The sequence below is a fragment of the Heliobacterium mobile genome, assembly GCF_009720735.1.
GTDB lineage: Bacteria > Bacillota > Desulfitobacteriia > Heliobacteriales > Heliobacteriaceae > Heliobacterium > Heliobacterium mobile.
Map to the genome: position 1 here is coordinate 1 of NZ_WNKU01000022.1, position 57,671 is coordinate 57,671.

Below are 57,671 nucleotides of genomic sequence, written 5' to 3' on the forward strand. Positions count from 1 at the left end.
ACCAACTAGCTAATCGGACGCGGACCCATCCAAGAGCGGATTGCTCCTTTGGTTGTCCAGGGATGTCCCCAGACAACGTTATGCGGTATTAGCAGCCCTTTCGGGCTGTTATCCCCCACTCTCAGGCAGGTTATCCACGCGTTACTCACCCGTCCGCCACTAAGAATGAATCCAGTAAACCTTCTTCATTCTCCGTTCGACTTGCATGTGTTAGGCATGCCGCCAGCGTTCGTCCTGAGCCAGGATCAAACTCTCCACAAAAAATGTAGATAAGCTTGAGTCAAGCTCTAATAAATGAAATCATTGTCCGTCCCGCTTGCGCGGGCCGAATTGACTTTGGTTTCGCACGCTTTTGCTTTAACAACTGTTTGATTTTCAAGGACCAGAGAATTCCTCCCGAACTACCGGGCGGAACTTTATAATACCACGCTTTATTTCTCGTTTCAACTGGTATTATTAGGCAATAACTTGTTTTGCTTTTACACTACAAACAGAATTATGCATCCTTTAGGGTACTGCCTTGTTATATAAGGCATTCTGTCCCCGACAGGAACTGTAGTTTATCACTTATTCGCGGCGACTTCAATAAGAAACATTTTCCATATAACTTGAACTCGGCACGCAGTCGTCTGTACCGCAATTCGAAGACGGGACTTTTCTACCAGTCAGAAGCCCCAACCTCATTGTTAGACACCTTTCTTCCTGATATGATGGATATATCTAAATTTGTTCGTTCGAAGTCGCTCATCCTTACCTTGGGTATCTACGGTAACTATTTAACAAATTTGATTCATTTTTAATTTATTTGAGGTGACTGATAAATGAACCAAACACCGCCTACGCAAAGACAATTAAACTGGATCCAAATACTGTCGAAACAAGCTGGAGTGTTACTCATCGAACTGGATACCGAAGTATTGAAGGAAAAAAAGAGTCCAGAAACTACGGAACAAGCGAAAGATATCATCAACGCCTTGGATCGGTTGTGCGCATTCCTTCAAGTGACTATTTTGGAACGGGATAACGACTTACCGGATATCCATTCCGAAAATACAACACTTAAAGACGTTGAGATATTAAGCACCTTTTACGATGTGCCGCCGTACGTCTCCGAACTTGCATTAAGTAAGTTAAAGACACCACAGTTAGTTTAAACGGAAACCAACCTTGCGCCATTTTACAAAATAAACAATCATCGATAACATGGAAATCTTCACACAAAGACACTGAAAGTCTATCGCGTATACATGCGATAGACTTTCTACATTATACCGCTTAGGCAGTTGATCCTGTTATGTAGCTCAGGTTTCAGTACATATAAGAGCTTATATCACTGTGTAAATGTATCGTCGCTAAAGATAAGCGACCCATGGACCGTTTCATTTCCCTTTACGCAGCTTCTACGGAAGCTTTGATCTCATCGAGCCCCGCAACACCTCTTCGCTGGTTTGCTCAATCTTTCTAAATTTAAACTGGGCTGCTTGGCTTTGACCTCATCCTGACCCAGCCGGTGGCTATGGCGCTGACAGCCCTACTCGATTCGGTTTTGTTTACGCCGGTTGCTTATCGAGCTTTTCAACAGCATGGGGCGAATTAAACCCACCAGCCTATGACGGCTTTGCTCGGTTCAGCATTGCCCATAACAACAGTCTTTTCGGTCCTTACACTCGAAAGCCCTCTGCGGTCTCTTTGCATCGCAGAGGACTTATCAACGTAATTCATCGTGAAGATCAACTTCAGGACTCCCTTGTCGTCCCCGCCGCTTTACTTCCCCCAGTATCCATATGACCATCGGTAAGGCTACCTGAAAAGGAAAGGCAAAATATAGGTAGACTTCAGAAGCCCATTGGGCCATCTGCTTTGTACTGTTGAATAAGTTAGAGGCAAAAAGGAATTCTAGTAAGCCCAAGGGAACCGTAAGAAAACGGTATTCCTTACATCCCAAAGCATTGGATAAGCCCTTACAAGCGGCGAAGAAACAAAGAGATATTTTAATGAATCCTGCAAAAATGGCAATTAAAAAGACGACCACCTCCACCCGCTGCAGAAAGTCGCCTACGTTGATGGTTTGTACCGCTAAATAGGCTGGAAAATAGGACGCTTGATATCGTTCTGGGCCAATTACCGCCATAACAGAAGTTACTGAGAGTAAGATGATTCCGCCCCCGATGAGCAATCCCGCTAGATACACTTTTGCCATTGCTTTCGTTTTATTTGTGCAATATATGATTATCGTAAAGATGACTGTTTCTGCAAAAGGAAAACTAAACAGATGTAATGCTGCAGAGACGATGCCCCCACTGTTCTGGTACAACGAGGGTTGTAATCGATTGATATTTAAGTTAGGCGTTAAAAAGAGGAAGGTAAAGGTCGCAACAAAGACGATAATCGGTAAGTAGACCTCCCCACTTCGGGCTATGACCTCTAGGCCTTCCTTCGTTGCCCAAAGGGCCAATAGGCATAATATCAACATGGGAATGGCCAATGGTGTCTCCGGTATAGCAGTAACGTTGATAAACTGCCCGAAGTTGTCCAGTACCAGAGCGCATAAGGTAAAAGCATAGAAAGCGAACAAAAAATTGATGAACCTGCCTACGACTTTCCCCAATATCTGTTCGTTGATCTCCAGCAAGTTCCGCTCCGGATATAGAGATAAAATCCGAGCATAAACGAGAACTACTGGAAGTGTCATTACAATAGCGAGTAGAACCGCCGCCCAAATATCTTGCTTCGCTTCGGTGCCCACGGGCAATATTATGGTACTGCCGATGATAAACAAGATGAGCAAGTAGACCGTCTGCTTAAACGAAAGCGGTTCTCGCTTCATTTTACCCTCCTCACTGGGACATCCAACCAAACCAAGACCCCAACTCTTCAGCTATGCTCGGAAGGCCTACCTGTGTGGCCGTGTAGACCGTAATGACCAGACCTGGTAGTAATAGGAACAGATAGATCGTCAGTTCCTTCCGTTGCTTTTGATGATAAAGCTGAATGGCTTCTACAATACCAAAGATGGAAAAGAGTAAAAATATAAAATAATGATATTCCAACTCATTCACCAATTCTTGTCGGTTCTGAAAGCTTGGCACTGCCTCTCATCATTATGTTAACATTTACATTCGTATCCACTGTCGGGAACACTTTAGCCCAACCACCTTTAGGAATTGTTTCCCAAAGGTCTGGTCGTTCGCGGTAAATCAAGTTGCCAAAACCAAATACATCGGTCCCATACTCATTTTGCACTTTTTTAATTGTATCGGTAATTTTATTACGTAGCTCTTTGTTCGTTCTTTCCGTCAGCTTTTGGCTTCCTCTTTCGGAAATCACATCATTTTCTTCCGATATTTCGGCTATGCCACTTAAGCAGTCAACCCAAATATCCACTACAGGACGGTCGTCCACTAGACGAACTGTTTTTGTTGTGTGGCTTCGGAAAATTTCTAGACTGACATTAGCTTTTGGCTGTTGTGCGGTGACAGCAATGAGGGTTCCTTTTTTCATCTGGTTCCGGAGGAATAACAAATACATAGTCTCCTCTCCATCTAAGAAGCCTACCAGCTTTTCCCCCTTAAACAGGGCAGAACCTTTCACCTGGGGAATCTGCTCTCTCCCATCTTTAACGCTTTCTATAATCGGCGCCACAGCCCCCACTCCTGGCTTTTGCATTTCCTCTAGGAAATCACCAACCGTTACACCTAACAACTTCCCCGAGTTACCTTGATTCCGTAATAGTGTATCGATCTGCATCGATACGGTATCAAAGAGTTTGGATTGAGTCCGGAGTATGTCACCAGCTGCCTGTCCCTTGCTCACCAGTATCCAAGTTTGGGGACGGACCTCTGCGTCCCGGTTAATCCAATCGATAATTTGAATGATTCCCTCTTTGGCGACATCTTCACTAACGATGAAAACTCTAGCATGACTCCAATAGAGCTTTCTTCCCGCTTTAGAGATCATATTGCGAACAGCCTCGAATACCGTCTTCCCAGAACCCTCAAAGAGTTGCGGCGTGATGCCGAGCGAACCCGTAGCGCCTTGCTCCTGCTCTCCCCCTTTGGGGCTTAGCACCTCAACCGTTAAATAAATCTGATCATCTTTTTTGTCAAAAGAAGCCCCGATGACAATGGCTAAATCTCGAATCTCCCGAAAATTCCAGCATCCAGTCATTGACCATAGGACAAACAGATGCCAAAAAACGAAAAGTACACAGATGCTTTTTTTCATGGTTCGGGTCTCCCTGGATCAGCTAATCTCCGCTTATCTCGAGACAGTAACCGTGGTCGATAGGTCATCCACCACCAGGGGGCACGAACGACCGTATCCTTCAATTCTTTCCCATGGATAGATGTCAGATTCGAAAGATAAGGCAAGCCAAAACTACGAAGGCTTGTCATGTGGATGGTGACAGCGATGACCGCGAAAATATATCCAAAAAAGCCGATAAAAGAGGACGAGAACAAAAAGAACAAACTCAAGAAAAAAGAAACCCCCGGCATTTCTGGTACTAAAAATCCGGATATTCCCGTCAAGGCAACCACAATCACCATCGGAGCGCTGATAATTTTCGCTGTGACGGCGGCTTCTCCCAAAATTAAAGCCCCCACAATACTGACAGCTTGACCAACGGGGGATGGAAGCCGCACACCGGCTTCCCGCAGTAATTGAAAGGCCATGAGCATGATGAAAGCTTCAATCGCCGCCGGAAAAGGCACTCCTTCTTTTGCCGACGCGATGCTAATCAATAATCTTGTCGGAATCATCTCCTGGTGAAAGTTGACCAAGGCTACATAGATGGCTGGAGTGCTTGTAGTCAAAAAGAAGCTTATATAGCGAAGCAGCCGATTGGCGGAACTATAGAGAAAACTATCGTAGTAATCTTTATTCGCCTGAAAATACTCTAAAAAGAGATAGGGAAGGGTGATCGCAAAAGGCGATCCGTCGACCATGATGACGATGCGGCCTTCTAACAGCTTGCCTACCGCCGTATCGGGTCGTTCCGTCGTTCCGATCGTCTCATAGGGGGACAGGGGCGCATCCCGGATGAATTCAATAATGTACTCCGGTTCAAGGATGCCGTCGAGCTGCACTTTATCGAGTCGGCGGTATACCTCTTGAATGATCTCTGGGCGGGCGATACCTTCTATATAGATGATGCAAATCTTCGTTCTTGTCCGAGTTCCGATATCCCGAAAGACCATCTTTAAGGCGGGATTGATCATCTTCCGGCGGATCATGGTTAGATTGGTGATGAGGTTCTCGATAAATCCTTCCCGAGGCCCCCGCACTACCCGCTCTGTTTCCGGTTCGGAAATAGAACGGATCTCCCATCCTTTGGCGTCGATAACAAAGGCAAAGGGAATCCCGTCGACGAGAACGAGCACATTTCCATATAAAAGGCTCTGTATGGCCGAATCGATGACCTTCTCTGTCTGGACATTCCCCGTCGACAGAACTCGGTTCATCAATACATCAGAAAAAGACATCTTCGGCGCCTGCCGTCGATCTCCAAAATTGAAGATTAATAGGTGCCGAAGGATATTTTCATTGAGTAAATCGCTATTGACCATGCCGTCTACATAAATGACGTAACATGCCCGAAAGGGATTGGTGTCCAAACGGATCTTTCGGTAGATGACCAATCCGTCATTTTGAAGGATTTTCTGGATGACTTTTATATTGCTTCCCAGTGCGCAATTGAAGTTACGCCCTACTTGGGGAGATTTCTTATCTGCTGCGGCGGTCAGGCGGTTAGTGCAAATATTACGCCTTAATCCGGTTGGTGTCACCTTGGTCACAGAGGTTACCCCCTCGGGGTCAGTTTCCCCCTGCCCCCTTCCAGTTATGCGATGGGGTTCCTTTCAATGGGAATCTGCATTATGAGGGGTTTTTTTCGGAATGACACGATAATGTGTTGACAAAAATATCCAAAATCAATATATTGGATTTAGGTTTTCAATCCTACTGTAAAGGGGGTGAGTAATACGAAAAAGCTTGCCGCATTGGCCGTTACCGTCCTTATTATCCTATTAACGGGTTGCACCAGTGGTAATCCTCCCCAAAAAGCCACCCCGGAGAGTTCTAGTGAAAAAGACATGAGACTTACAAAAAGATCTCTTTATTTATATACCTGTGAAGATGCAGTGAAATATTCCAGTGAAACGGTCTCACCAATGCTAAGAAAGGAGACCAAAAGCCTAACTACAAACGAACTGGAAGAAATCAGAACAAACCTAAAAGCGATACATAGTGAAATAAATCAGCGAAAAGTTCCGGAGTACGAAGCCCTAGCTTCTCACCTTGATATCCTGCTTACGACAGATGAGTTTTTAATCGATAAATTAAGCGGCAAAAACCCTTATCTAGATGAAAGCCAACTAAACAAACACAATGAGGAGTTAAAAACTATTGAATCCCTATTGACATCAGCAAAATTAAGCGCAATAAAGGATATGACCCAAACGAATTAGCATCCTCGTTAGGATTATAAGGATCTCCCGTTCAGCCAACTCTGGCGACGGGGGATCCTTTTTTAGATATCGTCAAGTAACCTTATCTCTGGCGCCATACGCTTAGCTTGCCTCCTCACTTGACGATACTCCCGCCGGAATAAGGGCTGGTCAAGCGGTGGATGCGCTTCCGCTCGATAGGCCGGGTAGTACTGAGCCATCACATTGACCCAACTCTGTGGGGACACTTCATCGACGACAAACCGAACCACATCGAATGTATTCTCCGGTAACCCTGGCATCACCAGATGGCGGATGATCAATCCCTGTCGTGCCGTCCCCTTCGCATCCAATTGAGGAAGCCCCACCTGGCGATGCATTTCCTTCAGCGCTGCTTTCGCCACCGAAGCATAGTCTTTAACTCCGCAGAACTTGTGGCCCAAATCGTCGCTGGCGAACTTAAAATCAGGCAAATAGATGTCAATAATACCATCAAGCAGTTGTAAGATTTCGAGGCTGTCATAGCCGCCGCTATTGTACACGATAGGGATATGTAATCCCTTTTCTGCGGCCTGGGCCAACCCATCCAGGATGACCGGTACATAGTGGGTTGGGCTGACGAGATTGATGTTTTCGCATCCCTGCTTTTGCAAACTGAGCATGACGGCCCCTAAACCAGCTCCGTCCACCTCTTCCCCCTCAGCCTCATGGGAAATATCGTAGTTTTGACAGAAGACGCAGGAAAGGTTGCAATAGGAAAAGAAGATCGTACCGGAACCACCGGTCCCCACGAGCGGGCGCTCCTCCCCCCAGTGGGGACCGTAGGAAGCCACCACCGCTTGGTTACCCGCCCGGCATAGCCCCGCCCTCTCCCGGCGGTTGATTTGACATCGACGTCCGCAGAGAATACAAGCTTCCCAAAGTTGATGTGCCTGTCTCGCCCGCTCCCGCAGCTCTTCTATCTGAATACGCATAAATGTAGGGCCCCCTAAGAATGAACTCGTTTTTCTGCTTAGTGTGGGTAAGATGATTGGATTCTATCGGTAGGTCTATCGGTAGGGCGCACAATCGTTACCGATTGGGGTAAATTCCTTTCAGCTTTTCCGCTCAGTTGGCCATGTGTCCCTATTGATGAGGGTCTGTTCTGCGAGGACGATCAAGCTATGATATTCGAGCCACCTGTGCTAAAATCGCACTTTAATACTTAGGCATTTATTACGTCGATGTGTGTCTAAATGCGAGACTTCATGTTAGTCTGTACGGAGGGTAAAAATCGGATGAGCATATGGAAGACAAAGAATCACTGTATGACCGTCGGTATCATTTCAGATACGCACGGCTTAATCCGAAAAGAAGCCCTAGAGGCGCTAAAAGATGCTGATTTGATCCTTCACGCCGGCGATATCGGTAAGCCGAAAGTGCTCGATGAACTCCAAAAAATCGCTCCCCTTGTCGCGGTTCGGGGAAACTGTGATAAAGACGAATGGAGCCGACAACTGCCCGAAACAGAAGTCGTCAATATCGGTGAACTTCGCTTTTATCTCATCCACAATATTGGGAAGCTGAACATCGTTCCGAAGGCCGACGGTATCGACGCCGTCGTATATGGGCACTCGCATAAATTTTCAGAAGAGAAAAAAGAGGGTGTTCTATACCTCAATCCCGGAAGTGCCGGTCCGAAACGGTTTAATTTACCGATTACTGTTGCTTTGCTGCACGTGAATGGAAAGAAAATCGAAGTTGAACGCCACCTAATCGGAGGTTCAAATCAACCGAAGTAAAAACGAGCCTATGATAGGCTCAAACAGGCTAAGGGACATAGACGATTCCATATTCACCTAAAAACTAGTTTTTCCTGAAAGGAATAGTTCATCTAAAATCAGTTGGATAGCTGTTTTTCTCTGTCAGAATACAGGATAATATTCCGGGGATAGAAAGAAGCTGGAGTGAAAACGTGAAAAAGACACTCGTCATCGCGGAAAAACCGTCCGTCGGCCGTGAAATCGCAAAAATATTACATTGTCATCAAAAAGGAAACGGATGCTTGATCGGTCCCAAATACATTACCACGTGGGCACTGGGACACTTAGTCACACTGGCCGATCCGGAAGCGTATGATGATCGGTATAAAACCTGGAATCTCGAAGCTCTCCCCATGCTCCCTCCGAAAATGGAATTAGTCGTCATGAAAGAGACGGCCAAACAATACAGCATCATCAAAAACCTACTCAGGCAGCCCGATATCGATGAAGTCGTGATTGCCACCGATGCCGGACGGGAAGGCGAACTGGTCGCCCGATGGATCCTGAAAAAAGCAGGATGGCGCAAAACGATCAAACGTCTCTGGATCTCTTCTCAAACCGACCGGGCCATTCAAGAGGGATTTCGCAACCTAAAACCAGGAAAAGAATACGAAAATCTCTACGCTTCCGCCGAGTGCCGCGCCGAAGCCGATTGGCTCGTGGGATTAAACGTCACCCGAGCCTTAACCTGTAAGTATAACGCCCAACTCTCTGCGGGCCGTGTGCAAACACCGACCCTGGCCCTAGTGGTCGAAAGAGAAAAGGAAATTAAACAATTCGTCCCTAAAGACTACTGGACGATCCACGCCACCACCAAGGGCTTTTCTCTCATCTGGCGAGACAAGCAGAATGGCCAAAACCGTATCTTTAACAAAACCGAGGCGGACGCGATCATCGCAAAGGTCGCTGGGCAACCGGCGGAAATCATCGATATCAAAAAAGAAGCTAAAAGAGAACTTCCACCTCTGGCTTATGACCTGACGGAATTGCAACGAGACGCCAACCGCAAATACGATTTTTCGGCCAAAAAAACAGCCTCGATCATGCAGCAACTGTATGAAAACCATAAACTAGTCACTTACCCGAGGACCGACTCCCGTTACATCACCGAAGACATGGTCCCTACCCTACCGGAACGCCTACAAAGTATCGCCGTCGGTCCCTATGCGGATCTCGCCCGAGGGATACTGAGAAACAAAATCACCCCGACCAAACGGTTCGTCGATAACGCTAAGGTCACCGATCACCATGCCATCATCCCGACGGAAGAATACGTGAACCTGGCCAAGCTCAGCCCCGATGAACGCAAAATCTACGACTTGATCGTCAAGCGTTTTCTCGCCGTACTCTCCCCGCCCTTTGAGTATGAGCAAACGACCATCAAAGCTTCTATCCAAGGAGAGCTTTTCTCAGCCAAAGGCAAAATCGTCAAACATAAAGGATGGCACCAAGTCTACGAGGGTCTCGGTAATATGGAAGAGAAAGACCCCTGGACCGATTATGAAGAAGAACCGGAACAGACCCTCCCTGAAATCCAAAAGGGAGCCAAACTGAGCATCGATGCGGTGAAAACACAAGCTAATAAAACGAAGCCACCAGCCCGTTACACCGAGGCTACGCTGCTATCGGCGATGGAACACCCCGGCAAATTTATCGAAGACCAGAAACTGCGAGAAGAAATGGGCAGCCAAATCGGTCTGGGAACACCAGCGACCCGAGCCGACATCATCGAAAAACTCTTTTCATCTTTTTATATGGAACGTAAAGGAAAAGAAATCGTCCCCACTTCCAAAGGAATGCAGCTCATCCACTTAGTCCCTTCCGAGTTAAAATCGCCGGAACTCACGGCAAAATGGGAGCAGCGATTAACAGAGATCAGCAAAGGCCGGGCAAATCGAGATCATTTCATCAACGAAATACGCGGCTATACGACCCAATTGGTATCCAACGTCGTCGGTGACAACCAAACCTTCCGCCATGATAATCTCAGCCGAGAAAAGTGTCCCGAATGCGGGAAATTCCTGTTGCAAGTCCAGGGAAAACGAGGCGAAATGTTAGTCTGCCAGGACCGTGAGTGCGGTTATCGAAAAAGCCTCTCCTTGAATACCAACGCCCGCTGCCCCCAGTGCAAAAAGAAAATGAAAATGATCGGCGAAGGGGAAGGCAAAACCTTCACCTGCGCTTGCGGCTATCGAGAAAAGCTCAGCGCCTTCACCAAACGGAACGAAGATAAGAAAAATTCCATGAACAAAAGAGAAGTCAGCAAGTTTCTGCAAAAGAACAAGGACGAAGGAATTACGAATACAGCTCTTGCCGATGCACTGGCTAAGCTGAAGCTATGATATGAAAAAGAAGTCTGTCGTGTTATCTACGATAGACTTCTTTTTCCGCTTTTATATTCAATTATTGCAGTAATCGAACTGTCGACGGTTCACTTTCCATGGTCACATACGCCATAGCACATCAAATGAGAATGATTCAAGCATGCTGCTCGTAAATTACCTTTCCGACACGGTGAATATGGTCTTTTAATGCCTCGTGATCTAAGTGAGTGAAGTCTATGATATCCACGAAATAAGGCAACGGACCTTCTTCTTCAAGCTTAGCATGTAATGAAGTCACCGTATCAAATGTAACCTTATCGCCATAAATAGCAATATCAATATCGGATCCTCGCCGAAAAGTCCCTTTGGCTCTTGAACCGAAGATAACCGCCTTGTCAATTTCTCCGTAGCTTTTAATCGTGTTTACGATGTAGCGAAGATCGGACTCCGTCAAGCCAAAGTTCATAGTAATGCCTCGAATTTTTTGCAAAGTTTGAGAATGGCAAAGTAGTATATCGTGCGAATAAGTCTTTCCGATTCTTTTGCCCTATCTTCGTTATAGGTATGTGCCATTAAGTTTCTTTTCTCCAATGCGTCCATCCAAGCATGACCATCTTCAATCAATTCAACTTGATACGCCGTCTGGATCGTTTTCCTAGGGGTCTTCGGGTCAAACCCTTCTATTTCTAGATAATCCTTCATGGTTTTCCAAGCCAGTTCAAAGGTATACTCGAAACACTGTATTAGACCTTGAGTTTCGAACTTATTTAGTTCATCTTTCTCGATAAATTCCGTCAACTGACTGGTTGCCATCTTAAAGTTAGAAAATCTCTGTTGCCAACGGATATCCGAATTCATATATTTTAGACCTCCGCAATTAAACTTATAATAAGTATCATTTTTTTACCCCATAAGAACATTGCTTAAACTCATTTTACTAAATTTTCCACGAACTTAAAAGCCGTCTTTAATAATAATGCACATGTTCTTATGGGTGCACTGGTTATCAACAGTTAACTCACCATTAATACACCCATAATCCACAGAGTTACCCACAGATTGTGGATATCTGCGCAACCTCAATTCTATTCCGTATCGGTCTGCTTACGCAATTTCCCAAGTATTTTTTCTCTTGTCCCTCATTGATTTCCACAAGCAAAACATATAGAGTAATCCTACAAACCTTAAGGCAGAGGGTGGTGAATATGGACTTCCCGTTACTGATCGGTATCTTGGTGTTCTTTTCTGTCATTTGTGTTTTAGCATCTGTGGTCTTAATTAATAAGCGCAGAGAAGAATATGCGCTCGAACTTGAAAGAATCGAAGGAGACCACTCATACAATCGGTTGCGTAACCCGGGGGAGTGATGTAATGTGCCAGCTTGGTGCCTTTATCACTGGCTCGTAAAGATAAATGGCTGATTCATTCCTAGAAGAAAACCCCTTTTCATATTTTTATAGAGGCAATGATAAGATTAGGGGGAATTCTTACGCCTCTCGTAGCCGCCTACATCCGCGTCTCCACGGACGAACAAGCCGAACATGGCATCTCCATCCCCGCTCAAAAATCCCGTCTCCTCTCTTACTGCCAAGCCATGGACTGGGAGATCTTCGACTTCTACGTCGATGACGGATATTCTGGAAAGAACCTCAATCGCCCAGACATGCAGCGACTCATCCGAGATGCCCAGACAAAAAAGTTCGATACGGTCCTGTTCGTCAAGTTAGACCGTCTTTCCAGGAAGCAACGGGACACGTTGTACCTTCTGGAAGACATATTTGAACCCCACGGAATCGGTATCAAATCGGTTACCGAATCTTTTGATACAACGACACCCTTTGGCAAGGCGGCCCTCGGAATGATGGCCGTCTTTGCGCAGTTGGAACGGGAAACGATCGTTGAACGGGTCCGGCTGGCGAAGAAAGAAAGTGCCAAGCAAGGACGATTTATGGGTGGTCCCGCTCCCCTCGGCTACGACCACGACCCGGCAAAAAAGCGCCTTGTTATCAACGAAGAACAGGCCGACCTGGTACGCTGGATATATGATGAGTACCTCAATGGCGAACGAGGCTACAAGGGTATCGTAGATCTTCTAGATCAAAAAGGTATCCCTTCCCCCACCGGCCGTAAGTGGAACACGGTAACACTCAAGTTTATATTAACCAACCCCATTTACCTTGGTGTAATCGAACATAAAGGCGAGTTGCATAAAGGCAATCATCCAGCCATCCTAGACCGGTCAAAATGGGACGAAGCGCAACGGTTGCTGGCCCAGCGTGGAGTTGTCCGTTCGGCCGCTACGGTCCATGGTGGACTCGTGTCGGGTATCGTTTACTGTGGGGAGTGCGGCGCCCGAATGCGCTATAAGCGTGTATGGCAGAACTATCCCTGCAAAGAACCGAAGAGGGTTATCGATTACTATGTCTGCTACAGCCAGGATAAGAGCACGCCCTATATGACCCGCTCGAAGGAATGCCGGGTGGGGTACAAACGGGCCACTGAAGTTGAGGATGCTGTCGTAGATGCTTTACGAAAATACAGCGTGGATACCGATGCTGTATCCAAAATCGCCGGAGAGCTTTTGGAGGGCAACGAAGACAAAGAGCCACTTCGAACACTCAACCGTCTTCGCAAGGAGCTCACCGGTATCGATAAAAAACTGGAACGATGGTATGAGGCCTTTGAAAAAGGGGCTATCTCCCCAGACGACTTGGTGGAGAGAATCAAGGGACTCCGGGAGAAAAAGAAATCCCTGGAGACCGAAATCGTCGATGTAGAAGCCCGGACTCAAAAGGCTGAAGAAAGGGCCATCACCATGGCCGACATCATGGAGGTATTAAAGAACTTCCCGGAACTTTGGACTCAGGCCTCTGCTGATGAACGCCGAGGCATTGTGTCGAATCTTTTGAACCGAGTGAACGTATTCAAAGACGGCCATGTCGAGGTCGAACTAGGCGAATAGCCATATCAACTTATAAAGAACACTAAAGGTCTTCTCACCGATATCGGCACGGAAGAATTAGCCCACTTGGAAGTCATTGCAACGTTAATTTATAAGCTCACCAAAGGCGTTCCGGCGGAGAAACTGCGAGAAGTCGGTCTGGGCGGCTTTTATACCCAGCATGATAACGCCCTCTATTATGCAGATGCCAACGGGGTACCCTGGACGGCCGCCTATATTCAGGCTACCGGCGATCCCATCGCTGATCTGCACGAAGACCTTGCGGCTGAACAAAAAGCTAGGGCTACCTATGAACACTTGATCAATTTGACCGATGATCCCGGTGTCAAGGATGCGCTGCGCTTCCTTCGGGAACGGGAAGTAGTTCACTTCCAGCGCTTTGGGGAAGCTCTGAATGATGTGCAGGATTTTATGGGCCGCAAGAAGTGTTATTAAATCCCGTGAAAAGAGCCAGAAGAGACTATAGCCGTCTTTTCTGGCTCTTTTCCTCCTTTAGGCTTACAAAAACTTTTACACTAAGCTCTGAGCAAAAAAGGTAATTCATAGAATTTATCGAAGTACGAACTACCTTATTTTATCATTCATGTAAAAGGAGGCCATTTATGAGGGAAATAGGCCCGTTTCGAAGCATGGCTATCCCTATGAAAGAAACTTTGTCTCGAATCACCTTGGCCCTATTATTAACCCCATCCATGCTGTCAGTCCCCGTCGACGGTGATACTCCCATCGCTGAAGCGGCTTCGGTATCAACTTCCACAGCGGATGCGGGTCCTTCGATCCTCCTCTTCGAAAACCAACCTTACCCGGAGGTCGTTACAAAAAGCGATGCTACCTTAAAAACTTTAATGTCTCTGGATCATGACTTAAGCCGGATGAAGGTCACTGGCAAACAGTTGGAACTGTTAGATGGAACATTCGGCTACTGGGACCCTGACGGACACAAGACATTGTGGCACATTAACCTCAGTGGACCACAAGCGGAGAACCATGGCTTCGCAACAGCTACTTTTGATGGTCAGAAGGGGAATCTAATCCGCTTCAATTGGCACGATGACACTTGGACCAGTGAGGATTATCCATCAAAAGACTTTGCCATCGCCCAAGCGACGACGTTTTTACGATTGGTTGCCGGTGAAGAATACAAGCAGTTCAGTCTGGGCGACAGCGATTTCATCTCCTACTCCCTATCTGGTGACGGCCGGGGAAACGACAAGAAGTATCATTTCCGAACGGTGCAGTTTCAGCGGCTCGTCAAAGGAATCCCGGTGCTGAACAGCGGTTGGACCATCGATGTGGATGCCAACGGACATATTATCAACGCCAACAACATTGGACCTCTCATAGTCGATGAGTCCATCTTCCCCGCAGCAGTCGATCTAAAAACGGCAGAAGAGATCAAGAATTCCGCCGACAAATGGTTAAAACTCCGGCTTATCTACAACCCTGACGGTACCGAATCAATCTTCTCTCCCTCTGCGAAGGCTCGGCTCGTCTATGCCGTCGATTCTTACCTCATTGATGCAAAAACGGGTGAAGGGATATCCTCATCCGTCCCTTCACGAGAAATAATCACTATCCATGGGAACGGCGAGTCTCTCATTCGCAACAAAGAAGATGCTGCTCGATTTATGGAAAAGGTGGTTCAACTCGATGTAGACCGGATGGAATTGCATATCGATTCTGCCCCCGGAGACACATCCACTGGCCCGCAAACCACGTATAATTGGATGATGAATACAACCGACGCAACCAGTCTAACCCGGACTTCATCAGGCCCATCGAATATACGCTCTCTGACACTCGCAGTGAACAGTGAAACAGGAAAAGTAAACAATTTCTATTGTGCCGTCGACAGAAATGAAGGCAAAAAAGAACCAAAGATTACGGTAGCCCAAGCGCAAGAGACATTAATTACATTCCTCGCATCTACGTTAGAAAAAGGCGAATATGAAATGGAAATACATCGGTACGTCCCTGAGAAGATCCCTGATTGGGTCGATAGAAGCAAACTTCCGCAAGATGTACTAAACTCAAACACCGATTACACCTTTTCTGTGAACCGACTGTACCAAGGTGTTCCCGATTGGAGACCTTACTCCCTCACGATTGACGGAGAAACCGGTAAATTATCCTCCTTTTATGGTCAAGTGGCGCAGTTGAAAGACCACCCCGATCCGTCCAAAGCGATTATCCCCGTTCAAGCAAAAACAGCCTTTCTGAAACAGAGCGACCTTCAGTTGATCTATGAGTGGCCTGAATTCTATGGTCAACGTTCACCACGAGCCTACCTCCGCTACATAATCGCAAAGCCGTTGGCGATTCGGCAAATCGACGCAATCACCGGCGAAGTGGTTACATTAAAATAAATTCTCTGTGAAGCTAAAATTGGCGAAGCTCTCTCTTTCAATCCAATCCCCTGCCCCCTACCTAGAAGGTAGTACTGTGGAAACCGGTGTTTCTTAGCGACTCACTTGTTTAAGATAGTCCTAATGAAAACGGTCAACATGATTGCATGGAGGGGTATCGATGCGGGACTATCATTTTTGGAGAAAATGGCTCTTCTTCTTTGGTCTGGCTTTTACGGTCTTCGGATTAGTGCTGGCTTTTTTTAGCCAGACGGCGTTTTTTGATCTGTTATTTAACGACCAAATCAACCCAACCTTTTGGCCAGACCCCTTCTCCCAGGAACCGCCCCGTACCTTTCAGGCTTGGATTTACGGCGTATTGGGCGCCACCTGTGCCGGCTGGGGCGTTTTTATCGCTTTTCTCGCCCACTATCCTCTTGCTAAAAAAGAACCTTGGGCCTGGCAATGTATCTTTGTCGGAATCACCCTTTGGTTTTTCGTCGATACGGCCATATCCTTGTATTTCGGAGTCATCTTCAATGCCGTCTTTAACGTCTTGCTACTCCTGGTTTCCCTTGTCCCCCTTTGGATGATGAAAGGGCAGATGGCCGAGTAAAGGCCCAGCCATGGGAACTTTCGCCCTTCCTGCAGTTGTCTCCTCAGCTTTTTCGCTTTATCATAGATATAATAAATGGAAAGGGGCGATCATTATTTCCGTCGCATCGCAGATCAGAGCTCAGATTACCCAATCCTCCTGGATTCGGAAGATGTTTGAAGAAGGCGATCGTCTACGGGCGATTTACGGACCTGATAAGGTTTACGATTTCACCATCGGCAACCCAAACAACGAGCCCCCCGCTGCCTTCCGTGAGGCTTTAAAAGAATTGGCCAATCACCCCATTCCCGGCATGCACCGCTATATGAGCAACGCCGGTTACGAAGAAACCCGCTCCGCTGTGGCCCAAGCTCTCAGTGCAGCCAGCGGCAAAGCCTTGACAGCCAACCATGTCGTCATGACCGTCGGCGCTGGCGGCGGCCTGAATATTGCTTTTAAGGCCATCCTTGATCCTGGCGACGAAGTGATCATCGTAGCGCCCTTTTTCGTGGAGTACAAATTCTACATCAACAACCACGGCGGTCAGCCCGTCGTCGTCCAGAGCCGTGAGGACTTCCAGCTCGATCTGGACAACATCGCCGCCGCGATCACAGCGAAAACGAAAGCCATCATCATCAACACGCCCAACAACCCAACCGGGGTCATCTATCCCGCCGAAAGTCTCGACGCACTGAATCGCCTCGTCGAAGAAAAAAGCGCCGAACACGGCCGGACCATCTTCGTCATCTCCGACGAACCTTATGCGAAAATCGCTTACGACGGCGTGAAGGTACCGCCTGTCTTCTCCCACATTCGCAACAGCATGTTGGTGACGTCGCACAGCAAAGACTTGGCCCTGCCCGGCGAACGCATCGGCTATGTTGCAGTCAACCCGGAATGTGACGAAGTGGAACTTCTCTTCGACGGTCTTGTCTTCTGCAACCGCATCCTCGGTTTCGTCAATGCGCCCGCCTTGATGCAGCGTTTGGTCGCAAACCTGCAAAAGGAATCTGTCGACATCGACGAGTATAAGGAAAAGCGGGATCTTCTCTATAACCACCTGACCTCACTGGGCTTTGAGATGGTCAAGCCACAAGGGGCCTTCTACCTCTTCCCCAAATCTCCGCTGGCCGATGATATCGAGTTTATCCGGAGGGCTCAACGCCATAACATCCTCTTAGTTCCCGGAACCGGCTTTGGTAAACCGGGATACTTCCGCATCGCCTACTGTATGGAAAAGAAAATCATCGAAAACTCGTTGCCCGCCTTTACGGCCCTGGCCCAAGAGTTTGGGATGTAATCTGACGTGTGCACCTATAAAAAAGGAGCGACTTGCCAAAAGTCGCTTTCTTTTTTCGTTTTTGTTTTTTTACAACGTACGCATATTCCTTCACCATTCGCTAAATGTAACCTCGTATAGGAGGCTATCGATGGAATACAAAGGTAAAGTTGCCCTAATTACAGGAGCGGGACGAGGTATCGGCCGTGGCATCGCTCAAATGTATGCCTCTCAAGGGGCCACCGTCATCATCGCTGAGCAAAACACGGAGGATGGTCGAAAGGCAGAAACAGAGCTGCGCCTTTCGGGAGGCCGAGCTTATTTCTATCCCCTCGACGTTCGGCAGCCCCAAGCTATTTCCTCCTTCATGGTCGATGTAGAAAAGCAATATGGTCGTATCGATATCCTTGTCAACAATGCCGGTGTATCCCGGTGGAAATCACCCTATGAGTTGACCGTCGAGGAATGGGACGATATCGTTCACACCAATTTGCGCAGTGTGTTTCTTTGCTCCCGGGAAGCCGCGAAAGTCATGCGCTGTCATGGAGGCGGAGCTATTGTCAATATTGCTTCCACACGGGCCATCATGTCGGAGCCTGATTCCGAAGCTTATGCTGCTTCGAAAGGCGGGATCGTCGCTCTCACCCATGCCCTTGCCCTTTCCTTTTCCGCCGATAAGATTCGAGTCAATGCCATCAGCCCGGGATGGATAGAAACGGGAGACTACGATGAACTTCGCCCTATCGACCATGCTCAGCATCCAGCCGGGCGTGTCGGTACACCGGAAGATGTCGCTCGGGCTTGTCTGTTTTTCACCGCCGAAGGGAATGATTTTATCACCGGCACCAATTTAATCCTCGATGGCGGTATGACCCGCAAGATGATCTACGAACCCTGAACCAAACGGAATGACCGTCGCTAAAAAGCAATTATGGCCAAGCAAGCCGCAATCTATCGGTAAAAACGTTTTCTTGTAAAAAAGAAGGCAGCCATCTTCGATATTCGATGGCTGCCTTCTTTTTTATAGGTTCCCTTGCTCTTCTTTCATCTTTCTCAGCCGTTTAAGGTTTTTCATTCCCCGGCTGATTTCCATCGCGTGAGCTTCTTCCGCATCGAGTTCCTGAGCCAGGCTGTCTAAAGCCACCCAGGGATCGACCCGCTCCCCACAGGTGAAGATATCTACCGCCGCATAGGACAGTTCAGGCCAAGTATGAATCGTCAAATGCGATTCGGAGATGACCACGACACCGCTGACCCCTTGCGGTTCAAAGCGGTGAAAAACCACCTCTCGAATCTCCGCACCGGCCTTCTCGGCGGCTCGGACCATGATCTCTTCTATCATCTTCATGTCATTCAGTTTTTCAGCGTTACAGTCCCAAACTTCGGCCAAAAGTTGAACGCCGAGGGGTCTTCCCAATACACTCATCGGCACAGGTCTCCTTTCCAAAAGGAATTATTCCTCAAGGAGCCCCTAATTATTTTCGAGCCCAGGACCCGTCCTGCTATTCCGTTGAGATTCGTTTTTATAAAGGATTTTTCACAGCTTCGTCGAAAGCAATGAAACAGGTTCTGTTTATTATCGGACGATCAGGGGGTCTTTCTATATGTTCGCCCTCATCACAGCCTGTTTACTGCAGCTCAGCGTTTTGGCTGGCCTGTCCCTGCTGCTTTACTCCATCTGTTCCCACAGCCAGGAAGAAGATATGATCAGTAAAGTGGCACAAATATGTGTCGCAATTGTGATACTGCTGGCCAATGGGATCGTTATGCACCACTTTTTGAGAAACATTATTTAGAACGATATTGAATAGGGATACTCGGAAATAATATCGAGAAACAGCTATGTAAGATACTGAAACAGGAAAGCTGCTCCAAATGTCGAGGTTCGATAAAATTAATTTATTCCGGAAAAGGCAGAAAGCCGTCTCATGCAAAATGCAAGAGGCGGCTTTTTCATTATATTCAGGTACGGGGTCATTCAGGGGCATTCGAAGTCATTCGGTTGCCTTCAGACACACTTGATATTCCGCGAGGGCATGCTGATAGACTTCTTTAAGGGAGCAATCATACTGTTTGGCGGCGGCGAGACACTCTTCATACTCTGGCTGAACATTGACAATCTGTTCCCCAATTTTCCCACGTTTGATGCGAATATCGCCGTATTGGGTGGGCACCGTTACCCAGTCTCTGGACAAGCAAAACCGCTGTTCACGCCGGCAACGGACGCCTAATGTGGTCGAATGCGTGAATAAGGTTTCCATCAATGCTGTACGTCGTTCTGGAGTGCAGAGGACGGTCAGATGTTGACCCAGACGTCCTTTTTTCATCATGACCGAAGATACCTGTACATCCAGCGCGCCTGCTTCGAAGAGCTTGTCCATCAAGGGAGCGATCCACTGGGGATTCATATCGTCGATAGTCGTCTCCAGCACGTCTACTCTATCCTGATCCAGCAGTTCTGTTCCCGTTCCCACAACCTCGTTTCTCTCTGCCAGCAAAAGGCGGAGGACGTTGGGCCGTTCCTGAGCCGGTCGGGAACCGGCGCCGTGGCCGATTTTTTGAATTCGAAAAGCCTCCAAGGACTGCTTGGAATCGATGGGCTTGCCCAAGGTGGTACATAAGGCGGCTCCCGTAGGCGTCACTAGTTCCCCATGCCCTCCACCGAGATACACCGGAAAATCTCGAACCAAGTCGGCTGTGGCCGGCGCTGGAACAGGCATCTCCCCATGGGCGCAGTGCACTGTCCCCGTGCCTAGCGGCAGGGGAAGCACATGGATTTCCTCTATTCCGAGATACTGCAGACCCCAACAAGTTCCGACGATGTCGATGATCGCGTCGACGGCGCCCACTTCATGGAAGTGGACTTTCTCGATGGCACATCCGTGTATCTTAGCTTCTGACTCGGCCAGCCGTGTAAATACCTTGATGGCCTTGGACTTCACCGCTTCGTCCAGATTAGAACTTTCGATGATCTTGACCACATGGTGAAGGTGCCGATGGGGCTGTGGCCGGTCATCGAGGATAACCTTTACGTGGGTAGCCTGAATCCCCTTGCTGATGATGGGCTCCTTCTGCAACGTGTAGCCGTCCACATTCAAGCTGCTGATCGTCTGCTGCAATTCTTCCCAGGGAACACCCAAATCGACGAGCGCCCCTAACCACATGTCACCGGCAGCGCCTGAAACGGGATCAACGATTAATTGGTAATGTTCTCTGCTGTTCAATAGACTACCTCCCGCGAATTCCGACGATAATCTTATATAAGGACTTTATCGAATCTCTTTATTGAGTCTTTTTATTGAGTCTCTTGTTAAATCCCTTTATTGAATTTTTTTATCAAACATTCTTTTGCAACTTTTTACTCTATCACTTTATTAAGATCTCTTTATAAAAAGCGTTACTTAAATGCTAACCTCTCCGTAATGTCATCGTCCCGCTTATCGTCGATACCCTCGAACGATCGTAGCAGCTAACGCGGCTGCACCAAAGCCGTTATCGATATTGACGACACCGACACCAAGAGCGCAGGAGTTCAACATGCCCAGCAATGCCGAGAGCCCACCGAAGTTAGCGCCATAGCCGATGCTCGTCGGAACAGCAATGACAGGGACATCGACCATGCCTGCTACGACCGATGCTAAGGCTCCCTCCATTCCAGCGATGACAATGATCACCTGCACGTCCATTAATTCATCTCGCTTCGACAGCAGACGATGCAGTCCAGCTACACCAACATCAAAAATTCGCCGCACTTGGCATCCCATCGCCTGGGCGCTGACGGCAGCCTCTTCAGCTACGGGTAGGTCAGCCGTGCCGGCGGTGACGACAGCGACAGTGCCCAGAGCCTCGACCCCGGATATGTTATGCTCGCACTCTCGTTGCTCCGTCTTCTTTGAGCTGGTGCTTTTCGATTCGGCAGCTCCCACATCATCAACCAGGTTATCCTGTTGACTTCCTACGTTCACCCGCACCGTAACTGTTCGCCCGAGGGGGTTGTACTCCGCATCAGGAACCTTAGCCCTTACAGCTTCATAGGCATCCCGTGTACAGCGGGTCGCTAACACAGGCAACCCCTTCGCCGCCAGCCGCTCAAAAATGGCGGCAATCTGCTCAGGCGTTTTCCCTAAGCCGAAGATAACCTCTGGGAATCCTTGATTCAAGGCCCGGTAGTGGTCCACCTTCGCAAAGCCAATGTCCTCGTAGGGCCAGCCTTTTAAACGCTCAACGGCCTCGTGAACGGGCACGTCCCGGTTCTGTACAGCCTGCAGCAGTGTCGTCAACTTATCTATATCCATGAAACGCCAATTCCTCCCGCTGATTACATAACAATAATATTATCACAGATTCTCGTGATAAAACACGCGCCCTCCCCGTCGTCACGAGGAGGGCGCTTCTATGGCTCTTTCTCTGGCTCACTCAACCTATAAGCGGCTCCAAACCGCAAGGGAGGATTCATCACCTGTTGAGTCAGACAGATGTCCCTTTACATCGTTACCGCTTTTAACCGACGATCACACCGACGCCATCGGGGATAACCGTGATTTCAGCTTCTTCGCCTTTGACTGCTTTGGCCTTCGCCAGTGCTTTTTCCAATGTCTCGGCGTAATCGAGGTGCATGTCACGGACCGCCTGAGCCCACTTCGGATCAGTCACCATGATGATTTTATGCTTGATCAACAAGCGGCAGAGGATTTGCGATTCCCACTGGTCCGCCGGTGTGTCTTCTTTCGACGTGGCCAAGAAGGTATCCATGGCGGCTTGCGGAGACGGATAGTCGGCAAGCTGGTGATAAAAAGCTTCTCCACCGATACCGTCGGAGCAGCCGGCCACCATGATGATGACTGCACCTGCTTTTGCCGATGCTTCAGCCGCGGTCATGCCTTTGACCGCTTGATAAAGGTTCTGGTCCAGGGGATAGCCGCCATTTGTAGAGATGACGATATCGCCGGGAATGGGAGTGGCTGCCACGAGGTCACGAACAAACTGGCATCCCTTGAGGTGGGCCTCCACCCGATCACCAGCTACCGCGTAAATGATCTCTTTTTTCGCGTTGATGACGACGTTCAGGATAAAGGCCAATTTCGCCTTCTCTGCCGCGAAGAGCATGTCCCGGTGGATCGGGTTGTTCTCAAGGTTGCCTGTGCGGGCATAGGGGCTAGAGATAAAGGTGGAGTTGTGGTTGTACATGACCGTCTTACGGGAAGCGACGCCCGGCAATACGCTCTTGCGCCCGCCCGAAAATCCGGCAAAGAAATGGGGCTCAATAAAGCCGTCTGCCAAGAGCAAATCGGCTTCGACTGCCACTTTATTCACCCAGAGTTCCCCGCCGGACGGAAGGGTGCCTAAGAAGATCATATCTTCATCGACTTCGGAAAGATGATTCACGATGGGCACTTCGTCGACCACTTTTTGGCCGAACTTGTCCACCAACTCCTCCGGTGTGGTGGGACGGTGCATCCCTGTCGCCACGAGGATGGTCACTTTGGCTTCTGGATTCCCCTTTTTGATCTCTTCGAGCATGAGAGGAATGTTGATATGGCTAGGTACGGGACGAGTATGGTCACTGGAAATGATGACGATATTTTGCTTACCTTTCACCAATTCCGACAAAGGCGGTGATGCAATGGGGTTGGCTAACGCACGGCGGACAATCTCTTCCTGCGCGCCTTCTGGCGTGTAATCATGGTTCGATGGAGTCAGTATACGAACTTTGGGGCCGGGTTCGATAGGCAAGGTCAGTTGCGTCTTATGGTAGGGCAACGTAGTCAAAATATCGACCTCTTTTCGTGATAGTGGTGACAATCCTATTATATCGAATGGTCACTCTTCATAAAAGCAGGGATGAAAGGAATTGTTACCGAATCCGGGGAAAATATAACCCATAAGCGTCTGACCCCAATATTGACAAAAAGCTGGATTTTTGGTAAATAAAATAGTATTAGCACTCTCACCGCGAGAGTGCTAACGGCAAGAAGAAGTTATAAGCGGCGATTTTAGAAGGAGGGTCTATCCTTGACAGTAAAACAATTTCAAGCAGAATCCAAACGATTGCTTGATTTGATGGTGAACTCCATCTATACCCATAAGGAGATTTTTTTACGGGAGCTCATTTCCAACGCCAGCGACGCGATTGACAAAATTTATTATAAAGCTTTATCCGATGATTCCTTGAACTTCAACAAAGAGAATTATTATATCAAAGTCGTTCCGGACAAGCCGAATAGAATCTTGAAAATATCGGATACAGGTATCGGGATGACGAAGGATGAATTGGAAGAAAACCTTGGTGTCATCGCCAAGAGCGGTTCCTTCGCCTTTAAAAAAGAGAATGAAATTAAAGACGGCTTCGATATCATCGGACAGTTCGGGGTTGGCTTTTATTCTGCCTTTATGGTGTCCGACACCGTTACGGTGATCAGCAGAGCCTTAGGTCATGATGGTGCTTATAAGTGGGAATCCAAAGGCGCCGAAGGATATACCATTGAACCCTGTGAAAAAGATTCGGTCGGTACCGATATCATTCTTAAAATTAAAGAGAACACCGACGACGAGAACTATGATGAGTACTTAGAGGAATACCGCTTAAAGTCGATCATCAAGAAGTACTCCGATTTTATTCGCTACCCCATTAAGATGGAAGTTCATGAAACAAAGGACGCAGAAAGCAGCGAAGAAACGCGCGAACAAATCATCAACAGCATGATCCCCATTTGGAAGAAGAACAAGAGCGAACTCACGCAAGAAGATTACGATAATTTCTATTCTGAAAAGCACTTTGGATTCGATAAACCGCTCAAACATATTCATATCAGTGCCGAAGGCACCGTGAGTTATAAGGCCATTTTATTTATCCCAGAAAAAATGCCTTTTGACTTCTATACAAAAGAATATGAAAAAGGCTTGGAGCTCTATTCCAAGGGCGTCCTGATCATGAACAAGTGTGCCGAATTGCTGCCCGATTATTTCAGCTTTGTCAAAGGCATGGTCGATACGGAGGACTTGTCTCTCAACATCTCCAGAGAGATCTTGCAGCAAGACAAGCAGTTAAAACTGATCGCGAAAAACATCAAGACGAAAATCAAGAATGAGCTTGAAGACTTGCTGAAAAACAGCAGAGAAAAATACGAAGAGTTCTTCAAGTCTTTTGGCAGACAGTTGAAATACGGCATCTACAGCGACTTCGGAGCCAACAAGGACGTGTTACAAGACCTTCTGCTCTTCTATTCCTCCAAAGAGAAAAAGATGGTTACGTTGAGCGAATACGTTTCTCGAATGCCGGAAGAGCAAAAGTATATTTACTACGCCGCCGGAGATTCGATCGAGCGCATTGAGAAACTGCCCCAAGCAGAACTCGTCGCCGATAAAGGATATGAGATCCTCTACTTTACCGATGATGTCGATGAGTTCGCCATCCGGATGTTGATGACCTATAAAGAAAAAGAATTCAAGTCCGTATCCAGCGGTGACCTGGGGATTGAGTCGGAAGAAACTAAAGATTCCTCCAGTGGCGATGATGCCGAAAATCAGGAACTCTTTACGGAGATGACGAGCATCTTAGCGGGCAAAGTCAAGGCCGTAAGAGCGTCAAAACGCTTAAAGAACCACCCCGTATGCTTATCCAACGAGGGTGATTTGACCATTGAGATGGAGAAAGTACTCAACGCCTTACCGAACAATCAAAAGATTAAAGCCGATAAAGTCTTAGAGATCAATATTCATCACTCCATGTTTCAAGCATTGAAGGCAGCCGGTCAAACAGATAAAGACAAGCTGAACCGGTATACCCAGTTACTATATAATCAAGCTTTGCTGATCGAAGGCTTACCGATCGATGACCCGGTGGAGTTTTCGAACAATATCTGCCTGATGATGGTGTGAGGTTAGCTACAAACAATAGAGATAGCAATATGCTGTAGAAGCGATTAAAGCCCAGATGAGATATGTTCTCATCTGGGCTTTTTAAAGAAATTTAGTACGCCCCTTATACAACCTTAGTTCAACCGTATAGTTCCGCGATTCTGGACATCGCTTACCCCTAGTAAACAGAGAAAGCGGATGAATCAGAATTTTTCAGGTTTATTGAGTTTAAACGCTTAAAAGCTAGCCTTCTTAACAATAAAAGTACTTTGCTTTATTCGCCCTTCTCCTTCTGCCGGACGGCCCGAGCGATTTCCCGCTGGGCATCCCGTTTAGCGATGTCCTCCCGTTTGTCGTAGAGCTTTTTCCCTCGTGCGATGGCCAGTTCCAATTTAGCTAAGCCCCGCTTGAGATAGACTCGCAAGGGGACGAGGGTCAGCCCTTTTTGCTGAACGGCAGCACCGAGCTTGCGGATCTCGCTTTTGTTTAACAACAGTTTTCGGGTACGCCGCGGTTCATGGTTGTATCGATTTCCCTGTTCGAAGGGGCTGATGTGCATGTTATATAATAGAACTTCTCCATTCTCTACCCGGGCGAAAGCATCTTTGATGTTGCCTTTGCCCTGGCGCAGGGATTTGATTTCCGTTCCTGTCAAGGCCATCCCCGCTTCGTAAGCCTCCTCGATATGATAATCATGGCGGGCACGCCGGTTATCGCAGAGGACCTTCTGTCCTTCGCTCATCCCGCCCCTCCTTTCACAGTGTCATTGGATTCGACGATCATAAAGCGGCCTGTCGCTTCGACGGCTACGGTGCCGTCAGGCAACTGGGCCGTCGCCGACATGTCGACCACTTTGCCTCTTTCTTTTTCTATCCGCCCGGCGAAGCGAACTTTTTCCCCGATAGGAACGGCTTGCCGAAGCCGTAGTTCCATTCGAGCGGTCACTGCCGGAACATCGCGGACCATGAGCAAGCGGCCCATGACTTCATCGAGCACTGTGGCCACGAGACCCCCATGAGTGATGCCAGCGTAGCTCTGGTGCTCTGGTCGGGGTGTAAAATAGGTAACATACTCTTCTCCTTCCCACTGGAAGGACAAGTGTAACCCGATCGGATTGTTGATGCCGCAGCAAAAACACATCCCATCGTCAGTAAGATTCGGTGCCATCTAGCTTCCCCCTAATGAATTTCCGTACAAAACGATTGTTGCTAAGTCAGTCTTTTATGAATGGCTATTTGACGAATAGCTTACGACGAACCGCTCTTTGTTGATTCCGCCTTGGACGGATTCGCCTCTGTCGACTCCACCTTCGGTTTATCATCGCTCGGGTTATTTTCGTTTGCGCCACCGCTGTTAGACAATGTTTCTTCCGCAGGCTCTTGGGTTACTGCTTCTTTCACCTTGTCCATGACATAACCGGAGGGATTCGTAACGGCTTGTCTGGCTTCTTTTATCGGGGCTGTGACCTCATCCACCGAAGTTTTGATGTCCTTCACAGGCTGCATGGCGTCGTTCATTTGCGACTTTAGACCTTCTGTGGTTCGTCGGAACTCGTTGAGCGCCTTTCCCAACCCACGACTCAATTCCGGAAGCTTGCCGGGCCCGAAGATGATTAAAGCCAAAGCGAGAATCAAGAGTAATTCGGGAAAGCCAATATTGAACATAGATAAGAGCTCCTTTCGCCAGTTAGGCCAGGCGGCTTTAGAGAAGAATGTGCTTATTCTTGGATAGGTCTATTATAGCATAACTTTTCCATGAAAGAGAAAACACCGGGAGCCTTATCGCCCCCGGTGTTTCTGCTGTTTTCTGTTGGGAATTCTGTATTGTTGGGAGTGTGATCAGTTGGGAATTCAGATGGGAAAAAAGTGTCGGTTCATCATTTATTGCAGTAATGGAGTAGATGTGTGTTGTTTCGATGAGTAGCGCAAAGTTCAGATAAGGAGAAGATGTGAGCGATTAGAGATTGAGGAAAGGAGCAATAATCAGAGAGATAGTTCCCGTTACCTTGATCAACGCATTCAGGGACGGACCGGCCGTATCCTTGAAAGGATCGCCCACGGTATCGCCGATGACGGCAGCCGAATGGGCTTCGGTCCGTTTTCCGCCGTGTTTACCGCTCTCAATGTACTTTTTCGCGTTGTCCCAGGCACCACCGGCGTTAGCCATGAAGATCGCCAGGAGCACACCGGCTACAGTGACCCCGGCAAGCATACCACCCAAGGCTTGAGCGCCAAAGCCAAATCCGACGATCAGCGGTGTGATGACGGCCAGCAGTCCCGGCGCAATCATTTGCCTGATCGCAGCACGGGTGGAGATGTCGACGCAACGGGCATAGTCCGGTTTCGCTTTCCCTTCCATCAAGCCAGGGATTTCGCGGAACTGGCGCCGGACTTCACCGATCATCTCAAAGGCCGCTTTACCGACCGCTTCCATGGCAAAGGCACAGAAGAGGAATGGCACGGTACCGCCGATGAAGAGACCGATGATGATCTTCGGTTCAAGCAGGTTCAGCACTAAATGGCCGCCATGAAGAGCGCTGCTGACACCAGGCGACTTGATCACTTCTTCCGCAAAGGCGGTAAACAGCGCCAAGGCCGTCAAGGCAGCCGAACCGATGGCAAAACCTTTCGCCACCGCAGCCGTCGTGTTACCGACAGCATCCAGTTTGTCCGTCTTTTTCCGTACTTCCGGGCCCAACTCAGCCATCTCCGCAATCCCGCCGGCATTGTCAGCGACTGGACCGAAGGAGTCAATCGCAACGACCATACCGGCTGTGCAAAGCATACCCATCGCCGCCATAGCAATCCCGTAGATACCTGCATAGTTGTAAGAAACGGCGATGGCGATGACGATGACGATGATCGGCAGCGCCGTCGACTTCAGCCCTACGCCAATACCGGCGATAATGTTCGTAGCCGGACCGGTCAAAGATGACGAGGCGATATGTTGAGCCGGCTTATAGTTATACGATGTATAGTACTCTGTAATCCAGCCGATAGCCACGTTGACGAGCAGTCCGGCGATGACAGAAATCGTTAACCCTAGGGGAACACCGGACGGAAACGCACTGGACGCAGGAATGTCCGCAAAGAGCGACTGGGCGATAAAATAGGTCGCCACCGCTGTCAGCACGTTTGTGCCCCAAAGACCTTTGTTCAAGGCCATCTGCGGATTGCCGTCTTCCGTGGTCCGTACAAAGAAAGACGCAATGATCGCCGCAATGAGCCCGGCTGCACCGATCAGCAGGGGATAAAAAATCCCTTCCAACCGTCCCGGAAAAACGGTCACACCGATCAGCATGGCCGCGATCGTCGTAGCCGCATAGGACTCGTATAGGTCAGCACCCATACCAGCGGTATCCCCTACGTTGTCACCGACGTTATCGGCGATAACGGCCGGGTTCCGCGGGTCATCTTCAGGAATGCCGGCTTCCACCTTACCGACGAGGTCGGCACCTACATCGGCGGCCTTGGTGTAAATCCCGCCACCAACGCGGGCAAAAAGCGCGATGACCGATGCACCAAAGGCAAAGGAGTTGATGATGACGGCATCTTGATAGACGATGTACAGGACCGATACACCTAAGAGGCCCAAACCGGCCACAGACATGCCCATCACTGCGCCGCCTCGGAAGGCTACCGAAAGGGCTTCATTGAGACCGCGCATAGCTGCCGCCGTCGTACGGGCGTTGGATTTGGTGGCAATCGTCATCCCTACATAGCCAGCGACGGCAGAGAAGGAAGCACCGACCAGAAACGAGATGGCCTGTCCCCAGGCAAGTTTCTGGTTGCCCCAGTTCCCATAGAGCAGGGCGCCAAAGATGATGACAGCGAAAGGAATCAGCGTTCTGTACTGGCGGTTGAGGAAGGCCATGGCGCCTTCAAAAATCGCTTGAGAGAGTTCCTTCATTCGTTGGGTTCCTTGATCCTCTTTCAGGACGCTCATTGCCAAATATCCGGCAAAGAGCAGACCGATGACCCCGGCAATTGCCGCGTACAGCGGATAAGACACGGAGTGTCACGCTCCTTTGTTTCCCGAATCACAGATTACCCCAGAATCTCCCCAGTATACTCCCTGTTATCCCCGGAATTACCCCAACATAGATAAGGCCAATGCACTAAGTAAAAACAATGCGGCAAAAACCATGGTGAATTTGTTGAGCAATTCGTCCAAACCTTTCTTCTTGCCGAACATCGCTTCGGCCCCTCCGGCTACAGAACCGGAAAGACCGGCACTCTTACCCGACTGCATGACAATCGAAGCAATTAGACCTAAACTGGCTACGACTTGAAATACGACAGCAGCGGTTTGCAATACACACACACCTCCTTACCAAAATTCTGGCAATTTAACAAAAGAATTTTAGCACATCCCCCCTGGAAACACAAGCTAGACGATTTGTTCGTGGGATTTATCCCAAATCTTCGACAAGTGGCGAAGATTTCGTCTGTTACTTTGAGATAAAAAAGGAAAAGGACCCGGGTCGGAAAACCCGGATCCCGCCACCATCATTATACCCAATCCCGTAAAAGGCCATACCAAATATTGGTCTTTATCCTTTTCGCTGGGTCTTCTATCCTACCGTCGTTCTAAGTTAAAGAACGTTTTCTTACCACGATAGGTGGCTTGTTCGTCTAATTCTTCTTCGATGCGAAGCAGTTGGTTATACTTGGCTACGCGGTCAGTCCGGGAAGGCGCACCCGTTTTTATCTGGCCGGCATTGACAGCCACCGCCAAATCAGCGATCGTAGCATCTTCCGTTTCACCGGAACGGTGAGAGATGACCGCCGTATATCCGGCCCGGCGAGCCATCTCAATCGCGGCCAAGGTCTCCGTGATGGTGCCGATCTGGTTCACTTTGATCAAGATGGAGTTGCCTACACCGGTCTCGATGCCTTTGGACAGCTTTTCCGTATTGGTCACGAAGAGGTCGTCACCAACGAGTTGCGCCCGTTTGCCGAGACGGTCCGTCAGCAGTTTCCAGCCGTCCCAGTCATCCTCGTTCAGACCGTCTTCGATGGAGATGATCGGATAGCGGTTGACGAGATCTTCCCAGAAGTCGACCATCTCGGCGGAGGTCATCACTTTTCCTTCCCCTTCGAGATGGTATTTGCCGTCTTTGTACATTTCGGAGGCGGCAGCGTCAACAGCCAGCAGGATATCTTCTCCTGCTTTGTATCCGGCCGCTTGGACCGCTTCTAAAATGACTTTCAGCGCTTCTTCGTTCGATTTCAAGTTCGGTGCAAAACCGCCCTCATCACCGACGGCCGTGTTAAGGCCTTTGCTCTGTAAGACTTTTTTCAAGGAGTGGAAAACTTCTACACCCATGCGCAAGCCTTCGGAGAAGCTCTGGGCGCCTACAGGCATGACCATGAATTCCTGGATGTCCACGTTATTGTCGGCATGTTTTCCGCCGTTGAGAATGTTCATCATCGGTACGGGCAGTTCCCGGGCGAAAACGCCGCCAAGGTATTGGAACAGGGGCAGTCCTTGATATTGAGCGGCCGCTTTAGCACAGGCCATGGAGACACCCAGAATCGCATTGGCACCGAGACGGCCTTTGTTCGGCGTACCGTCCAACTCGATCAAGGCTGAGTCGATCTCCATTTGGCGAGTGACATCCCACCCGATGATTTCCGGTGCGATTTCCGTGTTTACGTTGTCGACGGCATTGAGCACTCCTTTGCCTAGGTAGCGCTCTTTGTCACCATCCCGCAGTTCCACAGCTTCATAAGCTCCAGTGGAAGCCCCCGACGGAACGGCGGCCCGGCCGACAGTTCCGTCTTCCAGAACGACCTCTACTTCTACGGTCGGGTTTCCTCGGGAATCCAAAATTTCTCGGGCGTACACTTCAGCAATTACAGACACGCAAAAACCCTCCATTTAAGTTCATTTAATTTTATATTAAAAATTTAGAGTAAGATTAGCGAATTTAACAGCAAAATTAGGTGGTGTAATGACGGAGCGAGCGATTTTGGCGAAGCGGCGTCGTGAGCGAAAGTTGCGGAGCGACAAAGTGCGCCACGGTTCACATGCAGAATAGCCCAAAGGTTCGGCGCACCAGCGGAGCAACCGAGCGAACAGCCGCGGAGCCCTTAGCGAGCGGAGTCATTACACCCCGATTTACCACAAATATACCACCAAATATAAGAATTTTGCTTAGGACATAATGAGCGACTTCCCTGTCATTTCTAGAGGTTTTTCCAATCGGAGCAACTCGATCATCGTCGGAGCGATATCCTCCAAGGCACCGCCGGAGCGCAGTTGTTTATCTTTATGGCGGTCACTGACTAAGATCACCGGCACTGGGTTGGTCGTATGAGCCGTTTGCGGCCCGCCGTCATCAGGATCGATCATCTGCTCCACGTTGCCGTGGTCGGCCGTGATGATTACTACGCCGTCCTGATCGAGCACAGCCGGCACGATTCGCCCCAGACAGCCGTCTACCGTTTCCACCGCCTGAATGGCCGCCGGTAAGATACCGGTATGACCGACCATGTCCGGGTTGGCCAAGTTCAGCACTATGACCGGATACTCTTTGCTGTTAATCTTTTCGACCACCCGGTCGGTGACCTCATTGGCGCTCATCTCCGGCTGGAGGTTGTAGGTGGCGACCTTCGGAGAGGGTACCAGAACCCGGTCCTCTCCTTCGTTCGGCTCTTCTACGCCGCCATTGAAGAAGAAAGTGACATGGGCATATTTTTCTGTTTCGGCAATGCGCAATTGGCGCATCCCAGCCCGGGAGACGACCTCGCCGAAAGTGTTTTCCAGATTCTGCGGCAGGAAAGCGACCGGTGCATCGAGCGTGATGTCATACTGGGTCATGCAGACAAAATGAACTTGCGGCAGTTTCGGGCCTCGGTCAAAGCCGTCAAAATTCTGATCCGTGAAGACATGGGAAAGCTGGCGGGCCCGGTCGGCACGAAAGTTGAAGAAGATGACCGAGTCTCCGTCGGCGACGGTTCCTCGAGGTTCTCCTTTTTCGTCGATGATGACCGTAGGGAGAACAAACTCGTCAGTCAAGCGGGCATGATAGGCCGTTTCAACGGCAGCTGAACCGAGGGGAGCTTTTTCACCTTCACCATAAACGATGGCGTCCCAAGCTCGTTTCACTCGTTCCCAACGTTTATCGCGATCCATCGCGTAATAACGACCACTGATGGTGGCCAGTTGTCCGACCCCGATTTGAGCTAACTTTTTATCGAGCGCTTCTACATATTCTTTAGCGTTCGCCGGAGGCACGTCTCGACCGTCTAAGAAGGCATGGACGAAGATCTTATCCACGCCATGTGCGACGGCCATATCAAGCAAGGCGAAAAGGTGGTCGATATGGCTGTGAACGCCGCCATCGGAGAGCAGTCCCATGAGATGAAGGGCTTTGCCCGTCCCCGAGAGTCGATCCATCGCTGCCGCCAGGACCGGATTCTTTTCCAGTTCTCCCGTTTCAACGGCTTTGGAGATGCGGGTCAGTTCTTGGTAGACGACACGACCGGCACCAATATTGAGATGGCCCACTTCCGAGTTGCCGATCTGTCCTTTCGGCAGGCCCACATATTCCCCGGATGCTTGAATCGACGTGTGGGGGTATGTCTCCCACAGGCGATGAAAGTTGGGCAGGTTGGCGAGCTTTAGGGCGTTTCCTTCCATGTCGTCACGGAGTCCCCAACCATCGAGGACGATCAACATGACCGGTGTCTGTGGACTCGACAAAAGGGTCACTTCCTTATTGTTCTTCAAAACGGACGATGCGGGCAAAAGAGTCTGCCTTTAGGCTGGCTCCGCCGACAAGCGCCCCATCGATATCAGGTTGTTCCATCAGTTCTCGAATGTTGTCGGGCTTTACGCTGCCGCCGTAAAGGATGCGCACCTTTTCTGCTGTATCGCCATGCCAGGAGGACAGCACAGAACGAATAAATCGGCAAACCTTCTGTGCATCAGCCGAAGAAGCTGTCTTACCGGTCCCGATCGCCCAAACCGGTTCATAGGCGATAATGATGCCGGCCAGTTCTTCTGGCGAAAGACCGGCCAAACCGAGACGGACTTGGATGTCCACCACCGGTTCCGTGATGACTTGTTCCCGCTGGGCCAAGGTCTCACCGACACAGACGATGGGAATCAAGTTGGCGGCCAGCGCCGCTTTCACCTTTTCAGCCACCGTGGCATCCGTTTCCCCAAAGTACTGCCGCCGCTCCGAGTGTCCCAGGATCACATATTTACAGTCGAGGGCTTTGAGCATTCCCGGGGCCACTTCGCCCGTATAGGCGCCTTCCTTGGCGGGATGCATGTTCTGTGCTCCCAAAGCGATGTTCGTGCCTTTTAGCGCTTTCGCTAAGGAATCTAAAGATATATAAGGCGGGCAAAGGACGATTTCCCTTTCCCGGCAGTCAGCTACGAGCGGAATGAGCGCCTGAACCATCTGGCGGCCTTCCTCAGGGGTCATATACATCTTCCAGTTGCCGGCTAGGACTGGTGTACGCATACAGAGATGCACCACCTTATCGCTGAATTTATTTGAACGTATATAACTTACAACATATATAACTCTTACGCATGCTACCCAAATAGGATAGCCTCACTACAAAGTAAAATCTGGGGTGGAATGACAGAGTGAGCGATTTGGGCGAAGCGGCGTCATTCCACCCCGATTTACCACAGCGTATCAGTAGCGGCTAGAAACTTACCAGTTAAGCGTCCAAAAGAGCCGCTACCCCGGGCAGTTCACGTCCTTCTAAAAACTCAAGCGAAGCGCCACCGCCGGTGGAAACGTGGGTCATCTTTTCGGCCAGCCCGGCTTTTTCCACGGCAGCGACCGAGTCCCCGCCGCCGATGATGGTCGTGCCTTGCACATTGACCATCGCTTGAGCCACGCCCATGGTGCCACGGTCGAAGGGCTCCACTTCAAAAGCGCCCATGGGCCCGTTCCATAGGACCATTTTCGAAGCGGAGAGGGCTTGGGCAAACTGTTTGACGCTCTCCGGCCCGATGTCCAAGGCTGACTTATCGGCAGGGATAGCATTGACTGGAACGACTTCTGTTGGTACGTTTGCCGCCAACGTGTCGGCAATGACCACGTCAACAGGCAGCATCATCTTTACGCCGGCTTTTTCTGCTTTCTGCAGCAATTCCCGGGCTGTATCGGCTTTGTCTTTTTCACAGAGCGATTTCCCGACTTCGAGATTCATGGCATAGAAGAAGGTGTTGGCCATGCCGCCGCCGATGATCAGCGTATCCACCTTGTTCAAGAGGTTTTCGATGACGGCGATTTTATCGGCCACTTTGGCACCGCCCATGACGGCTACAAAGGGACGTTCGGGCTGGGCGAGAGCTTTGCCCATGATCGAAATCTCTTTGTCCATCAAGAATCCAGCCACTGCGGGAAGGTAAGCCGCTACGCCTGCTGTCGAAGCGTGTGCCCGGTGAGCCGTGCCAAAAGCATCATTCACATAGACATCAGCCAGCGAGGCCAGCTTACGAGAGAATTCGGGATCGTTTTTCTCCTCTTCCGGATAGAAGCGGACGTTTTCTAAAAGGATGACATCGCCTGGTTGAGCCTCTTTGACGGCAGCTTCCACGTCGGGGCCGATGCAGTCATCCAGTTTTTTCACGGAACGGTTGAGCAGTTCAGAGAGATGGCCAGCGATCGGCGTCAGGCGGTACTTGTCGTTTACTTTTCCCTTCGGACGACCAAAATGGGAGGCCAAGATCACCTTGGCCCCCGCTTGGATCAGATATTGGATGGTCGGAAGGGCAGCACGAATACGGGTATCGTCAGTGATCACGCCCGCATCGTTCACGGGAACGTTAAAGTCAACGCGCACGAGGACGCGTTTCGCTTTGACATCGATGTCTTTGATCGTTTTCTTGTTCATTCCTGGACCTCCAAACCACGATATACTCACTTCAACCTTCCTACCAATACCTCCCAAGGGTTGCGTTGGCAGGGTGAGCGTTTTGGGCGGAGCAACGAGGTGAACCGCCGCGTAGCCCTTAGCGAACTTTGCCAATGCGACCCGTTCTACAGTCCTTTCGACGCTACATACAGAGCCAGGTCGATCAAACGAACCGAATAGCCGTATTCGTTGTCATACCAGGCGATGATTTTCACCATATCGCCGTCTAAGACCATGGTGGACAAGCCGTCGACGACAGAGGACAGATGGGTGCCGTTATAGTCGCGGGAGACGAGGGGGAGTTCATTGTAACCGAGAATCCCCTGTAGCGGACCTTCGGCAGCTGCTTTCAGGGCATCGTTAACTTCTTTGATAGTCGTCTTTTTCTTTACGTCGACGACTAAGTCCACGACGGAGACGTTTGGTGTCGGAACGCGCATAGAAAAGCCGTTCAGCTTACCGTCGAGGGCCGGGATGACTTTGCCGATGGCTTTCGCAGCACCGGTCGACGTTGGAACGATGGACATAGCGGCGGCACGAGCCCGACGCAAGTCTTTATGGGTTTGGTCTAAGATTTTTTGGTCATTTGTATAGGAGTGAACGGTGGTCATCAAGCCCTTGATGATCCCGAATTCGTCATTCAATACTTTAGCGACGGGGGCTAAGCAGTTGGTGGTACAAGAGGCATTGGAGATGATCTTGTGTTTCGACCCATCATATTCCTTCTCATTGACGCCCATAACGATGGTGATGTCTTCGTTTTTCGCAGGCGCCGAGATGATGACTTTTTTTGCGCCCCCTTGGAAGTGAGCCGCTGCTTTTTGACCGTCTACAAACAGCCCGGTTGACTCGATCACGATGTCAACGCCCACATCCCCCCAGGGAATGGCGGCGGGGTCTTTTTGCGCAAATACTTTGATCGGCCGACCGTCGATCTCAATGTTGTCTTCGCCCACTGTTACCTGACCGGGATAAGTGCCATGAACGGAGTCGTATTTGAACAGGTGAGCGTTTGTCTTCGCGTCTGTCAAGTCATTGATGGCGACGATTTCCACTTCCGGGTTTGCCAGCGCCACCCGTGTTGCCAGGCGACCAATACGACCAAAACCATTGATACCAATACGGACTGCCATGAATAGAATCCTCCTTAAAAATCGCGGTTTAATACCGTCTTAGTCTATTCCACATTCGACACTTAATTCCTTCCAGAAGCGACCTAGATTTGTCAAGGGTTAAGTTAAAAAGTACTTTAGCTTTCTTAGGAGTAACGCCGACGCTGCGGCGTCGCCAACAGCCCCATCTCGTCGCGGTACTTGGCGACGGTCCGGCGGGAGATTTTAATGCCGCGGGCGCTTAAGGCGTCGGCGATTTGCTGATCGCTGTAAGGCTGATAGGCATCCTCCTCATCCACCATTTTACGAATGAGCCCCTTGATACTTTCTGCCGATGTTTTAGCTTCTCCCCGTTTATTTTTTACACCGCTGCCGAAAAAAAACTTCAATTCGAAAACTCCTCGGGGAGTTTGCACATATTTCCCGGCGATGGCCCGACTGACCGTCGACTCATGAACGCCCACGCTGTCAGCCACATCTTTGAGATTGAGCGGTTTGAGGAAAGGTAGCCCCTGTTCGAGAAAATCCCGCTGCAGCACGACGATACAATCAACGACTTTATGGAGGGTCAACCGTCGTTGTTCGATGGCCTTGATCAGCCAGATGGCTGAATTCAGCTTCTGTTCCACATATTTGCGTGTCTCCGGGTCCTGGGGGATTTCTTGCTGGAGCAGGGACCGATAAGTTCCATTCACCTTCAGTCGGGGTGCTGTGATGTCATTGACCAGGATCACATACTCCCCATCCATCTTCTCAACGACCACATCGGGAAGAACATACCGAACATCCTTCCCCTGACTGAATCTTCGGCCCGGCTTGGGATCGAGGCGTTTGACGATATCCACCAAGTCTTGCACTTGGCCTGTGGACAGCTTGAGTTTCTGGGCGACTCGGGACAGGCGTCCCGCAGCCAGATCGGATAAGTGTTCTTCTAAAATTACATCCAGTTGTGGAGTCAGCATTTCTTGTTGGATCAGTTGGATCCGCAGGCATTCAGCCAAGTCTCGGGCCGCCACGCCTGGCGGATCAAAGCTTTGAATCAACTGGAGGAGTTCCTGCACATCCCCTTCGGGATATCGCAGCGCCGCAGCCACTTCGTCCAGAGACAGACGAAAATACCCCTGTTCATCGATGTTTCCGATGATGTATTCACCGATCTGCCGTTGCCCTTCATGCAGGTCGGCCACGCTCAGTTGCTCACTCAGGTGTTCTTGCAGCGTCGGCGCTTCGTTCAGGAAATAATCATACGATTTTTCTGGACTCGTCCCTCCGAGACCCATCCCGGGAGCGAAGTCCCGCTGTAGGAATTCTTGCCAATCGGGAGCGGCCTTTTCATCGTCCCCTTGTCCCTGCTCGCCTTGTTCGTAGGTGTCCAAATTCGCTTCCGCTGTATCAATGGGTTCCTCTTTATCTCCTGATTGTTCTGACAGTTCCAGCAACGGGTTTTGCGTCATTTCCTGTTCGATATAGGTGGAAAGCTCTATCGCGTTTAGCTGGAGAATCGTAATGGCTTGGCGCAAGTCGGGAGTCATGATGAGTTTCTGCGTCTGTTCCATGTATTGTCCGAGTCCGACAGGCATGTACCAAACCCTACCTCTCTAAAATAATCTTCTTTAAAAAAGTAGCACGCAGCACAGCCTAGGGGTGCATTGGCGTAGTAAGCGTTTTGGGCGAAGCGGCGTCGTGAGCGCAGGCTGCGAAGCGTGACTGCGCGCCACGGTTCACATGCAGAATAGCCCAGAGGTTTGGCGCGCTCGCGGAGCAGCCAAGCGAACAGCCGCGCAGCCCTTAGCGAACGGAGCCGATGCACCCCGGGCCAGCACGATGATAGTATTATAAAATGATAGCTTTAGTGTTACTTGTTGTGTTACTTTGGCAGCACCTCATAATAGGGCGACCGAACGACCCGGGCCGGCACACCGGCCACGAAGCTGTTTGGCGGAACATCGGCTGTAACGACGGCACCGGCGGCTACCACCGCATAATCGCCGATGGTGATTCCCGGCAAGAGGGTACAGTTAGCGCCGATGACCACCCGGTTGCCGATTTGTACTTCCCCTAACCGGTATTCCCGAAGCAGATATTCATGGGCCAGGATGGTCGTGTTATAGCCGATGACACAATCTTCGCCGATCCGGATCATATCGGGGTGGAGGATATCCATCATCACCATGAGCGCCACCGACGTATTCGGGCCGATCTGCATCCCCAGCAAGCGACGGTACATCCAGTGTTTCAATCCCAGCAGAGGAGTGTACCGGGCCAGCCAGATGACGATGAAATTTTTGATCACCCGGAGAAATGGGACGTTCCGGTAGACAAAGTGGAGGGAATTCTTTCCCTCCACCGGATAGGATCGAGTGTTACGGGCCATCAGTTACCCCCTTGCTGTGCCGGACATGTTCCGGGACAGTTCCTCGGCCAGGCTTTCGAGCTTGCGCAAGCGGTGGTTGACGCCCGATTTGCCGACGGGGGGAGTGATCATCTGGCCCAATTCCTTCAAGCTCGCGTCGGGAAACTGCAGCCGCAGTTCAGCGATCTCTCGTAGTTGCGGCGCTAGTTTGTCCAGTCCCATGTTGCGGATGACGAACTGAATCATCTCCACCTGGCGCAGGGCAGCGTTTACCGTCTTATTCAAGTTGGCCGTTTCACAGTTGACGAGGCGGTTCACCTGGTTGCGCATCCCTTTGACGATGCGCACGTTTTCAAAGTTTAGCAGTGCCGTGTGGGCACCGATAATATTCAACATTTCGACGATCTGTTCACTCTCTTTTAGATAAACGATGTGCCACCCCTTGCGCTGGCTCACCTTGGCAGCGAGGCCAAACTTATGCAAAAGGTCTGAAAGGATTTGCGCATGAGTCTCGTCGTTCGTGATGATCTCGAGGTGATACGTTCCTTCAGGACTGTTGACAGAACCTCCACCGAGAAAGGCCCCCCGCAGGTAGGCCCGGCGGCAGCATTGCCGTTTGAGCAAATCTGCCCGGGGTTCGAAAGAAAAACTTCCTTCGCTGTCGGTGATGCCCAATTCCTGTAGCACATCGCGCCCCTCGATTCGCGTCGGCAGCGAGATGACATAGACATTGCTTTTTCGTAACCGCCGTTTGCGGCGGACCATGATCTGGGTCTGCAGTCCGAAGACCGATTTGATCAACCGGAATATCTTCCGGGCTGAACTGGCGCTTTCCGTCGTAATCGTCAGGGAAACGCCCATCTCCCGGCTGATCTGGAGCGACCCGTCCATACGAAAAAGAGAGGCCAGTTCAGCCAACTGGCAGCATCTTCGGCGAGGAATCAGCCGGGCCAGTTCTTCTTTAGTTTCCACGGAAAAAGACACGGCGAGTTCACTCCCCAAGCCGACTTTCGGCTCGATTCGACAAGGAACGGGGTAAAAAATCTCGGGATAGTTTGCGTCGAAAAAGCATGCGGTCGATAAAACCGACCCCGCTTTGCCGTTCCTTCTCCCGGATGACCAGGCTCATGATCGCCTGGGCCAACCGAATCGGATCGTGGCGGACGAGGTTCTGCTTATTGATGAGCCGAGCCCGGATGACTTTACATCCTTGTTTTTCTAAGTACTTTACATCGATCACGACCGGTTTTTGTCCCTTTTCTTCGTACTTGTGCAGTAGCACTTTCGGAACCGCTTCCGTATTGACGATGATCGCATCGACCAGACCGGGACCGCAGTGTCGGTGAATAGCAGCTACGTGGCGCGAGGCCGTGTAGCCGTCCGTCTCTCCCGGTTGGGTCATGACGTTGCACACATAAATCTTGGTTGCCTGGCTTTTATGAAGCGCCTGGCAGATATCTTGCACGAGCAAATTGGGGATGACGCTCGTGTAGAGGCTTCCCGGCCCTAAGATGATCGCATCGGCTTCCTCAATGGCTTGCAAGGTTTGTGCTAGAGGAACACAGTCGACGGGATCGAGATAGACTCGCTTGATGGCGGCCTCGGCACTGGTGATGGCGGTTTCCCCGCGCACATGGCTCCCGTCAGCCAATTCGGCGCAAAGGGTGATGTTCGAGAGCGTCGAAGGCCATACGCGGCCCCGGATGGCAAGGATCCGGCTCATCAAGGAAACAGCTTTTTCGAAACTTCCCGCTGATTCGGCAGCTCCCGCTAGGAGCAGATTGCCCAAGTTGTGGCCTTTCAGACCTTCTCCCTGTTGAAAGCGGTAGTTCAACACCTGATCCATGTCTGATTCCGTATCAGCTAACGCCACCAGACAGTTGCGGATATCGCCCGGGGCAACGATGCCGAAATCGTCCCGGAGACGGCCCGAGCTACCGCCGTCATCAGAGACGGTGACGATGGAAGTGAGGTTGGACGTATACTCCTTTAAGCCTCGCAACATGACCGACAAGCCGGTGCCGCCGCCAATGACGACGACCTTCGGGCCTCGCTCGAGCGAGCGGCGTCGGTAGAGCACTTCCACGAGCTTGCTGTCCATCTCCGGGCGCAAGACTTGTGATATGGATCGAACCATGGCCATAAAGCCGTAAATATGCATGAACAAGCCTGCCATAAAAATGAGCAAGCTGATCAATCCAAGGGGTATCGGTTCACGGGGAAGGGAAATCTTTCGCAGACTGGTCTCCAGGTAGCCAAAAAATTCACCGTCAAAAGCCAAAGAGATGCTAGCTCCGGCCAAGAGCAGGCCGAAGAAAGACAAGGCCATCCACCGTTTGACTTTCAGCCCGGGATAAAACCACATGATGACCGATTTCACGCCCGCTCGTTCCCTCCCCGATCTTTCTCGATGTCCCGGTGCTTGACGGTGACGGCATATTCCTGCTTGGCTAACGCGGCCGCAAGGCGGTTAGCCAACGTGACGGAGCGGTGTTTTCCTCCGGTGCATCCGATACCGATGACCAGATGGGTTTTCCCCTCTTTGATATAGTGAGGGATGAGAAACCGCAGCAGCGAGTAGTATTTGCGCAGAAAAAGCCGTGTCGTCGGTGACGAGAGGACGAACTCTTGGACCGGTTCGTCATTGCCCGTCAGAGGACGCAAGTTCGGATCGTAGAAAGGATTGGGCAAAAATCGTACATCCATCAAGAGGTCTGCGTCCCGGGGAGTTCCATATTTGTAACCGAAGGACATGACGGTGATGCGCATGCGTTTGCTCTGTTCGTCTTTCCCGAACAGTTCGATCACCTGGGCCTTCAGCTGCTGTGACGAAAGGTCTGTCGTATCGATGATTTTATTCGCCTGGCCTCGCAGGTCCGTGAGCATCTGCCGTTCCAGCTTGATGCCGTCGAAGATGCGAGAGCTATCGGATAGAGGATGACGGCGCCGTGATTCTTTATAGCGCCGGATCAGCGTTTCGTCGGAGGCCTCTAAGAAGAGAATCTCACATTCGATCCCCTGTGCCCCTAAGTTATGCAATCCGTCGCTAAGGGTGCCGAAAAACTCTCCGCCGCGAATGTCGATGACCAAAGCCACCTTGTTGATTTTCCCTTTGGACTGGACGATCAATTCGCCAAACTTCGGCAGCAGATTCGGCGGCAAATTGTCTACACAAAAGAATCCTAGATCTTCCAAGGCACGGACGGCGTGGGTTTTCCCCGCTCCGGAAAGACCCGTGATGATGACCATTTGTATCTTCGGTTTATCCACTTTTTTTTCCATAAATCCCTCACAGGTCCTACATCCAGTAATAAAATCCGGGGGCGGAACATCTATGAACAGGCCCCAGTTTATTTTATCACATTCAACGGCTCTTGCTCTTTTGTTTTTCCCGTCTACCTCCCGTAAAGTTTCGTCAGCCGGGCCAGCTTGACGACGAGCCGTTCAGGGAGCATCGGCCATTGAAACCGCCAGAGCCAATTACCGTCGGTCGTACCGGGAAAGTTGAAGCGAGCGCCGCTGTCTAACGAAAGAATGTCTTGCATCGGAAAAACGGCGGCATCAGCGACGGAGGACAAGGCAAGGCGAATAAAGTCCCATACCACATCCTGTCCATCACTGTTCAGGTACTCCAAGGCATGCGCCCGGTCACTCGATGAGGCTTGATCAAACCAGCCCCGGGTCGTGTCATTGTCATGAGTGCCCGTGTAGACGACACAGTTGTTCGGGTACCGATAAGGAATAAAGTCATTATCCTCATTGGAGTCAAAGGCAAACTGCAATACCTTGATGCCGGGATAGGCAAACTGCTCCCGCAATTGCACCACTTCCGGCGTGATGACGCCCAGGTCCTCCACGATCAGCGGCAGTGAACCGAGTTCCTGCTCCAGGGCCTGAAAGAGCGCCGCACCCGGTCCTTTTCTCCAGATTCCCTTCTCGGCTGTTTCGTCTTCGTAGGGGATCGCGTAATAGGCCTCAAATCCGCGAAAGTGATCGAGACGGATCAGATCGACCATGGACAAGGTGTGGCGGATGCGCTCGATCCACCAGCGATAGCCGGTCCTGGCCATGCTCTCCCAGTCATAGATGGGGTTTCCCCAAAGCTGTCCTTTGGCATTGAAATAATCGGGCGGTACTCCGCCCACTTCGAGAGGCAACCCCCGTTGATCTAACCGGAACAGTTCGCGCCTTCCCCAGGTATCGGCGCTGTCCATAGCCACATAGATCGGTAGATCACCGATGATCTGAATTCCTTTTTCATTGGCATAAGCTTTCAGGGCCTGCCACTGGTGAAAAAAGACGTATTGCACGAACTTATGAAATTCGATCTCTTCGCCGAAGCGAGAGACAAAATCCGAGATGGCACCTTTATCGCCGCGAGCATATTCGTCAGCCCAGTCTGTCCAGGCCCGCTCATGATGGGCCTCTTTTAAGGCCATGTATAAGGCGAATTCATCAAGCCAAGTCCCATGGTGTCCGCAAAAGCGCTTATAATCATCGCGCCAACGGTCCGTCTCTAGAAAGTGACGAAAAGCCGACCGCAAGAACCGATCGCTCTCGCCCTTCGAGCGGGCAAAGTCGACGGAGTCTTGAAGACGTTCGGACAACTCCGGCAGTTCATCCTTGCGCAGCAGCCCTTCTTGATAGAGCTTCTCGGGGCTGATCAGCGAGGGATTTCCGGCGAAGGCCGAGAGCCCCGAGTAAGGAGAATTACCAAAACCGGTCGGTCCCAAAGGCAAGACCTGCCAGAGGCTTTGCCCGGCAGCTTGCAAGAAATCCACAAACCGATAGGCTTCCAACCCTAAGTTTCCGATGCCGTTCGCTCCCGGCAGGGATGTGGGATGCAGGAGAACTCCACTTGCCCGTCTGGAAAAGACCTTTGTCAATTGTTTCGCCTCACTTCCAAAATGACCGATTGAAGTGGTGCCAAATACAGGGCCACCTGCTCAGGGGGCCTCCCCGTTGACAGCGAAATGACAATCCCTGAATCCAACAGGTCGACCAGTTCCCCTTCTTGTTCACCGTCATAAACCTCTGGCGGCACTTGGAACTGGACCGATTCGGCTTGTGGTTCCGCATTAAAGTTGATCATGACGAGAGCCATAGCATCGCCCTGCTTGCGAAGGAAGGCGGACACCTTTCGGCTGCTCGTCGGGAAGAAGCGAACCTCTTCTCCCTGTAGATATGCCTTAGTACTGCGTATGGCCAAAACGTGGCGATACCATGCCAGCAGTTCCGGGTGGGTTTGAAAATCGATCGGGCGGAATTCGTTCTCGCCAAAATTCCCTTCGAATAGCGGCGGACGGATGTAGGCGCCGTTTTCTTGTCCTGCATAAAGCATCGGCACGCCAGGCAAAGTCAAAGCGAGCAGAAAAGGGGGCTTTGACCGTTCGATCCCGCCGTACATGATGACGCTGCGCACTTCGTCATGGTTTTCCGTGTAGCGCACCATGCTGGTTCCCCTTGGGTAATGACTATATTCCCAGTTGATCTTGTCTTCGATATAACGGATCTCGAAATAGGGATCGCTATGCCGGATATCATGGTGCAGACTCTTTAATTGGTTATAGAGTTCAAAGGCGTAGACGCCGTCAAATCCGCTCTCCAGCAGCTCTTTCAGCCGTTCATAAGCCTCTGCGACAAAGACGATTTCCGGTTTGAGACCTTTGACCTGGGAGATGGCTTTTTGCCAAAACTCCAAGGGAACCCAGTGGGCAAAATCACAGCGGTATCCGTCGATATCAAACTCTTTGACCCAATACTTTAGGACAGAGATCATGTATTGCCACATGGCTTCCCGGATCTGATCGTCTACGTAGCGAAGCCTTTCGAAGTTCGGTTTCCCGGGAATGGGAATTCCGTAATTCAGTTCTGCCGTATCGGACCAGTCTTGATTCGACGGAATCGGATAGGGACCCCCCGACCAAAGAAACCATTCCGGGTGGTAGCCTCCCTTTTCAGGAGGGTTCGCCGGATCGAGGAGCACATTATCTGGGGCGCAGTGGTTGCCGACAAAATCCAAAAGCACCTGCATCCCCAAGCTATGGGCTTCGCGGACAAGATCTCGAAACTGCTCTTTCCCCCACTGGGCCCGTTCCTCCTCAGAGGCTGGTTCCCTCCCTTCTAGCTCAATATATTCTGGAGCGATCCCTTTATAATCGGCGATGGCGTAGGGGGAACCGGCGATCCCCTTGCGCTGGATCTGACCTGACGGTTGAATCGGCAGAAGGTATAAGGTGTTGACCCCTAGGGATTGGATGCGGGGAAGATCCCTTTGAATATCGCGGAAAGTGCCGAACTTGCCTTTTTTCATTCCGTATACGCGAGGGTAAATCTGATAAATGATAGCCGATCGAAACCACGGAGGAGCGCCCACGGAATCACTCCCACTTCTTCAAATCTTATGGCGATGGCTCTACGAACGATTCTGTATATGGACTATTTCTCTTAGGTGGCATTCTTATCCTTCCCACCTTTGCCAATGGTTTGCACAGAAAAAGCGGGAGACCCTGCCATGGGTTCCCCCGCTTCATTTGAAAAAGCAATTGCGAATAGGATCATTCGGAAGAACCCCCGAGTTCCAGCCGGAATATAAGTTATTCCCCGAAGACCCACCGACGAAGCGCGACGGCAACCCCATCGTCCTCATTGGTCGTCGTCACCCAGTCAGCAACCGCTTTCGCTTCCTCTACACCGTTGCCCATGGCCACACCGACACCGGCGTACTTCAGCATGTCCAGGTCATTATAAGAGTCGCCGATAGCCATCGTCGCTTCTCGGGGGATTTGCAGCCGGTCAGCTAAGAACGCTAAAGCACTTCCCTTCCCGGCGTTACGATTCATGAACTCCAAATAGTAGGGTTTCGAACGGGTGATGTAGATCGCGCCCCCCCACTTTTGGCGGGCCTGTTCCTCGACGTTGGTCAAATGGTCGGGATCCCCAATGGCTAATATTTTGGTCGTAGATCCTTTTTCCAGCAGAGCCCCATGGTCCTTCGTCAACGTGACAGGCACCTTGGCGAGCCCTATGTAGCCGAAGGCCTCTGGATCGATCTTTTCCATGTGCAGGTGATCATCAATATATAAGTTTATATGCAGATGTTCCTCTTTCAGAAGATCGACGATTTCCCTCGCCGGCTCCGGAGGGACCGGTACATGGTAGAGTAGTTCGTCATTGCCAGCCTCTTTTACCATAGCCCCTTGGTACACGATTAAGGGCAGATCGATGCCTAACTGGCGGGCAAAAGGGATGGCCGCTCGGAACATACGCCCTGTGGCTAACGTCACGAGCACCCCTCGCCGTTGAGCCTCTTCAATCGCGTTCCGAACGGCCGGAGCGACCTGCAGATCCGGTGTAAGCAAGGTATCATCCATATCGATGGCAACGAGTCGAATGTTGGGCAAAAGAAATCCCCCCCAAAAAGTAGCTATCTTATAAAAACTAAGTTACCAAGTGAGCAGTAACAAAGCCTTTGGCCTTCGAAGCGAAACCGTCTCCTTCGCTGTTCTCAGTCTTCACTGACAAACCAAGAGAGTACCATGCTGATCACGGACAGCACCAAAGAGCCGAAAAAGGCCGCCCAAAACCCGGAGACGTCAAATCCCCGAACGAGACCGCTGACCATTTGCAGCATGAGGCCGTTGATCACCAGGGTAAAGAGCCCTAGCGTCAGCACATTCAGCGGTAAGGTGAACAAGATGACGATGGGCCGGATGATCGCGTTGACGACGCCCAACACGAGCGCAGCAAAAAAAGCCGGTGCGATCCCTGTGATATGAATCCCCGGGATAAACCACGCTGTCAGTGCCAAGGCGAGCGTGTTAAGCAGCCAGCGAAGAACTAATGAGTTCATCGGCGCCGCCTCCCTTCCTTTCCGTAATCCTTATTCGGCAACCTTGGTTTCCTTCTCCCTCGCACGAAAATGGTTGAGCACCCGCTCGGCGATCTCGACATTCATGCCGTCTACGGCCGCCAGTTGCTCCAGCGTCGCCTCGGCGATCTTTTTAACAGAGCCGAAGTGACGCAGCAGCGCCGTCTTCCGCTTGGGACCGATGCCAGAAATCTCGTCGAGGACCGACGCCGTCTGGGCTTGCGCTCGCAGCTTGCGGTGATAGGTGATAGCGAAGCGGTGGGCTTCATCACGAATCCGCTGAACCAGGTAGAGTGAGCGTGAACCTCGCGGGAGGATGATCGGCTCTGAACTCGATTCGTGAAAGAGCCATTCATTCTCTTTGGCCAGACCGAAGGTGGGAATATAGTCATAGCCGACCCTACGAAGTGTTTCCCGGGCTGAACTCAACTGTCCCTTGCCCCCGTCGACGATGATCAGGTCCGGAAGCACAGCGAATTTAGCGCTCATCGGATCGAGCTGACCTTCTTCAACCGCTTGGGCTTCTTCGCGGGCACGGCTGAATCGGCGGTTGAGCACTTCCTGCATGGAGGCAAAATCGTTAGGCCCATCGACAGTCTTGATGCGAAAGCGCCGGTATTCAGCGTTTTTCGGCGCGCCCCCTTCGAAGACGACCATGGAAGCGACCGATTCCTTGCCCATGGTGTTGGAAATATCAAAGCACTCGATGCGCCATGGCGGTTCCTCTAGGGCTAAGTAACGCTGCAGATCCAAGACCGCCTCTTCGGTCATGGACTTTTTGCGCTGTTGCTCGTTTTGCAGTTGTTCCAAGGTGAGCAAGGCGTTTTTGGCCACCATTTCGATGAGTTTTAACTTGTCTCCCCGTTTGGGGACGCGGATCTCCACCTTGCCCTTGCGTTTCTCCTTCAAAAAGCGGCTGAGCACTTCTTCTTCCTCTTGCGATTCGAGCGGTTCCTGCAGAAGAATCTCTCGGGGCACGAACTCGCTGCGGCTGTAATACTGTTTGACAAAGGCCGTGATCACTTCGGACCGCTCCATCTCGTCGGTCCCTTCCAGGATGAAATGCTCCCGCCCAATCAGCTTGCCGCCACGGATAAAGAAGATCTGTACACAGACCTGGTTGAACCCACGGGCCATGGCGATCACGTCTTGGTCCTCTAGGTCTGTCGAGACGACCTTCTGCTTTTCCATCACCTGTTCCAAAGCTTGGATGCGGTTGCGCAGTTCGGCGGCTCGTTCGAATTCGAGATCTTCCGCCGCCTGGTGCATCTCCTCACGGAGCCGGCGCAAGAGATCATCTTCTTTCCCTTCCAAAAAGGCGATGATATTCTTCAACATATGCATGTATTCATCGCGGGACACCTTGCCGAAACAGGGAGCCAGGCAGCGGCCAATGTGATAGTTCAAGCAGGGCCGTTTGCGCTGATCAAAATCTTTGCGGGAACATGTCCGCAGAGGAAAGATAGAGCGCAGCAGGTTCAACGTTTCCCGCACCGCACCAGCTGATGTATAGGGGCCGAAGTATTTTCCTCCGTCCTTTTCCAAACGGCGGGTCATCAACAGGCGGGGATAGGTCTCTTGTAAGGTCACTTTTAGATAGGGATAAGTTTTATCGTCGCGCAGCATGATGTTATAGCGCGGTTTATGCTCTTTGATCAAGTTGCATTCGAGAATGAGCGCTTCCAGTTCCGAGTCGGTGACGATGGTCTCCAGATCCTGAATGCGAGCGACCAGGGCTTGTGTTTTGGCGGTCAAGTTTTTGGCCGACTGGAAATAGGAACGAACCCGGTTTTTTAGATTGATCGCTTTCCCCACATAGATGACTCGGCCGGTCTCGTCTTTCATGAGGTAGACGCCGGGCCTGTCGGGCAGATTTTTCAATTTTTCCTGCAGCGTCAAATGCAATTCATTTTCACCTCACCCTCATAATAGCATAGACAAGGGATGAGGGCGAAGGAAAGCGCTGGGTCCTTTTATGCAAAAAAAATAATAAATTACAAACCCTAAGCAGGATGCATACATAGTCACATCGAAATTGGCAAAGACTTGGGATATCCATGGCAATACAAGGGGGTTTCTGCCATGACAGGATTAGAGTTAGATTTAAGCTATTCCACCGTTGAGTCATCGATCGGATCTTTAGAACCGGAAGTACTTCGGGCCCATGAGATGCTTCATCAAGGCTCTGGGCTCGGCAGCGAATATACCGGTTGGCTTCATCTACCGGAGCGATATGATCGCGCCGAGTTCGCCCGGATCGAAGCGGCGGCTGAACGGATCCGTTCCTCTTCCGACGCGCTGGTGATTATCGGCATCGGCGGTTCCTATCTGGGCGCCCGGGCAGCCATCGATATGCTCTCTCACACCTTTCACAACCAACTGCCCCGGAACCGTCGACCAGGATGTGAAATTTATTTTGCCGGCCATCAGATCAGCTCCACCTATCTGCACCACCTCTTCGAGATCCTCGAAGGGAAGGACGTCTCCATCAACGTCATCTCCAAATCGGGAACGACGACGGAGCCAGCTATCGCCTTCCGCCTGTTTAAAACCTGGATGGAGCAAAAGTACGGGGCCGAAGAAGCGAAAAAACGCATCTATGCCACGACAGACCGGGCCAAGGGTGCCCTCAAGAGCCTTGCCGATCAAGAGGGATACGAAACCTTCGTCGTTCCGGACGATGTCGGCGGGCGTTACTCCCTGTTGACGGCTGTTGGTCTTTTACCGATCGCCGCCGCTGGCATCGACATTTCGACACTGATGGCTGGTGCTCGGGCGGCTATGGCCGAATATGAGAAGCCTGCCCTTGCTGAGAACGCCTGCTACCGCTATGCGGCCGCTCGAAACGCTCTCTATCGGCAGGGAAAAATGATAGAACTGCTGGTAGGATACGAACCATCCCTTCAATATGTGGCTGAGTGGTGGAAACAGCTTTTCGGGGAAAGCGAAGGCAAAGAGCATAAAGGCCTGTTCCCGGCGTCGGTGCAATTTTCCACGGACTTGCATTCCATGGGGCAGTATATTCAAGAGGGGATGCGCATCCTCTTTGAGACAGTGCTGCAGTTCCGCCAACCTCGGTTGGAGATGGCCATCCCCACCGATCCCGCCAACAGCGACGGGTTGAACTTTCTAGCAGGAAAAACGATGGACTTCGTCAATCAAAAAGCCTTCTCCGGCACGCTGCTCGCTCACGTAGACGGACAGGTGCCTAATATCGCTCTGACGGTACCCAAACAAGACGCCTACTCTCTTGGGCAGCTCTTCTATTTCTTTGAGAAGGCTTGTGCCGTCAGCGGCTACATGCTAGGCATCAATCCCTTTGACCAGCCGGGTGTAGAATCATATAAGCGTAACATGTTTGCCCTACTCGGTAAGCCGGGGTATGAGGCCGAAAGGGAAGCTTTGGAGAAACGGCTGTCTCTGTAAGTCTGAGCAGTTCGAAGGGTCCATCAAGGTTCGATAGATTTCCTTGCCTTTTATGACTTGCAGGACGATTGTACGAAAAAGGGGTACCTGATTTACCCATCATCCAGCATAATGGTTCGAGTTACGGGGGAAATGTCGTTGACACTACCGCTCATCTATAGCACTCTTTTCGCTGTTCTCCTCGCACAGGCGATCAAGTTCGTCAATGAGTCGATCCAAAACGGTCGATTTCTCTGGACCCGTTTCTTTGAACCCGGCGGAATGCCCAGTTCCCATACTTCCCTCGTCGTCTCCCTGCTTTCGGGAATCGCCTTTCGCGATGGTATCTATTCAGATCTTTTTGCCGTCTCGGTCGTCTTTAGTGCCGTCGTCATTTTTGACGCGATGGGGGTTCGCCGCTCCGCCGGAGAACATGCAAAAACACTCAATCAATTGTTGCAGATTTTTCGTTTCCGTCGTAGTGATGTGATGCCCCTAAAGGAGCGCCTCGGCCATTCCCCCCTAGAGGTATCGGCGGGAGCCATCCTAGGTTTTCTGGTCGCTTGGGCGGCCAACACATAACCATAATAAGCCAGCAAAAGAGCCCACCGAAATAAATCGGTAGGCTCTTTTGCTTCGACGGGGTAAAGGACCTGTCGATGACTATAAGGTAATATGTTGGGCTAATGCTTCCAATTCCTTCATGGAGCGATTCATCTCGGACAGGGCCGCAGCGATTTCCTGACTGCTCGCAGCTTGCCGCCGTACGTCTCCGGTCAGTCCGCCCATGGCCATATCCAGTTCCTGCAGCAACGGCGGTAGTTGGCTCACGGTGGAATCGATCGTTCCCATTCGCTCCCGACTCTGGTTGGCTAACTTTCGTACTTCCTGGGCGACTACGGAAAATCCTCTCCCGTACTCACCGGAACGAGCAGCCTCAATACTCGCGTTAAGGCTCAACATATTCAATTGCGAGACAATGCCCTGAATTTCTTTTGAGATTCTGCCGATCGACAAAGTCAGCACTTTCGCTTGCTCTGTTAGCTTGTGGGTTTGTTCGCTTGTTTCCGCTATATGGCTCGAAGAAGCCGCGATTTCCGTCATGGCCTTACTGATTTCAGTTATGGACTCATTGGTGGCACCTACCGAGGTAAGCACATTGCTCCGGTGGGTTAAGTCGAAGGCGACCCCAATCGTTCCGCCCGGTATGGGAATGCAGATCGATCGTGTTTCAACACCGTAGACCTCCTTGGAAACAATGCGGTCAATTGATTTGCCGCTCTCCATCACTAGACGAGGTGTAGAATTCGGCTTCAGCAGGTCGCCCGCTTGAATCCCCAACTGTAACTTTCCAGGATTGTCCCAGTAGATGAATTTTTCTTCATCCGTTGCAAAGAGCGCGATTTTGTCCGAACCGATCAAGTAAGGTATTTTTGGCGCCAACGTTAAGAAGGCTTCCCGCATACACTTCATCACCTCACCTTTCCCAGAGAAATCAAAGGCATACTAGGATTAAGCACCGCATTGAAAAGCTAACAAGATAATGTCAAAATATTTCGATACCGGTTATCCCTTTTCCTGCTTGCTCTTCTACCAAAACATTGGGAAATGATCGTATAATTAGAGTGGAAAATACTAAGGCGGGTGATCATCATGCCTGATCGGTTGAGTTCCATCTTTGAAGCTTTACGAAGCGCCCTCACAGAACCCCTCGCCGACCGAATTCGGATCGCTTGGCTCAATATCGAGCTTTCATCGACACAGTTTTATTTCCTCTCTTTGTTCATCTTTTTAACGGCTGGGATCATCATCGGTTATACCATCGCCAAAAACAGATTTATGACTTACGGTAAGTATCCAAAAGGGACTGTGGCTAACTCAGCGCCTATAAGAAAAAATGATCTGGAAATGATGATGAACCAAGACGATGAAAAGCATTAGAAACACATGGAGATTGGCAACAACATTGCAGCCAATAAGTTATTTTGGATAAACCACACTGAAAAACGAAAATAGAATCTTCAACTCTCAACCCTATCGACTTACCATAATTTTACATATGGTGATGGTAAGGGGGATTGAGGTATGGAGAGAATTGTCATCGTCGGCGGCGGTTGGGCTGGGGCAGCAGCGGCCTTAACAGCCGTTTACACCGGTGCAGAAGTGATCCTCCTGGAGCGAACGGATCAGCTTCTGGGAACCGGATTAGTGGGCGGTATCATGCGCAACAACGGCCGCTTTACCGCCACCGAAGAAATGATCGCTTTAGGTGCAGGAGACTTGTTTGAACTGGTCGACCGAACGGCCCGGCACCGGAACATAAATTTTCCCGGCCATAACCATGCCAGTCTCTACGACATTCATTCGATTGAACCGGCTATTCGAAAATTATTGAAGAACAGCGGTGTTTCTCTCCGATTTCTCTCCCGGGTCACCGGAGTAAAACAGGAGTCAGGTAAAATTCAGGCGGTTATCGTCGAAAAGGGAGAAACGATTCCCGGAGCTGTGTTTGTGGACGCCACCGGAACAGCGGGACCGATGGGCCATTGCCGTAAGTTTGGCAACGGTTGTGCCATGTGCGCACTACGCTGCCCCAGTTTTGGTGGGCGGGTCAGCCTCTCTGATCTCGCCGGTGTCAGTGAAATCACCGATTTACGTCCGGGTGGTCAGTGCGGCTCCATGTCTGGTTCTCTCATAGTCAATAAAGATTCTTTGTCGAAAAAACTCATTCAAGAGTTAAATGAAAAGGGCCATGCTGTAATTCCCGTACCGCCTTCGCTGCGAAAAGCAGACACCCTCGCCATCAAATCCTGTCAACAATATGCGCTCCCGGAATACGTGGAAAATGTCATTCTTCTCGATACAGGTCAAGCGAAGCTCATGGCTCCCTTTTTTCCATTGGAACGATTACGTCAAATCCCTGGGCTGGAAAATGCTCGGATTGAAGAACCGTACGCCGGTGGGATCGGCAATTCAATTCGCTTTTTGTCCCATCCGCCGCGCAACGACGCCCTGTTGGTGGAAGGGCTGAAAAACCTCTTTTGCGCCGGAGAGAAGGCCGGTTTGCTCGTTGGCCATACGGAAGCCATCGTCACCGGTTCGCTGGCCGGGCATAACGCTGCACGCTATTTGGCAGGGTCGTTATTATTGGAACTGCCTTTGTGCCTGGCTTGCGGTGACCTCATTCGATATGTCCGAGAGCAGATGCATACGCCAGAGGGGCGGCTGAATAAATACACCTTTTCCGGTTCTGTGTATTTTCAGAGGATGGTTGAACGGCAGTTGTACAGCACCGATGTGGCGGCTATCGCTCGGAGAGTTATCGATAGCGGTTTAGATGGGGTCTTTAGGGGTCCCATAGGTCTTGCTAAGCATAATTCCTAAACGAATAAAACCCGGTTACTCTAAGGCAGTAGGAATAACCGGGTTTTATTTATAAACGCCTCCAGGGAAATCCATAGTTAGGATGTATATCAACTTTTCAACATGATTGATTTCAAAGAGGATACGAAATGTTCCTATCCGCAGACGATATAACCCATTATATCCTTTCATCGTTTTAATGTCACCGCGAGGCGGAATTTGAAGCAGCCCTTTTAATCCTAGAGCAATTCTATCTTGTACATACTTTTCTTGTTTGGACAAAAATTCGATTGCTTCCTTATGGTAAATCAACTTGAAGCCCAAACTCACGCTTCGCTTCCTCCCCCGTTATAAAACCTTCCGTGCTGTTCATCTGGCGAAGCTCTTCTTCGGTAATGGGCTCAACATCTGGTTCAGCTTTATCGATGTCATTCCAACCTCCTTGCTTTCCTTTAGAACGGACGACCAAGTATTGAAGAAAGTCAAAGGCAGTTTTTCGGTCCTGCTCTTGCAGACGTTCAATTAGGTGATAAAGCTCCTCTTTTTGAATAGCCATAAGCAATTCCCTTCCGTAGGAATATTTTGGGTTTCGTTCAGTAACAGTTATTGGAAATTACTTTAGTTTCGCACGATTTGATTATAGTAAAATTATACCATTGCGAAAACTCACATTCAATTTTTATACCAGAAAAGCGCCAGTGGATAACACCACTCGCGCTTTTCTAATTGAAATTTGATCGCAAATTTCGTTTTTCACTCTGCCAACGCCGTAATCGCCATCCCGGGCTTGCGTTCTAAGATCTTCCGCAAGAAATGTCCCGTATAGGAGGCTTGCACATGACAGATCTCCTCCGGTGTGCCCGTAGCCAAGATCGTTCCGCCCTTGTCGCCGCCTTCCGGCCCTAAGTCGATGATGTAATCGGCCGTTTTGATCACGTCCAGGTTATGCTCAATGACCAGGACCGTATCTCCAGCATCAACGAGCCGCTGCAGCACACCGAGAAGCCGGTGGATGTCAGCCACATGCAGGCCTGTCGTAGGCTCATCGAGGATGTAGAGGGTTTTGCCGTTGGAGCGGCGCGACAATTCCGTGGCCAGCTTTACCCGTTGGGCTTCGCCACCGGAGAGAGTCGTCGCGGGCTGTCCGAGGCGGACGTATCCAAGGCCCACATCTTGAATCGTCTGCAGTTTTCGGGCGATTTTCGGTATATTCTTAAAGAACTCCAGCCCTTCGTCAACGGTCATTTCGAGGACATCGGAAATGCTCTTCCCTTTATAACGCACTTCGAGCGTCTCCCGGTTGTACCGCTTTCCTTTACAGACCTCACAGGGTACATAGACGTCAGGCAGGAAGTGCATTTCAATCTTGATGATTCCATCGCCTTTACAAGCTTCACAGCGGCCGCCGCGAACGTTGAAAGAAAAGCGTCCCGGCCGGTAGCCACGCATCTTCGCTTCCGGCACTTGCGAGAAGAGATCACGGATGGCATCGAAGACCCCTGTATAGGTAGCTGGGTTGGATCGAGGTGTCCGCCCGATGGGCGATTGGTCGATATCGATGACTTTCTCCAGGTGCTCGAGGCCGCGGATCTCTTGATGAGCCCCCGGCTTCGTCCGGGCGCCATTCAACTCGGCTGCCAGCGTCTTGTGCAGGATTTCGTTGACCAGTGTGGACTTGCCCGATCCCGACACGCCGGTCACGCAGGTAAAGACCCCTAGGGGAAAACGCACGTTGATATCTTTCAAGTTGTTTTCCCGGGCACCGAGCACCTCGATCCACTTGCCGTTCGGTTCTCGCCGCTGCTCCGGTAAGGGGATGAATTTCCGTCCTGACAGATACTGTCCCGTCAGGGAACGAGGTTCTTCCATGATGGCAGCCAAGCTACCTTGGGCCACCACTTGGCCGCCATGGGCACCGGCACCGGGCCCGATATCGATGATGTGGTCGGCCACGAGCATGGTGTCTTCATCGTGTTCCACCACGATGAGCGTGTTGCCCAAATCGCGGAGCCGCTGCAACGTGCTCAAGAGGCGCTCATTATCGCGCTGGTGCAAGCCGATGGAGGGCTCGTCCAGGATGTAGAGGACCCCCATCAAGCCGGATCCGATCTGCGTGGCCAAACGGATGCGCTGCGCTTCCCCGCCTGATAAAGTTCCCGCCGAGCGAGCCAGCGTCAGATAGTTTAAGCCTACGTTAACCAGGAAGCCGAGCCGTTCTCGGATCTCTTTGAGGATCTGCCGGGCGATGATCTGCTCTCGCTCACTCAAGTCGAGATGCTCGAAGAAATGCAGCGCCCGTTCGATGGACATCTCGGTCACATGATGGATGTTCTTATCGCCGATCAGGACGGCTAAACTCTCCGGTTTCAGCCGTGCCCCTTTGCATTTGGGACAAGGCTTTTGGCTCATATATTCTTCGATCTCTTCTCGAGACCAATCAGACTGGGTTTCCTTATAGCGGCGCTCTAAGTTCGACACGACTCCTTCATACGTCGTGTCAAAGCTTTTCTTCGCGCCGTCGAAGTTAGTAAACTCGACGCGGATCTTCGTCTTCCCGCCACCGTAGAGAATTAATTTCTGTGTGTCCTCGGGCAGTTCCCGAAAGGGCGTCTCTGTCGAAAAACCGTACACAGCAGCCAACGCCCGCAGCATCTGCGGGATATAGGCTGAATTCATCCGCGCCCAAGGGATGAGAGCACCCTCTTCTAAGCTCTTCGACGGGTCAGGCACGACCAGGTCCGGATCCACTTCCATCTGCATCCCTAAGCCAGTGCAGTGGGGGCAGGCGCCATAGGGGGCATTGAAAGAAAAAATGCGCGGTTCAACCTCCCCGATGGAGATACCGCAGTCGGCGCAGGCGAAATTCTGAGAAAAGGTGATTTCTTCTTTGTCCATCACATCGATGATGACGAGCCCTTCGGACAAGTTCAGCGACGTCTCCAGGGAATCGGCTAAGCGCTGGGCGATGTCAGGACGGACGACGATGCGGTCCACAACCACCTCGATGGTGTGCTTTTTATTTTTTTCCAGCTTCACTTCTTCTGTGGCGTCCATGACCTGTCCGTCGACACGCATGCGCACATAGCCGTTTTTGCGGATATCCTCAATAACCTTGACATGTTCGCCTTTTTTGCCTCGCACCAGCGGAGCGAGGATCTGCAGGCGGGTCCCTTCGGAGTAGGTCAGAATCTGGTCGACCATCTGCTCGACGGTCTGCTGCTGGATCGGTTGACCGCACTTAGGGCAGTGAGGACGGCCGACCCGGGCAAAGAGCAGCCGCAGGTAGTCATAGATCTCTGTTACGGTGCCTACGGTGGACCGAGGGTTTTTGGAGGTCGTCTTCTGGTCGATTGAGATAGCCGGAGACAACCCCTCGATATAATCTACATCGGGCTTATCCATCTGGCCGAGAAATTGACGGGCATAGGACGACAAGGATTCTACGTACCGTCGCTGCCCTTCGGCATAGATGGTGTCAAAAGCAAGTGACGATTTGCCCGAACCGGATAAACCGGTTACGACGACCAATTTGTCTCTGGGAATATCGATATCGATATTTTTCAAGTTATGAGCACGGGCCCCGCGGACCCGGATTTGTTCGAGCATGGCTTGTCCAGCGTCCCCCTTAAATCACAATAGCGGGCCTTGGCCCGCTCTGTTCTCGATTATCCTACAAATTATAACATATAACGTGCTGTTTGTTGATGGATCAGCTGTTACAGGAATGGCAAGCACTTTCTGGAACATATTCATCAGGATAAGCCCAAGCATATGTGCATCCCTGCACACCTGTTATTTTTTGTAAATCAATTGCACCCCTGCTACGTTTTGGAATAAATTGTAGCAAATCAATAAAAGGGGAGATTAACCAGTATGCATTGCGAGCCTGAAAAGCTATATGATTGGGACCGAGGCGCTCATACCCACGATTATTGTGTCAAAACGTCCAAAAATGAAGGACACTGCCATCTGATGGAGGGAAAAACATCGGCTGCCGGCGGTGAACGAGGGCATGTCCATGATTATGCCGGCATGACCACTTATGACGAAGGTCATGTTCACCACTAT

The 57,671-nt window shown here is 50.5% G+C and carries 52 protein-coding genes and 1 rRNA gene (1 of these 53 running past the window's edge); 17 read left to right on the forward strand and 36 right to left on the reverse strand.

From position 1 onward, the window contains the following. Window positions 1-261: ribosomal RNA gene (locus GJ688_RS15000) — 16S ribosomal RNA — on the reverse strand; the annotation flags it as partial. Between the two features lie 560 nt (window positions 262-821). Between GJ688_RS15000 and GJ688_RS15005 the strand changes: the two genes are divergently transcribed. Then, on the forward strand, window positions 822-1,154 hold the full coding sequence (locus tag GJ688_RS15005; RefSeq protein WP_155477370.1) for a hypothetical protein: 333 nt from the start codon (window positions 822-824) through the stop codon (window positions 1,152-1,154). A gap of 554 nt (window positions 1,155-1,708) precedes the next feature. Here GJ688_RS15005 and GJ688_RS15010 read toward each other — a convergent pair. The 4 genes from GJ688_RS15010 to GJ688_RS15025 are packed head-to-tail and all read right to left on the reverse strand — an operon-like array spanning window position 1,709 to window position 5,795. Continuing rightward, complete coding sequence (locus GJ688_RS15010) at window positions 1,709-2,827, reverse strand: GerAB/ArcD/ProY family transporter (RefSeq protein ID WP_155477371.1); 1,119 nt, start codon at window positions 2,825-2,827, stop codon at window positions 1,709-1,711. Between the two features lie 10 nt (window positions 2,828-2,837). Next, window positions 2,838-3,089, reverse strand: coding sequence for a hypothetical protein (locus tag GJ688_RS15015; protein ID WP_170292040.1), 252 nt, complete (start codon window positions 3,087-3,089; stop codon window positions 2,838-2,840). Continuing rightward, window positions 3,052-4,224 carry a Ger(x)C family spore germination protein gene (locus GJ688_RS15020; RefSeq protein ID WP_155477373.1) on the reverse strand — a complete coding sequence of 391 codons (1,173 nt, stop codon included), beginning with the start codon at window positions 4,222-4,224 and terminating at the stop codon, window positions 3,052-3,054. The genes GJ688_RS15015 and GJ688_RS15020 overlap by 38 nt, the downstream gene beginning before the upstream one ends. Beyond that, complete coding sequence (locus GJ688_RS15025; protein ID WP_328597380.1) at window positions 4,221-5,795, reverse strand: spore germination protein; 1,575 nt, start codon at window positions 5,793-5,795, stop codon at window positions 4,221-4,223. Before GJ688_RS15025 ends, GJ688_RS15020 begins: the two co-directional genes overlap by 4 nt. Window positions 5,796-5,972: 177 nt before the next feature. On the opposite strand from GJ688_RS15025, the gene GJ688_RS15030 reads away from it, so the two are divergent. After that, window positions 5,973-6,467 (forward strand): hypothetical protein, encoded by a 495-nt coding sequence (locus GJ688_RS15030; protein WP_155477374.1) that lies wholly within the window; start codon window positions 5,973-5,975, stop codon window positions 6,465-6,467. A 62-nt stretch (window positions 6,468-6,529) separates the two neighbouring features. Here the strand turns inward: GJ688_RS15030 and GJ688_RS15035 are convergent, their stop codons facing one another. Further along, window positions 6,530-7,420 carry a radical SAM protein gene (locus GJ688_RS15035; protein ID WP_155477375.1) on the reverse strand — a complete coding sequence of 297 codons (891 nt, stop codon included), beginning with the start codon at window positions 7,418-7,420 and terminating at the stop codon, window positions 6,530-6,532. A gap of 303 nt (window positions 7,421-7,723) precedes the next feature. Here GJ688_RS15035 and GJ688_RS15040 point away from each other — a divergent pair, with 303 nt between their 5' ends. Beyond that, on the forward strand, window positions 7,724-8,227 hold the full coding sequence (locus GJ688_RS15040) for a metallophosphoesterase family protein (RefSeq protein WP_235911023.1): 504 nt from the start codon (window positions 7,724-7,726) through the stop codon (window positions 8,225-8,227). 173 nt (window positions 8,228-8,400) lie between these two features. Further along, entirely contained in the window at window positions 8,401-10,590 is a 2,190-nt protein-coding gene (locus GJ688_RS15045; RefSeq protein WP_170292041.1) for a DNA topoisomerase III, read from the forward strand. Between the two features lie 136 nt (window positions 10,591-10,726). Here GJ688_RS15045 and GJ688_RS15050 read toward each other — a convergent pair whose 3' ends face one another. Continuing rightward, on the reverse strand, window positions 10,727-11,038 hold the full coding sequence (locus GJ688_RS15050; RefSeq protein ID WP_155477377.1) for a nucleotidyltransferase domain-containing protein: 312 nt from the start codon (window positions 11,036-11,038) through the stop codon (window positions 10,727-10,729). Next, window positions 11,035-11,430, reverse strand: coding sequence for a nucleotidyltransferase substrate binding protein (locus GJ688_RS15055; RefSeq protein ID WP_155477378.1), 396 nt, complete (start codon window positions 11,428-11,430; stop codon window positions 11,035-11,037). The genes GJ688_RS15050 and GJ688_RS15055 overlap by 4 nt, the downstream gene beginning before the upstream one ends. Window positions 11,431-12,037: 607 nt before the next feature. On the opposite strand from GJ688_RS15055, the gene GJ688_RS15060 reads away from it, so the two are divergent. The 6 genes from GJ688_RS15060 to GJ688_RS15085 all read left to right on the forward strand — a co-directional run bounded on the left by GJ688_RS15060 (window position 12,038) and on the right by GJ688_RS15085 (window position 18,651). Further along, window positions 12,038-13,534, forward strand: coding sequence for a recombinase family protein (locus tag GJ688_RS15060; protein ID WP_155477379.1), 1,497 nt, complete (start codon window positions 12,038-12,040; stop codon window positions 13,532-13,534). 12 nt (window positions 13,535-13,546) lie between these two features. Next, a complete protein-coding gene (locus GJ688_RS15065) occupies window positions 13,547-13,969 on the forward strand; it encodes a manganese catalase family protein (RefSeq protein ID WP_170292047.1) in 423 nt (140 codons plus the stop codon). Between the two features lie 167 nt (window positions 13,970-14,136). Continuing rightward, window positions 14,137-15,900 (forward strand): YcdB/YcdC domain-containing protein, encoded by a 1,764-nt coding sequence (locus tag GJ688_RS15070; protein ID WP_155477380.1) that lies wholly within the window; start codon window positions 14,137-14,139, stop codon window positions 15,898-15,900. A 160-nt stretch (window positions 15,901-16,060) separates the two neighbouring features. Continuing rightward, window positions 16,061-16,495: a hypothetical protein gene (locus tag GJ688_RS15075; RefSeq protein WP_155477381.1), complete on the forward strand. Its 435-nt coding sequence runs from the start codon at window positions 16,061-16,063 to the stop codon at window positions 16,493-16,495. Between the two features lie 94 nt (window positions 16,496-16,589). Beyond that, window positions 16,590-17,774 carry a pyridoxal phosphate-dependent aminotransferase gene (locus GJ688_RS15080; RefSeq protein ID WP_170292048.1) on the forward strand — a complete coding sequence of 395 codons (1,185 nt, stop codon included), beginning with the start codon at window positions 16,590-16,592 and terminating at the stop codon, window positions 17,772-17,774. A 130-nt stretch (window positions 17,775-17,904) separates the two neighbouring features. Continuing rightward, entirely contained in the window at window positions 17,905-18,651 is a 747-nt protein-coding gene (locus GJ688_RS15085) for an SDR family NAD(P)-dependent oxidoreductase (protein WP_155477383.1), read from the forward strand. A 123-nt stretch (window positions 18,652-18,774) separates the two neighbouring features. Here the strand turns inward: GJ688_RS15085 and speD are convergent, their stop codons facing one another. Then, on the reverse strand, window positions 18,775-19,179 hold the full coding sequence (gene speD, locus GJ688_RS15090) for an adenosylmethionine decarboxylase (RefSeq protein ID WP_155477384.1): 405 nt from the start codon (window positions 19,177-19,179) through the stop codon (window positions 18,775-18,777). A 178-nt stretch (window positions 19,180-19,357) separates the two neighbouring features. On the opposite strand from speD, the gene GJ688_RS15095 reads away from it, so the two are divergent. After that, window positions 19,358-19,549 (forward strand): hypothetical protein, encoded by a 192-nt coding sequence (locus GJ688_RS15095; protein WP_155477385.1) that lies wholly within the window; start codon window positions 19,358-19,360, stop codon window positions 19,547-19,549. 198 nt (window positions 19,550-19,747) lie between these two features. Here GJ688_RS15095 and larC read toward each other — a convergent pair whose 3' ends face one another. The 3 genes from larC to larA all read right to left on the reverse strand — a co-directional run bounded on the left by larC (window position 19,748) and on the right by larA (window position 23,522). Further along, window positions 19,748-20,977 carry a nickel pincer cofactor biosynthesis protein LarC gene (gene larC / locus GJ688_RS15100; RefSeq protein ID WP_155477386.1) on the reverse strand — a complete coding sequence of 410 codons (1,230 nt, stop codon included), beginning with the start codon at window positions 20,975-20,977 and terminating at the stop codon, window positions 19,748-19,750. 213 nt (window positions 20,978-21,190) lie between these two features. Continuing rightward, entirely contained in the window at window positions 21,191-22,048 is an 858-nt protein-coding gene (gene larB, locus GJ688_RS15105; RefSeq protein ID WP_155477387.1) for a nickel pincer cofactor biosynthesis protein LarB, read from the reverse strand. A gap of 205 nt (window positions 22,049-22,253) precedes the next feature. Continuing rightward, window positions 22,254-23,522, reverse strand: coding sequence for a nickel-dependent lactate racemase (larA, locus tag GJ688_RS15110; RefSeq protein WP_155477388.1), 1,269 nt, complete (start codon window positions 23,520-23,522; stop codon window positions 22,254-22,256). Between the two features lie 243 nt (window positions 23,523-23,765). Here larA and htpG point away from each other — a divergent pair, with 243 nt between their 5' ends. Continuing rightward, a complete protein-coding gene (htpG, locus tag GJ688_RS15115; RefSeq protein WP_155477389.1) occupies window positions 23,766-25,631 on the forward strand; it encodes a molecular chaperone HtpG in 1,866 nt (621 codons plus the stop codon). 253 nt (window positions 25,632-25,884) lie between these two features. Here the strand turns inward: htpG and smpB are convergent, their stop codons facing one another. The 20 genes from smpB to uvrC all read right to left on the reverse strand — a co-directional run bounded on the left by smpB (window position 25,885) and on the right by uvrC (window position 48,734). Further along, window positions 25,885-26,352: an SsrA-binding protein SmpB gene (gene smpB, locus GJ688_RS15120; RefSeq protein WP_155477390.1), complete on the reverse strand. Its 468-nt coding sequence runs from the start codon at window positions 26,350-26,352 to the stop codon at window positions 25,885-25,887. Further along, a complete protein-coding gene (locus GJ688_RS15125) occupies window positions 26,349-26,777 on the reverse strand; it encodes a PaaI family thioesterase (protein WP_155477391.1) in 429 nt (142 codons plus the stop codon). The genes smpB and GJ688_RS15125 overlap by 4 nt, the downstream gene beginning before the upstream one ends. An 80-nt stretch (window positions 26,778-26,857) precedes the next feature. After that, complete coding sequence (locus GJ688_RS15130; protein ID WP_155477392.1) at window positions 26,858-27,274, reverse strand: twin-arginine translocase TatA/TatE family subunit; 417 nt, start codon at window positions 27,272-27,274, stop codon at window positions 26,858-26,860. A gap of 292 nt (window positions 27,275-27,566) precedes the next feature. Continuing rightward, the gene (locus GJ688_RS15135; protein WP_170292042.1) at window positions 27,567-29,621 is read right to left on the reverse strand and encodes a sodium-translocating pyrophosphatase; all 2,055 of its coding nucleotides are present in this window, start codon (window positions 29,619-29,621) and stop codon (window positions 27,567-27,569) included. Window positions 29,622-29,699: 78 nt separating this feature from the next. Beyond that, window positions 29,700-29,933, reverse strand: coding sequence for a preprotein translocase subunit SecG (gene secG, locus GJ688_RS15140; RefSeq protein WP_328597381.1), 234 nt, complete (start codon window positions 29,931-29,933; stop codon window positions 29,700-29,702). Between the two features lie 255 nt (window positions 29,934-30,188). Next, on the reverse strand, window positions 30,189-31,478 hold the full coding sequence (gene eno, locus GJ688_RS15145; RefSeq protein WP_170292043.1) for a phosphopyruvate hydratase: 1,290 nt from the start codon (window positions 31,476-31,478) through the stop codon (window positions 30,189-30,191). Between the two features lie 291 nt (window positions 31,479-31,769). Then, a complete protein-coding gene (gpmI, locus tag GJ688_RS15150) occupies window positions 31,770-33,296 on the reverse strand; it encodes a 2,3-bisphosphoglycerate-independent phosphoglycerate mutase (protein WP_235911025.1) in 1,527 nt (508 codons plus the stop codon). A 37-nt stretch (window positions 33,297-33,333) separates the two neighbouring features. Then, on the reverse strand, window positions 33,334-34,089 hold the full coding sequence (tpiA, locus tag GJ688_RS15155; protein ID WP_155477395.1) for a triose-phosphate isomerase: 756 nt from the start codon (window positions 34,087-34,089) through the stop codon (window positions 33,334-33,336). 205 nt (window positions 34,090-34,294) lie between these two features. Then, entirely contained in the window at window positions 34,295-35,479 is a 1,185-nt protein-coding gene (locus tag GJ688_RS15160) for a phosphoglycerate kinase (protein ID WP_155477396.1), read from the reverse strand. Between the two features lie 146 nt (window positions 35,480-35,625). Continuing rightward, a complete protein-coding gene (gene gap / locus GJ688_RS15165) occupies window positions 35,626-36,633 on the reverse strand; it encodes a type I glyceraldehyde-3-phosphate dehydrogenase (RefSeq protein ID WP_155477397.1) in 1,008 nt (335 codons plus the stop codon). A gap of 125 nt (window positions 36,634-36,758) precedes the next feature. Beyond that, window positions 36,759-38,192 carry an RNA polymerase factor sigma-54 gene (rpoN, locus tag GJ688_RS15170; protein WP_155477398.1) on the reverse strand — a complete coding sequence of 478 codons (1,434 nt, stop codon included), beginning with the start codon at window positions 38,190-38,192 and terminating at the stop codon, window positions 36,759-36,761. A gap of 287 nt (window positions 38,193-38,479) precedes the next feature. Further along, window positions 38,480-38,986, reverse strand: a complete 507-nt coding sequence (locus tag GJ688_RS15175) for an acyltransferase (RefSeq protein WP_155477399.1) — start codon at window positions 38,984-38,986, stop codon at window positions 38,480-38,482. Window positions 38,987-38,989: 3 nt separating this feature from the next. Next, complete coding sequence (whiA, locus tag GJ688_RS15180) at window positions 38,990-39,949, reverse strand: DNA-binding protein WhiA (protein WP_170292044.1); 960 nt, start codon at window positions 39,947-39,949, stop codon at window positions 38,990-38,992. A 7-nt stretch (window positions 39,950-39,956) separates the two neighbouring features. After that, window positions 39,957-41,345, reverse strand: a complete 1,389-nt coding sequence (locus GJ688_RS15185; RefSeq protein ID WP_328597382.1) for a gluconeogenesis factor YvcK family protein — start codon at window positions 41,343-41,345, stop codon at window positions 39,957-39,959. Then, the gene (gene rapZ / locus GJ688_RS15190; protein WP_155477401.1) at window positions 41,342-42,247 is read right to left on the reverse strand and encodes an RNase adapter RapZ; all 906 of its coding nucleotides are present in this window, start codon (window positions 42,245-42,247) and stop codon (window positions 41,342-41,344) included. The genes GJ688_RS15185 and rapZ overlap by 4 nt, the downstream gene beginning before the upstream one ends. Window positions 42,248-42,360: 113 nt before the next feature. After that, window positions 42,361-43,851 carry a 4-alpha-glucanotransferase gene (gene malQ / locus GJ688_RS15195; protein ID WP_155477402.1) on the reverse strand — a complete coding sequence of 497 codons (1,491 nt, stop codon included), beginning with the start codon at window positions 43,849-43,851 and terminating at the stop codon, window positions 42,361-42,363. Further along, window positions 43,848-45,341, reverse strand: coding sequence for an alpha-amylase family glycosyl hydrolase (locus tag GJ688_RS15200; RefSeq protein WP_155477403.1), 1,494 nt, complete (start codon window positions 45,339-45,341; stop codon window positions 43,848-43,850). The genes malQ and GJ688_RS15200 overlap by 4 nt, the downstream gene beginning before the upstream one ends. A 220-nt stretch (window positions 45,342-45,561) precedes the next feature. Beyond that, a complete protein-coding gene (locus tag GJ688_RS15205) occupies window positions 45,562-46,368 on the reverse strand; it encodes a Cof-type HAD-IIB family hydrolase (RefSeq protein ID WP_155477404.1) in 807 nt (268 codons plus the stop codon). Window positions 46,369-46,472: 104 nt separating this feature from the next. Continuing rightward, complete coding sequence (locus tag GJ688_RS15210; protein WP_155477405.1) at window positions 46,473-46,817, reverse strand: phage holin family protein; 345 nt, start codon at window positions 46,815-46,817, stop codon at window positions 46,473-46,475. Window positions 46,818-46,847: 30 nt separating this feature from the next. After that, window positions 46,848-48,734: an excinuclease ABC subunit UvrC gene (gene uvrC / locus GJ688_RS15215; protein WP_155477424.1), complete on the reverse strand. Its 1,887-nt coding sequence runs from the start codon at window positions 48,732-48,734 to the stop codon at window positions 46,848-46,850. A gap of 183 nt (window positions 48,735-48,917) precedes the next feature. Here uvrC and GJ688_RS15220 point away from each other — a divergent pair, with 183 nt between their 5' ends. Together GJ688_RS15220 and GJ688_RS15225 are read left to right on the forward strand one after the other, a co-directional pair. Continuing rightward, entirely contained in the window at window positions 48,918-50,261 is a 1,344-nt protein-coding gene (locus GJ688_RS15220; RefSeq protein WP_155477406.1) for a glucose-6-phosphate isomerase, read from the forward strand. 138 nt (window positions 50,262-50,399) lie between these two features. Beyond that, entirely contained in the window at window positions 50,400-50,822 is a 423-nt protein-coding gene (locus tag GJ688_RS15225; RefSeq protein WP_207708825.1) for a divergent PAP2 family protein, read from the forward strand. An 81-nt stretch (window positions 50,823-50,903) separates the two neighbouring features. On the opposite strand, the gene GJ688_RS21395 is transcribed toward GJ688_RS15225, so the two are convergent. Continuing rightward, window positions 50,904-51,704, reverse strand: coding sequence for a methyl-accepting chemotaxis protein (locus GJ688_RS21395; protein ID WP_170292045.1), 801 nt, complete (start codon window positions 51,702-51,704; stop codon window positions 50,904-50,906). Between the two features lie 189 nt (window positions 51,705-51,893). Between GJ688_RS21395 and GJ688_RS15235 the strand changes: the two genes are divergently transcribed. After that, window positions 51,894-52,181, forward strand: a complete 288-nt coding sequence (locus tag GJ688_RS15235) for a hypothetical protein (protein WP_155477408.1) — start codon at window positions 51,894-51,896, stop codon at window positions 52,179-52,181. A gap of 144 nt (window positions 52,182-52,325) precedes the next feature. After that, a complete protein-coding gene (locus GJ688_RS15240; RefSeq protein WP_155477409.1) occupies window positions 52,326-53,624 on the forward strand; it encodes an FAD-dependent oxidoreductase in 1,299 nt (432 codons plus the stop codon). Between the two features lie 45 nt (window positions 53,625-53,669). Here GJ688_RS15240 and GJ688_RS15245 read toward each other — a convergent pair whose 3' ends face one another. The 3 genes from GJ688_RS15245 to uvrA all read right to left on the reverse strand — a co-directional run bounded on the left by GJ688_RS15245 (window position 53,670) and on the right by uvrA (window position 57,209). Then, entirely contained in the window at window positions 53,670-53,933 is a 264-nt protein-coding gene (locus GJ688_RS15245) for a type II toxin-antitoxin system RelE family toxin (protein WP_170292046.1), read from the reverse strand. After that, window positions 53,902-54,159: a hypothetical protein gene (locus tag GJ688_RS15250; protein WP_155477410.1), complete on the reverse strand. Its 258-nt coding sequence runs from the start codon at window positions 54,157-54,159 to the stop codon at window positions 53,902-53,904. The genes GJ688_RS15245 and GJ688_RS15250 overlap by 32 nt, the downstream gene beginning before the upstream one ends. A gap of 197 nt (window positions 54,160-54,356) precedes the next feature. After that, window positions 54,357-57,209: an excinuclease ABC subunit UvrA gene (gene uvrA / locus GJ688_RS15255; protein WP_155477411.1), complete on the reverse strand. Its 2,853-nt coding sequence runs from the start codon at window positions 57,207-57,209 to the stop codon at window positions 54,357-54,359. A gap of 267 nt (window positions 57,210-57,476) precedes the next feature. On the opposite strand from uvrA, the gene GJ688_RS15260 reads away from it, so the two are divergent. Then, window positions 57,477-57,671, forward strand: the 5' portion of a protein-coding gene (locus GJ688_RS15260) for a YmaF family protein (protein WP_155477412.1). The gene runs 126 nt beyond the window's last position; only the first 195 of its 321 coding nucleotides appear in the window; it begins with the start codon at window positions 57,477-57,479; its stop codon lies off the right edge, out of view.

Excerpts from the sequence above, each read along its gene's own strand:
- GJ688_RS15010 (WP_155477371.1), bottom strand. The coding sequence starts at position 2,827 with ATGAAGCGAGAACCGCTTTCGTTTAAGCAGACGGTCTACTTGCTCATC.
- gpmI (WP_235911025.1), bottom strand. The coding sequence starts at position 33,296 with ATGTTGATCGTCCTCGATGGTTGGGGACTCCGTGACGACATGGAAGGA.
- GJ688_RS15125 (WP_155477391.1), bottom strand. The coding sequence starts at position 26,777 with ATGGCACCGAATCTTACTGACGATGGGATGTGTTTTTGCTGCGGCATC.
- GJ688_RS15050 (WP_155477377.1), bottom strand. The coding sequence starts at position 11,038 with ATGAACTTTGGCTTGACGGAGTCCGATCTTCGCTACATCGTAAACACG.
- larB (WP_155477387.1), bottom strand. The coding sequence starts at position 22,048 with ATGGATATAGATAAGTTGACGACACTGCTGCAGGCTGTACAGAACCGG.
- GJ688_RS15060 (WP_155477379.1), top strand. The coding sequence starts at position 12,038 with ATGATAAGATTAGGGGGAATTCTTACGCCTCTCGTAGCCGCCTACATC.
- GJ688_RS15210 (WP_155477405.1), bottom strand. The coding sequence starts at position 46,817 with ATGAACTCATTAGTTCTTCGCTGGCTGCTTAACACGCTCGCCTTGGCA.
- GJ688_RS15175 (WP_155477399.1), bottom strand. The coding sequence starts at position 38,986 with ATGGCCCGTAACACTCGATCCTATCCGGTGGAGGGAAAGAATTCCCTC.
- rapZ (WP_155477401.1), bottom strand. The coding sequence starts at position 42,247 with ATGGAAAAAAAAGTGGATAAACCGAAGATACAAATGGTCATCATCACG.
- GJ688_RS15235 (WP_155477408.1), top strand. The coding sequence starts at position 51,894 with ATGCCTGATCGGTTGAGTTCCATCTTTGAAGCTTTACGAAGCGCCCTC.
- GJ688_RS15160 (WP_155477396.1), bottom strand. The coding sequence starts at position 35,479 with ATGAACAAGAAAACGATCAAAGACATCGATGTCAAAGCGAAACGCGTC.
- uvrA (WP_155477411.1), bottom strand. The coding sequence starts at position 57,209 with ATGCTCGAACAAATCCGGGTCCGCGGGGCCCGTGCTCATAACTTGAAA.
- tpiA (WP_155477395.1), bottom strand. The coding sequence starts at position 34,089 with ATGCGTACACCAGTCCTAGCCGGCAACTGGAAGATGTATATGACCCCT.
- gap (WP_155477397.1), bottom strand. The coding sequence starts at position 36,633 with ATGGCAGTCCGTATTGGTATCAATGGTTTTGGTCGTATTGGTCGCCTG.
- GJ688_RS21395 (WP_170292045.1), bottom strand. The coding sequence starts at position 51,704 with ATGCGGGAAGCCTTCTTAACGTTGGCGCCAAAAATACCTTACTTGATC.
- GJ688_RS15240 (WP_155477409.1), top strand. The coding sequence starts at position 52,326 with ATGGAGAGAATTGTCATCGTCGGCGGCGGTTGGGCTGGGGCAGCAGCG.
- smpB (WP_155477390.1), bottom strand. The coding sequence starts at position 26,352 with ATGAGCGAAGGACAGAAGGTCCTCTGCGATAACCGGCGTGCCCGCCAT.
- GJ688_RS15070 (WP_155477380.1), top strand. The coding sequence starts at position 14,137 with ATGAGGGAAATAGGCCCGTTTCGAAGCATGGCTATCCCTATGAAAGAA.
- GJ688_RS15130 (WP_155477392.1), bottom strand. The coding sequence starts at position 27,274 with ATGTTCAATATTGGCTTTCCCGAATTACTCTTGATTCTCGCTTTGGCT.
- GJ688_RS15075 (WP_155477381.1), top strand. The coding sequence starts at position 16,061 with ATGCGGGACTATCATTTTTGGAGAAAATGGCTCTTCTTCTTTGGTCTG.
- GJ688_RS15250 (WP_155477410.1), bottom strand. The coding sequence starts at position 54,159 with ATGGCTATTCAAAAAGAGGAGCTTTATCACCTAATTGAACGTCTGCAA.
- GJ688_RS15085 (WP_155477383.1), top strand. The coding sequence starts at position 17,905 with ATGGAATACAAAGGTAAAGTTGCCCTAATTACAGGAGCGGGACGAGGT.
- rpoN (WP_155477398.1), bottom strand. The coding sequence starts at position 38,192 with ATGCCTGTCGGACTCGGACAATACATGGAACAGACGCAGAAACTCATC.
- GJ688_RS15020 (WP_155477373.1), bottom strand. The coding sequence starts at position 4,224 with ATGAAAAAAAGCATCTGTGTACTTTTCGTTTTTTGGCATCTGTTTGTC.
- GJ688_RS15035 (WP_155477375.1), bottom strand. The coding sequence starts at position 7,420 with ATGCGTATTCAGATAGAAGAGCTGCGGGAGCGGGCGAGACAGGCACAT.
- speD (WP_155477384.1), bottom strand. The coding sequence starts at position 19,179 with ATGAGTGTATTGGGAAGACCCCTCGGCGTTCAACTTTTGGCCGAAGTT.
- GJ688_RS15040 (WP_235911023.1), top strand. The coding sequence starts at position 7,724 with ATGAGCATATGGAAGACAAAGAATCACTGTATGACCGTCGGTATCATT.
- GJ688_RS15220 (WP_155477406.1), top strand. The coding sequence starts at position 48,918 with ATGACAGGATTAGAGTTAGATTTAAGCTATTCCACCGTTGAGTCATCG.
- GJ688_RS15005 (WP_155477370.1), top strand. The coding sequence starts at position 822 with ATGAACCAAACACCGCCTACGCAAAGACAATTAAACTGGATCCAAATA.
- GJ688_RS15055 (WP_155477378.1), bottom strand. The coding sequence starts at position 11,430 with ATGAATTCGGATATCCGTTGGCAACAGAGATTTTCTAACTTTAAGATG.
- GJ688_RS15095 (WP_155477385.1), top strand. The coding sequence starts at position 19,358 with ATGTTCGCCCTCATCACAGCCTGTTTACTGCAGCTCAGCGTTTTGGCT.